The 57,671-nt window shown below is 45.4% G+C and carries 50 protein-coding genes and 1 pseudogene (2 of these 51 cut by a window edge); 25 read left to right on the forward strand and 26 right to left on the reverse strand.

Annotated features, from left to right (window positions below; genetic code table 11):
* Nucleotides 1-692, reverse strand: partial view of a cytochrome c oxidase subunit II gene (gene coxB, locus LIX84_RS20325; protein ID WP_199804445.1) — the 5' portion only. It extends 472 nt beyond the left edge of the window; 692 of the gene's 1,164 nt are visible here — the first part of the coding sequence; its start codon is at nucleotides 690-692; its stop codon lies beyond the left edge, outside the window.
* 330 nt (nucleotides 693-1,022) lie between these two features.
* Here coxB and LIX84_RS20330 point away from each other — a divergent pair, with 330 nt between their 5' ends.
* A complete protein-coding gene (locus tag LIX84_RS20330; protein ID WP_226422066.1) occupies nucleotides 1,023-2,717 on the forward strand; it encodes a phospho-sugar mutase in 1,695 nt (564 codons plus the stop codon).
* 100 nt (nucleotides 2,718-2,817) lie between these two features.
* Here LIX84_RS20330 and LIX84_RS20335 read toward each other — a convergent pair whose 3' ends face one another.
* Together LIX84_RS20335 and LIX84_RS20340 are read right to left on the reverse strand one after the other, a co-directional pair.
* Nucleotides 2,818-3,240: a GNAT family N-acetyltransferase gene (locus LIX84_RS20335; RefSeq protein WP_226422067.1), complete on the reverse strand. Its 423-nt coding sequence runs from the start codon at nucleotides 3,238-3,240 to the stop codon at nucleotides 2,818-2,820.
* Nucleotides 3,241-3,319: 79 nt separating this feature from the next.
* Entirely contained in the window at nucleotides 3,320-3,952 is a 633-nt protein-coding gene (locus tag LIX84_RS20340) for a LysE family translocator (RefSeq protein ID WP_005375522.1), read from the reverse strand.
* A gap of 230 nt (nucleotides 3,953-4,182) precedes the next feature.
* Here LIX84_RS20340 and LIX84_RS20345 point away from each other — a divergent pair, with 230 nt between their 5' ends.
* The 3 genes from LIX84_RS20345 (at nucleotide 4,183) to LIX84_RS20355 (ending at nucleotide 6,110) form a co-directional block, all read left to right on the forward strand.
* Complete coding sequence (locus LIX84_RS20345; RefSeq protein ID WP_226422068.1) at nucleotides 4,183-5,010, forward strand: AraC family transcriptional regulator; 828 nt, start codon at nucleotides 4,183-4,185, stop codon at nucleotides 5,008-5,010.
* Between the two features lie 78 nt (nucleotides 5,011-5,088).
* Entirely contained in the window at nucleotides 5,089-5,799 is a 711-nt protein-coding gene (locus LIX84_RS20350) for an AzlC family ABC transporter permease (protein ID WP_074189916.1), read from the forward strand.
* Entirely contained in the window at nucleotides 5,799-6,110 is a 312-nt protein-coding gene (locus LIX84_RS20355; RefSeq protein WP_226422069.1) for an AzlD domain-containing protein, read from the forward strand. Before LIX84_RS20350 ends, LIX84_RS20355 begins: the two co-directional genes overlap by 1 nt.
* On the opposite strand, the gene LIX84_RS20360 is transcribed toward LIX84_RS20355, so the two are convergent.
* Both LIX84_RS20360 and LIX84_RS20365 read right to left on the reverse strand, forming a co-directional pair.
* Nucleotides 6,107-6,721: a fumarylacetoacetate hydrolase family protein gene (locus tag LIX84_RS20360; RefSeq protein WP_226422070.1), complete on the reverse strand. Its 615-nt coding sequence runs from the start codon at nucleotides 6,719-6,721 to the stop codon at nucleotides 6,107-6,109. The genes LIX84_RS20355 and LIX84_RS20360 overlap by 4 nt on opposite strands.
* Before the next feature lie 221 nt (nucleotides 6,722-6,942).
* Entirely contained in the window at nucleotides 6,943-8,001 is a 1,059-nt protein-coding gene (locus LIX84_RS20365; RefSeq protein WP_226422071.1) for a porin, read from the reverse strand.
* Between the two features lie 609 nt (nucleotides 8,002-8,610).
* On the opposite strand from LIX84_RS20365, the gene LIX84_RS20370 reads away from it, so the two are divergent.
* The 3 genes from LIX84_RS20370 (at nucleotide 8,611) to LIX84_RS20380 (ending at nucleotide 11,570) form a co-directional block, all read left to right on the forward strand.
* Nucleotides 8,611-9,588: a porin gene (locus LIX84_RS20370; RefSeq protein ID WP_226422072.1), complete on the forward strand. Its 978-nt coding sequence runs from the start codon at nucleotides 8,611-8,613 to the stop codon at nucleotides 9,586-9,588.
* A gap of 465 nt (nucleotides 9,589-10,053) precedes the next feature.
* Nucleotides 10,054-10,911, forward strand: a complete 858-nt coding sequence (locus LIX84_RS20375; protein ID WP_005391192.1) for a DMT family transporter — start codon at nucleotides 10,054-10,056, stop codon at nucleotides 10,909-10,911.
* Nucleotides 10,912-10,955: 44 nt separating this feature from the next.
* On the forward strand, nucleotides 10,956-11,570 hold the full coding sequence (locus LIX84_RS20380) for a glutaredoxin (RefSeq protein WP_226422073.1): 615 nt from the start codon (nucleotides 10,956-10,958) through the stop codon (nucleotides 11,568-11,570).
* Nucleotides 11,571-11,696: 126 nt separating this feature from the next.
* Here the strand turns inward: LIX84_RS20380 and LIX84_RS23490 are convergent, their stop codons facing one another.
* From LIX84_RS23490 to LIX84_RS20390, 3 genes are all read right to left on the reverse strand, one after another.
* On the reverse strand, nucleotides 11,697-11,831 hold the full coding sequence (locus tag LIX84_RS23490) for a hypothetical protein (protein WP_005391196.1): 135 nt from the start codon (nucleotides 11,829-11,831) through the stop codon (nucleotides 11,697-11,699).
* 133 nt (nucleotides 11,832-11,964) lie between these two features.
* Entirely contained in the window at nucleotides 11,965-12,312 is a 348-nt protein-coding gene (locus LIX84_RS20385) for a hypothetical protein (protein ID WP_005375501.1), read from the reverse strand.
* 176 nt (nucleotides 12,313-12,488) lie between these two features.
* A complete protein-coding gene (locus LIX84_RS20390; protein WP_226422074.1) occupies nucleotides 12,489-13,682 on the reverse strand; it encodes a multidrug effflux MFS transporter in 1,194 nt (397 codons plus the stop codon).
* 105 nt (nucleotides 13,683-13,787) lie between these two features.
* Between LIX84_RS20390 and LIX84_RS20395 the strand changes: the two genes are divergently transcribed.
* The gene (locus LIX84_RS20395) at nucleotides 13,788-14,675 is read left to right on the forward strand and encodes a LysR family transcriptional regulator (protein ID WP_005391202.1); all 888 of its coding nucleotides are present in this window, start codon (nucleotides 13,788-13,790) and stop codon (nucleotides 14,673-14,675) included.
* A 182-nt stretch (nucleotides 14,676-14,857) separates the two neighbouring features.
* Entirely contained in the window at nucleotides 14,858-16,678 is a 1,821-nt protein-coding gene (locus tag LIX84_RS20400; RefSeq protein WP_006742077.1) for a putative bifunctional diguanylate cyclase/phosphodiesterase, read from the forward strand.
* 107 nt (nucleotides 16,679-16,785) lie between these two features.
* On the opposite strand, the gene LIX84_RS20405 is transcribed toward LIX84_RS20400, so the two are convergent.
* The gene (locus LIX84_RS20405) at nucleotides 16,786-18,069 is read right to left on the reverse strand and encodes a peptidoglycan DD-metalloendopeptidase family protein (protein WP_031780190.1); all 1,284 of its coding nucleotides are present in this window, start codon (nucleotides 18,067-18,069) and stop codon (nucleotides 16,786-16,788) included.
* A 124-nt stretch (nucleotides 18,070-18,193) separates the two neighbouring features.
* Entirely contained in the window at nucleotides 18,194-18,823 is a 630-nt protein-coding gene (locus tag LIX84_RS20410) for a hypothetical protein (RefSeq protein WP_176319656.1), read from the reverse strand.
* Nucleotides 18,824-19,026: 203 nt separating this feature from the next.
* On the opposite strand from LIX84_RS20410, the gene LIX84_RS20415 reads away from it, so the two are divergent.
* From LIX84_RS20415 to LIX84_RS20430, 4 genes are all read left to right on the forward strand, one after another.
* Nucleotides 19,027-19,428 carry a GFA family protein gene (locus tag LIX84_RS20415; protein WP_012842460.1) on the forward strand — a complete coding sequence of 134 codons (402 nt, stop codon included), beginning with the start codon at nucleotides 19,027-19,029 and terminating at the stop codon, nucleotides 19,426-19,428.
* Between the two features lie 152 nt (nucleotides 19,429-19,580).
* On the forward strand, nucleotides 19,581-20,252 hold the full coding sequence (locus LIX84_RS20420; RefSeq protein ID WP_005391213.1) for a YoaK family protein: 672 nt from the start codon (nucleotides 19,581-19,583) through the stop codon (nucleotides 20,250-20,252).
* A 455-nt stretch (nucleotides 20,253-20,707) separates the two neighbouring features.
* Nucleotides 20,708-22,072, forward strand: a complete 1,365-nt coding sequence (locus LIX84_RS20425) for a YjiH family protein (RefSeq protein WP_031780191.1) — start codon at nucleotides 20,708-20,710, stop codon at nucleotides 22,070-22,072.
* Between the two features lie 447 nt (nucleotides 22,073-22,519).
* Nucleotides 22,520-24,391 (forward strand): methyl-accepting chemotaxis protein, encoded by a 1,872-nt coding sequence (locus LIX84_RS20430; protein ID WP_046873719.1) that lies wholly within the window; start codon nucleotides 22,520-22,522, stop codon nucleotides 24,389-24,391.
* A 153-nt stretch (nucleotides 24,392-24,544) separates the two neighbouring features.
* On the opposite strand, the gene LIX84_RS20435 is transcribed toward LIX84_RS20430, so the two are convergent.
* From LIX84_RS20435 to LIX84_RS20445, 3 genes are all read right to left on the reverse strand, one after another.
* Nucleotides 24,545-24,904: a hypothetical protein gene (locus LIX84_RS20435; protein WP_226422075.1), complete on the reverse strand. Its 360-nt coding sequence runs from the start codon at nucleotides 24,902-24,904 to the stop codon at nucleotides 24,545-24,547.
* A 235-nt stretch (nucleotides 24,905-25,139) separates the two neighbouring features.
* On the reverse strand, nucleotides 25,140-26,297 hold the full coding sequence (locus tag LIX84_RS20440; RefSeq protein ID WP_005391218.1) for an amino acid permease: 1,158 nt from the start codon (nucleotides 26,295-26,297) through the stop codon (nucleotides 25,140-25,142).
* Between the two features lie 697 nt (nucleotides 26,298-26,994).
* A complete protein-coding gene (locus LIX84_RS20445; protein WP_226422076.1) occupies nucleotides 26,995-27,306 on the reverse strand; it encodes a hypothetical protein in 312 nt (103 codons plus the stop codon).
* A 141-nt stretch (nucleotides 27,307-27,447) separates the two neighbouring features.
* Here LIX84_RS20445 and LIX84_RS20450 point away from each other — a divergent pair, with 141 nt between their 5' ends.
* Nucleotides 27,448-27,783, forward strand: a complete 336-nt coding sequence (locus LIX84_RS20450; RefSeq protein WP_005391220.1) for a helix-turn-helix domain-containing protein — start codon at nucleotides 27,448-27,450, stop codon at nucleotides 27,781-27,783.
* A gap of 215 nt (nucleotides 27,784-27,998) precedes the next feature.
* Here the strand turns inward: LIX84_RS20450 and LIX84_RS20455 are convergent, their stop codons facing one another.
* The 7 genes from LIX84_RS20455 to LIX84_RS20485 all read right to left on the reverse strand — a co-directional run bounded on the left by LIX84_RS20455 (nucleotide 27,999) and on the right by LIX84_RS20485 (nucleotide 35,483).
* Entirely contained in the window at nucleotides 27,999-28,745 is a 747-nt protein-coding gene (locus LIX84_RS20455) for a phosphatase (protein WP_226422077.1), read from the reverse strand.
* Between the two features lie 25 nt (nucleotides 28,746-28,770).
* Nucleotides 28,771-29,505 carry a nucleoside/nucleotide kinase family protein gene (locus LIX84_RS20460; RefSeq protein WP_226422078.1) on the reverse strand — a complete coding sequence of 245 codons (735 nt, stop codon included), beginning with the start codon at nucleotides 29,503-29,505 and terminating at the stop codon, nucleotides 28,771-28,773.
* Between the two features lie 9 nt (nucleotides 29,506-29,514).
* A complete protein-coding gene (locus LIX84_RS20465; RefSeq protein WP_005435522.1) occupies nucleotides 29,515-30,033 on the reverse strand; it encodes an MltR family transcriptional regulator in 519 nt (172 codons plus the stop codon).
* A 59-nt stretch (nucleotides 30,034-30,092) separates the two neighbouring features.
* Nucleotides 30,093-31,364 carry a zinc-binding dehydrogenase gene (locus LIX84_RS20470; RefSeq protein ID WP_226422079.1) on the reverse strand — a complete coding sequence of 424 codons (1,272 nt, stop codon included), beginning with the start codon at nucleotides 31,362-31,364 and terminating at the stop codon, nucleotides 30,093-30,095.
* Between the two features lie 47 nt (nucleotides 31,365-31,411).
* Nucleotides 31,412-32,836: a PTS mannitol transporter subunit IICB gene (locus LIX84_RS20475; protein WP_329958998.1), complete on the reverse strand. Its 1,425-nt coding sequence runs from the start codon at nucleotides 32,834-32,836 to the stop codon at nucleotides 31,412-31,414.
* Nucleotides 32,837-32,848: 12 nt separating this feature from the next.
* Nucleotides 32,849-33,292, reverse strand: coding sequence for a PTS sugar transporter subunit IIA (locus LIX84_RS20480; RefSeq protein ID WP_005391226.1), 444 nt, complete (start codon nucleotides 33,290-33,292; stop codon nucleotides 32,849-32,851).
* 433 nt (nucleotides 33,293-33,725) lie between these two features.
* Nucleotides 33,726-35,483: an SgrR family transcriptional regulator gene (locus LIX84_RS20485; protein WP_226422080.1), complete on the reverse strand. Its 1,758-nt coding sequence runs from the start codon at nucleotides 35,481-35,483 to the stop codon at nucleotides 33,726-33,728.
* A 394-nt stretch (nucleotides 35,484-35,877) separates the two neighbouring features.
* Here LIX84_RS20485 and LIX84_RS20490 point away from each other — a divergent pair, with 394 nt between their 5' ends.
* Together LIX84_RS20490 and arsB are read left to right on the forward strand one after the other, a co-directional pair.
* On the forward strand, nucleotides 35,878-36,219 hold the full coding sequence (locus tag LIX84_RS20490) for an ArsR/SmtB family transcription factor (protein WP_005391232.1): 342 nt from the start codon (nucleotides 35,878-35,880) through the stop codon (nucleotides 36,217-36,219).
* Between the two features lie 84 nt (nucleotides 36,220-36,303).
* The gene (arsB, locus tag LIX84_RS20495; protein ID WP_005391233.1) at nucleotides 36,304-37,359 is read left to right on the forward strand and encodes an ACR3 family arsenite efflux transporter; all 1,056 of its coding nucleotides are present in this window, start codon (nucleotides 36,304-36,306) and stop codon (nucleotides 37,357-37,359) included.
* Between the two features lie 42 nt (nucleotides 37,360-37,401).
* On the opposite strand, the gene LIX84_RS20500 is transcribed toward arsB, so the two are convergent.
* Together LIX84_RS20500 and LIX84_RS20505 are read right to left on the reverse strand one after the other, a co-directional pair.
* On the reverse strand, nucleotides 37,402-38,181 hold the full coding sequence (locus LIX84_RS20500) for a helix-turn-helix transcriptional regulator (protein ID WP_226422081.1): 780 nt from the start codon (nucleotides 38,179-38,181) through the stop codon (nucleotides 37,402-37,404).
* A gap of 21 nt (nucleotides 38,182-38,202) precedes the next feature.
* Nucleotides 38,203-38,736, reverse strand: coding sequence for a YbhB/YbcL family Raf kinase inhibitor-like protein (locus tag LIX84_RS20505; protein WP_005482606.1), 534 nt, complete (start codon nucleotides 38,734-38,736; stop codon nucleotides 38,203-38,205).
* Between the two features lie 188 nt (nucleotides 38,737-38,924).
* On the opposite strand from LIX84_RS20505, the gene LIX84_RS20510 reads away from it, so the two are divergent.
* The gene (locus LIX84_RS20510) at nucleotides 38,925-39,716 is read left to right on the forward strand and encodes a PhzF family phenazine biosynthesis protein (protein WP_046873726.1); all 792 of its coding nucleotides are present in this window, start codon (nucleotides 38,925-38,927) and stop codon (nucleotides 39,714-39,716) included.
* A gap of 86 nt (nucleotides 39,717-39,802) precedes the next feature.
* Here the strand turns inward: LIX84_RS20510 and LIX84_RS20515 are convergent, their stop codons facing one another.
* On the reverse strand, nucleotides 39,803-40,837 hold the full coding sequence (locus tag LIX84_RS20515; protein WP_226422082.1) for a lactonase family protein: 1,035 nt from the start codon (nucleotides 40,835-40,837) through the stop codon (nucleotides 39,803-39,805).
* A gap of 406 nt (nucleotides 40,838-41,243) precedes the next feature.
* On the opposite strand from LIX84_RS20515, the gene LIX84_RS20520 reads away from it, so the two are divergent.
* Genes LIX84_RS20520 through LIX84_RS20530 form a run of 3 tightly spaced genes read left to right on the forward strand, consistent with a single transcriptional unit; the run spans nucleotide 41,244 to nucleotide 44,219 of the window.
* Complete coding sequence (locus LIX84_RS20520; RefSeq protein WP_005462020.1) at nucleotides 41,244-42,191, forward strand: HlyD family secretion protein; 948 nt, start codon at nucleotides 41,244-41,246, stop codon at nucleotides 42,189-42,191.
* 4 nt (nucleotides 42,192-42,195) lie between these two features.
* Entirely contained in the window at nucleotides 42,196-43,122 is a 927-nt protein-coding gene (locus LIX84_RS20525) for an ABC transporter ATP-binding protein (RefSeq protein ID WP_226422083.1), read from the forward strand.
* Complete coding sequence (locus LIX84_RS20530; protein WP_005498311.1) at nucleotides 43,122-44,219, forward strand: ABC transporter permease; 1,098 nt, start codon at nucleotides 43,122-43,124, stop codon at nucleotides 44,217-44,219. Before LIX84_RS20525 ends, LIX84_RS20530 begins: the two co-directional genes overlap by 1 nt.
* Nucleotides 44,220-44,328: 109 nt before the next feature.
* On the opposite strand, the gene LIX84_RS20535 is transcribed toward LIX84_RS20530, so the two are convergent.
* From LIX84_RS20535 to fdhF, 3 genes and pseudogenes are all read right to left on the reverse strand, one after another.
* On the reverse strand, nucleotides 44,329-44,700 hold the full coding sequence (locus LIX84_RS20535) for a hypothetical protein (protein ID WP_005391248.1): 372 nt from the start codon (nucleotides 44,698-44,700) through the stop codon (nucleotides 44,329-44,331).
* 176 nt (nucleotides 44,701-44,876) lie between these two features.
* Nucleotides 44,877-45,818, reverse strand: a pseudogene (locus tag LIX84_RS20540) (endonuclease/exonuclease/phosphatase family protein).
* A 78-nt stretch (nucleotides 45,819-45,896) separates the two neighbouring features.
* A complete protein-coding gene (gene fdhF, locus LIX84_RS20545; RefSeq protein ID WP_226422084.1) occupies nucleotides 45,897-50,165 on the reverse strand; it encodes a formate dehydrogenase subunit alpha in 4,269 nt (1,422 codons plus the stop codon).
* 244 nt (nucleotides 50,166-50,409) lie between these two features.
* Here fdhF and LIX84_RS20550 point away from each other — a divergent pair, with 244 nt between their 5' ends.
* From LIX84_RS20550 to copI, 5 genes are all read left to right on the forward strand, one after another.
* Nucleotides 50,410-50,829 (forward strand): hypothetical protein, encoded by a 420-nt coding sequence (locus LIX84_RS20550; RefSeq protein ID WP_226422085.1) that lies wholly within the window; start codon nucleotides 50,410-50,412, stop codon nucleotides 50,827-50,829.
* Nucleotides 50,830-51,046: 217 nt separating this feature from the next.
* On the forward strand, nucleotides 51,047-52,468 hold the full coding sequence (locus LIX84_RS20555) for a TolC family protein (RefSeq protein ID WP_226422086.1): 1,422 nt from the start codon (nucleotides 51,047-51,049) through the stop codon (nucleotides 52,466-52,468).
* Nucleotides 52,469-52,571: 103 nt separating this feature from the next.
* A complete protein-coding gene (locus tag LIX84_RS20560) occupies nucleotides 52,572-54,287 on the forward strand; it encodes an efflux RND transporter periplasmic adaptor subunit (protein ID WP_226422087.1) in 1,716 nt (571 codons plus the stop codon).
* 2 nt (nucleotides 54,288-54,289) lie between these two features.
* Nucleotides 54,290-57,430 (forward strand): efflux RND transporter permease subunit, encoded by a 3,141-nt coding sequence (locus LIX84_RS20565; RefSeq protein WP_226422088.1) that lies wholly within the window; start codon nucleotides 54,290-54,292, stop codon nucleotides 57,428-57,430.
* A 63-nt stretch (nucleotides 57,431-57,493) separates the two neighbouring features.
* Nucleotides 57,494-57,671, forward strand: the beginning of a protein-coding gene (copI, locus tag LIX84_RS20570; protein ID WP_005391258.1) for a copper-resistant cuproprotein CopI. The gene runs 404 nt beyond the window's last position; the window shows 178 of its 582 coding nt (coding positions 1-178); the start codon lies at nucleotides 57,494-57,496; the stop codon falls past the right edge of the window.

Below are 57,671 nucleotides of genomic sequence, written 5' to 3' on the forward strand. Positions count from 1 at the left end.
AGCTCCGCACATTGACCGCGATATACGCCTGGCTCATCAATTCTTGTCCATGCTTCATTAATAAAACCAGGGATGGTATCTTTCTTGACAGCAAAATCCGGCACCCACCATGAGTGAATGACATCATCAGAAGTCATCAAAAAACGCACTTTGCGATTCACAGGCAACACCAAAGGGTTGTCTACTTCCAATAGATAATGCGCGCCTTTTGTCTCGATACCATCAATTTGCTTTTGGCTGGTGGCAAGCAAACTGAAGAACTCAACATCTTCACCAAAATAGCTGTAATGCCATTTCCATTGCGAGCCTGTGATCTTGACCGTGATATCTGATTGGCTTGTGTCTTCCATTGCGACTAAAGTTTTCGTTGCGGGAATCGCCATGGCGACAAGAATGATGATGGGTATGACTGTCCAAATAATTTCCACTTTTGTACTTTCGTGGAAATGTGCGGCAACTGCTCCTTTTGACTTGCGATGACGAAAGATGGAATAGAACATGACACCAAATACAATCAAAGCAATTACGCAGCAGATATAGAAAATCAGCATATGTAATTCATACACTTGCCCACTTATCGCTGTGACCCCTTTGGTCATGTTGTAGTCACTTTCCTTTGACCAACTGAAAGAGGAGAATGTGATTAAAATCACATTCAGTGATAAGGCTAGAGTAGTCGTTAATCTTTTCAAAAGATCTCTCCTCTGCTCAGCCGCTATGCTTGCGCGAGCTTCCTTGCGTCCCGATGCAAATATCGAACAACTTTACGAAAAATCACAAAAACTACGATTTCGACACGGTTTGTTATATTTATGTTAAAAGGCTAGTTATAGTTCCAAGGTTCTTCAAGAAATTAAATATGATTAAATTTTGTTCGGATAAGAAAAATTAATTCGGTTTATCGATTGCCCTCTTTGAAATGTAATTGAGAACCATTTACATTAATTTAAAAGAAAACATTGAGATACTTACAAAACGAAGTGTCCAAGAAAGTAGGCGCCCCCTACTAAGGAATGATTGATATGACAGCACTAATTACTCAATGGCTAGAACGAGACCCTGATCCTAAGACTCGCGAAGAGCTACAACACCTCGTCGATACAAATAATGAACATGAGCTTACTGATCGCTTTGGATCGCGCCTTGCCTTTGGTACAGCAGGGTTACGCGGCAAAGTGGGCGCAGGTCCAAACCGAATGAACCGTTTGGTGATTCAAGAGACAGCCACTGGTTTAGGAAACTATTTGCTAGAGCAAGTCAAAGATGCCGCAAGTCGTGGTGTCGTTATTGGCTACGACGGTCGTCCTGATTCGAAACAATTCGCGCATGATACCGCTTCCGTACTGGCTGCCCTTGGTATCAAGGTGTACTTGACGTACGACGTCGCAGCGACCCCAATTGTTGCGTTTGGTGTCCGTACATTGAATGCTGCGGCCGCAGTTGTCGTTACCGCCAGCCACAATCCACCAGAGTACAATGGCTTTAAAGTATATTGGGAGAATGGCGCACAAATCATTCCTCCACACGACTCTGGAATCGCAGCGAAAATTGATGACGCAACAACAAAGCCATTACCTTTAATGTCTCTCGATGATGCAAAACAGCACGGTTTGTTAGTTTGGTTGGAAGACGACTACTACCAAACTTACCGTAAAACGATGAACGAAAACGCGCTGCTTACTCCTGACAACAACACCGATATTTCTATCGCTTACACTGCGATGCATGGCGTTGGCGCGAATATGGCGGAAACGCTACTTGCCGACGCAGGCTTCCAAAAAGTGGCAAGTGTTAAGGAACAGCGCGAACCTGATGGTAGCTTCCCAACCGTCAACTTCCCAAACCCTGAAGAAGCGGGAGCAATGGATATGGTGATGGCGTTAGGTAAGTCCGTAGATGCTGATATCGCTTGTGCTAACGATCCAGATGCCGACCGTTTTGCAGTGGCGGTCAAACGCCCAGATGGCGAATACCAAATGTTAACCGGCGACCAAGTGGGGTCACTGTTTGGCGATTACTTGCTAGAACAGCAACCTAACGCTCTGGTTGGCAACACCATCGTATCATCAAGAATGCTGAGTAGCATTGCCAAAGCGCATGGCGCCCAATACTACCAAACGTTAACAGGCTTCAAATGGCTCACTAACGTTGCCATGGAGCAAGAGACAGAAGCCAATCCATTCTTGTTTGCTTATGAAGAAGCGCTCGGTTATACCGTGGGTAACAAGGTGTGGGATAAAGATGGTTTATCTGCAATCGTCGCATTTGCTCAACTAACAGGTAAACTTAAAGCTCAAGGCAAAACACTATGGGATAAACTGGAAGAACTGTACCGCGAGCACGGTTTCTACTTTAACGCGCAGCGCAGTATCGCTCTCGACCCGAACTCTCCACCAATCGGTGACAAGCTCCGTGCAAACCCACCAACAGAGATTGCTGGTAAAAAAGTCGCAGTAACTGAAGATCTAAAAACATCAGTTCGCATGTTTGACGACGGCTCTGAAGAATCCATTGACTTACCAGCAAGTGACGTATTGATTTATCACCTAGAAGATCAGTCTCGTGTGATTGTTCGCCCTTCGGGTACTGAGCCAAAACTAAAATGTTACTACGAAGTCATCAACCTTTTCCCTGCGGATATGAGCTATGCACAAGCACAGCAAGCGGCAGAGGCGAAGATGAACGAACTTATCGACGCGCATCAGACAAGTTTGTAAGTCAAAGAGAAGCAGAGACATCTGATACGATAAGAGGCGCAAATTCGCGCCTCTTTTTTTGATTTTGACTAGAACAAGTCAAGCTAACCAGTGCTTTTCCCTAGCTTACAATTTCCTTTTGTAGAAAGTACTTGTGGATGCCCTCTGCAGGATAGCCTGAGTACTGCCCTACTTTTTCAAAACCCAATTTGAGGTAGAACTCAAGAGCTTGGAAGCTGTAGGTATCCAAATAAACATGGGTAACCCCGTGAGGCTTTACTTTTTGTTCTAGCATCGACATTAACTGGCTACCGAGACCAGAGGTTCGACTTTCAGCGTCTACCCACAAAAACTCAACAAACACCGTATTTTTAAACATTTCGCCAGTCAAGCCACCCATGATCTTGCCATTCTCATCTTTTGCGAAACAGCCTACAGCATGCACTTCCCCTTCAGGCAAATGCAGTCGGTTATAAGATCGAATACCTTCACGAACAAAATCAAGGTCTGTTTGATCTGGATTTAAACAAAATTCAAGCTTCATACATCCTCTCCTTAGGAAACACCAATATCCTAAAACAAAAAGCCAGCAATTGCTGGCTTTCTGGTGGAATATGATAACTTTACAAGGCGAAACTGCTCAGCATCCACAACGCGAGAATAACGAACACTAAACCCATTAGTTTATGTTGATACGTGCGGAATTTTTCGTTCTCGAGCAGCCCCTTACCCAATGTGCCTGCCAGCCCAACAAGTAATAAATTGAATGACAAGCCAAGGACGTTTAACAATAACCCTAGTGCTAGCATCTGCTCACCAGAAGACGCTGTAATATTGCTTGAGACAAACTGCGGCAAAAACATCACAAAAAATACCAACGCTTTAGGGTTAAGCAAATTACTCATCAAAGCACGTTGATAATAAGTTGACGCCATTTTGTTTTGACCATCAAGCTCTGGAGCCGAAGATGCCTCAGCTCGTAAGCAGTCCCAACCCATTTTTAACAAGTAAGCGCCACCTAAGAGATGAAGGACTTTAAGGGCGATTGGGCTCATTGCAATCAGGGTAGATACGCCCATTGCAGCAAGCAAAGTAAGAATAACACCAGACGTCGCATTGCCTAAGCTAGCAAACAGACCGACCTTCTTACCGTAACTCATACTAGAGCTCGCGATAAGCAACATATCGGGCCCTGGTAACAGCAACAAAGCCACTACTGCGGTGAGATAAACAGGAAGTACAGATAAATCAATCATGATGGAACCGCTTTTTCTACAACAAAGCGGCGAATGTTATACCAACAAAATGACAACAGCCAGCCCAAAATCACCAAGATAATTCAGAAAATAAAAATCATAGTTTGCTAGGACGAAAAATAACAATCAATTCGCCTATTTATAAAAATCGAATAGCAATTTTGTACAAAAATAAGCACGATGGATCCGTTACACTTCTAAGATGATTTTCTTGAGCAGACCGGATAAAGATGAAAGAAAAGAATAAGGAAATCGCTACCTTCAAGATAGCTCAAGAGCTCGGTGGTTTAGAGCTGCTCGATGCAAAGTACGAGAAGCAGAATTTCTCACGCCATAGTCACGAGGGTTACACTATTGGCGTCATCGAGAAGGGAGCACAGCAGTTCTTTCGAACAGGCGGAAATCATATCGCGCCACAGGACAGCATCATCCTTGTTAATGCCGATGAAGTACACAACGGGCATTCGGCCTCAGAAGGCGGTTGGGAATACAAAGCAATGTACCCCATACCACAGCAGTTTCAGACCTTGGGGCAAGAGCTTGGTTCACAAAATGTAGCGCTGCCCTATTTCCCTCAACCTGTGGTTTATGATCCTGAACTAGCAAATCAGTTGCGATTGGTTTTTGAAACGCTAGAAAAATCAGACAACCGACTACTACGAGAAACTTTGATTTACGGCACGTTGATCAAACTAGCCAGCAAACACAGCACCCACCGGGCACCGCTCAAAGAATCAACCAGAGCTCAGCGACAAATACAGTTGGTCAAAGAGTTTTTGGAAGACTTCCCGCAAACGGACGTCTCGCTAGAAGAGCTCGCAAAACTGGCTGGGTTAAGCCCTTTTCATTTGCTAAGAGAGTTTCAAAAACAGTTTGGCTTCCCTCCCCATGCTTATCAAATTCAACAACGTTTACGAATGGCGAAGAAGTTGCTCAAACTTGGACAAAAAATTTCAGATGTAGCGCAAGAATGTGGCTTCCATGATCAAAGCCACCTGCATCGACACTTTAAAAAAGCCATGGGCGTCACGCCCGGTCAATACATTCGTCACAGCTAAAGAGCAATATTGTACAAGGCGTTATGCCGCTATCTCGTTACCTTGATAGCCTGATTTTGGAACAACTAAGAATAAACTATGGACCACACTTTGCCGCTAAAAGAAGAATCAAAAGCTGCGTTATTTTGGCAAGGCACACTTGCGATGATGCCACTGAGTATCGCGGTGTTACCTTGGGGTTTACTCGCAGGCTCATTCGCGATTGATACTGGGCTTCACCCTTTGGAAGGACAAGCACTATCCGCCATTCTGTTCGCAGGTTCCGCGCAGCTCGTCGCGATGGGGATGATTAAATCGGGGGCAGGTCTAGTAACCATGTTACTAACAACGTTTTTTATCACCTCTCGACACTTCCTCTACAGTGTATCGATGCGCAGTAAAATTGCACCACTTCCTCTTAAATGGCGGTTATCACTCGGATTCTTACTCACTGATGAGCTGTTTGCGATTGTAGGTCATCATTCCGATAAACAATTTAATCGCTGGTATGCGCTTGGGGCTGGTTTGAGTTTTTACCTGTTTTGGAATATCGCGACATTGACGGGCATTATTGCGGGAAGCTTGATCCCTGAACTGAACGAAATGGGATTGGAATTTGCTGTGGCCGCGACTTTTATCGCAATTGTAGTTCCGACTATTAAAAATATGGCGGTGCTCGCGAGTGTTGTCGTGGCATTAGTGAGCTCGGTCGCCCTAACCTATTACCAAGTGGAAGGAAGTTTGATGATTTCGAGCATTTTAGCCATGCTTACAGGCTACTTTGTGGAACAAGTACAGGAGAAACACTAATGATCATGTTGTCTATTTTACTGATGACGGGACTTGTTTTCACCAGCCGCTACTTGTTTTTAGAACCCAAGCTACCACTGCGATTAGGGACACGTACACAAAAAGTGCTCAACTACGCCAGCCCTGCGGTACTCACTGCGATCTGGGCGCCTATCGTTTTCATTCCCGATGGAGCACTCAGCGTGAATGTGCACAACCCATTTTTATTGGCTGCCTTGCTGGCTGCGTTAATCGCGTACTTTATTAAAAATGTTCTTTTAACGACGGTGATCAGCATGGTGGTATTTCTCGTTCTGCGAATTTGGCTTTAATTCGCCACCCACTCAATCTCCAACAGGGTGACATCACCACACTTTAATCGTCCAAGGAAGATGTCACCTTGATGCACCTCACCAACTCCTTTTGGTGTGCCGGTCATTACCACATCGCCATCTTGAAGTGTTGTGTAACTCGTTAATTCATCCAAAATGGTTAGCGGCGGATAGAGCATCTGGTTAACGTGACCTTTTTGTACACGAACGCAGTTAATCAAGAGCTCTAGGTTAAGATCATTAATATCAATGTTATCCAAAGAGACAAATCGACTAAACACTGCGGAGCCATCAAACGCTTTAGCACGCTCCCAGGGCAACCCTTGTTGTTTAAGTGAAGACTGCAAACCGCGCTTGGTCAGATCCAATCCCAAACCGACCGCTGAATAACGTCCATCTTTGATCAGAAAACAGATTTCAGCCTCGTAATGAAGAGGCTCTTGATGAAATGAACGCAGAGTCGTCGATACGGAAGTCGCGGGTTTATTAAATACCACCATTTGCTCAGGTATCGCATTATCAAGCTCATGAATATGTTCAACGTAATTTCGCCCAACACAAAGCACTTTACCCACATCTACTTTCTTTTCTTCAACTTGAATAACGCTCATCGCTCTTCCCTGCAAAACAAAAACCTCATCATAATCTAACCTATTGACTTAACGACACTAAATCCCATCCTCTAGTGTGAAAAATAAGACATTCACCCCGTTTTGAGTTTTGTATCATCTAATTGAAACATCAAGGTATTTGCAAAACAAATAGACAAAAAAGCCAGCACGAGGCTGGCTTTAAATCAATAAGGATGAATGATTGTTCTCGCTAAATCCTATTATAGGTAGTAACGAGCACCTATCGCCCATTTGTCATCAGTTTCACGATCATGGTCATCATTTAGGTCAAACTGGTAACCCGCGTAACCAACAAATTTAGGCGTGAGGTTGTACTCTGCCTGCAGTGCCATTTCCTCACGAGTGGTTTCTGTTTTAGAGTTTTTGAACTCTTTACCTTCAACCATCTCGTAGTTAACGCTCAAGTTTAAGCTGTTCGCTAGAGCGTATGCGATGATCGCTTCGTACGCATCACTTTCCGCCAAACGGTCGCCATTTACACTGAAGTTCATATTTTCATTTGAACCATATACCGCGGCAAGGAACAGACCTTGGCCGTAAGCGCCGTAAGATGCAGACACAACATGTGATTCCGCGGTGTGTTTACCTGTGTAAGCAGGGTGTTGGAAGTCACCACCGTTGTATGAGTAGCCAATTTTCGCGCCCATGATTGCGTAAGAAAGCGCAACTTGCATGCGGTCATCGTATTTAAGACCACCAGTGATAGTACCTGCGTCGTTACGCGTGTATTCATCATTTGCGCCTTGCCATCCAAGACCAACGTTAATTGCACCTGCTTCGCCTAAATCAAAGCCATTTCGATAAGACAGCATTTTATCCGCACGACCTGTGCCTAGGTTTCCGTGATCGTCGTAAATGAAGTCATTCGCAAACGCAATTGGCATATCCGCGATGCCTGCTACATCATAGTAAGGTGACCATTGCGTACCACCTACTGCACGACCGTAAACCTCATGTGTTAAACCTAAGTAACCTAGACGAGTTTTAAACGACTCTTCACCGCCATCTAAGTAGTTTAGAGCCCATTCACCACGTGCGTCTGCGGTGAAGCCATTGCCTAAATCTTGTGTCGCAGAGATATTGATACGAGGAGAGTTAGTACCAACATCCGTGTCACCTTGCTCTGAACCATTTAAGTTAACAGAAACGTGGCCGCCCATCGAAAATGTTGTGCCATCGTTATTATAAAGTTCCACTGCCACTGCTTGAGTGCCGAAAGTTGCTGCTGCGATTGCCGCTGCTAATAATTTTTTATTCATTTCTAAATCCATTACTTATTAGTTGGTTAGTCAGTTTTAGACCCAGCTCTGATTCACTTTCGTAAAACGAAATGATGAACACAGAAAGGAATACAAAGGCCCTCTGGGGCATCTTTTCCGCCAGAATGGATTTACCTTTGTGTAACAACTGCCGACACTTTATTTGATTAGTTCCTGATAACCGAGTGAAAAATTCTCAGCAAAAAACTAAAAAGCAAACGTTTACTTATCCGAAAAAAATCCAGGCGTAAAAACCTTACAAAAAGAAATGCTTTAACGAGATAGTGCTCACAAATACTTGATGAACCCCAACTTTTGAAAATAACTTTCCCGTCAAAATGAAATATTTACTTACATTTTGGAACAAAAATAGGTTCAGGAACTTTTTGAAAAAAGCACGGTCTCCAATAGAAGGCAGAAAAACCTCAAAAAAGATAAAACCTTTCTTTTTATAAGAGATATAAGAAGGGGCACTTATTCTCGCCAGCAATAAAAGTGCAATCAAATCATAACTTAACAGAAATCTATCTTTCATTTTCAGCGTTTACCTTAGCGTCATCAATACATCGGGCAAGAAAGCCCATCGATTACAACTAGGGTAATAAGAAAATGAAAAAGGCAGCACTAACTACTGCAATTCTTACAGCATTGGTATCAGCACCATCATTCGCAGCAACAGTATACAAAAACGACGGTACTGAATTAAAAGTTGGCGGCCGCGTTGAGTTCCGTGGTGACTTCATCGGTTCAGGTGGTGCTGAAGTTGAAGGCTCAATGGAAGATAAAAGCCGCGCTCGTCTTAATCTAAAAGGTAAAACGGACATCGGCAATGGCCTTTCTGCATTCGGTGTTTACGAAGCCGAACAAAAAACGGGCAAGAGTGAATTCAAAAACCGCTACATGTATGCGGGTGTCGACTCTGATATCGGTGCTTTCTCTGTAGGTCGTCAAGACATGGCTGCAGTCATCATCTCTGACATGACGGATATCACTGAGTTCTCTGGTGTTCAGCAAGTTATCGATTCCTCTTCTGATAAGCAAGACAGCGTTTTCGCATACCGTGGTGCGTTTGATGCGCTACAACTGCAAGCAACCTACCAAGCAAACTCTAGCGATAACGAAGATAAATACGGCATCTCTGGAATGTACTCACTGCCAATGGGCCTAGACCTCGGTCTTGCATATTCTGGTGGCGACGTAAATAAAGACAACTCTGAAGACCAAATTCTAGGTGGTATCGCCTACTCGATGGATAACCTATACCTAGCAGGTACTTATTCTCAAGGTTCCCTGACTGACGCTGAAGACTTTACGGCTTACGAGCTAGTCGCAAGCTACAAAGTAGCAAGCAAAGTGACACTTGCTGCGCTATACACAGCTCAAGAGAATGATCCAGACAACAGTTCAAAGTACGACACCGTTGAAGGTATCGAGCTTGTTGGTTACTACAAACTAAACAGTAACTTCCGTACTTACCTGTCTTACTACATCAACCAACTCGATGAAAAGAAGGATGTAGTAGATGGTAAAGTGAAAGTGGTTCAAGGTGAAGACACACTACGTCTAGGCGTACGTTACGATTTCTAATTCACTCTTGTCCTAAGAGCGAGTCCAATTGGCCAGCATGCTTGCTGGCCATTTTTTTGTGTAACCCAACATAACTCGATAAATTTTCACACTATCCAAACGTCGCTCTGCAATGAAAAACGAGCGTAGTGACTCCTGCCTCTGCCCTCTTTTAATGCGATTTGTCACTAAGTTAGTGCATTTCTCCTAATAGCCAACCGAACTAAAATAAAAAGACAATTAAAATCAAATAGATAAAAATTGGCACGCGTTCTGCAACATTATTTATGCAAATGCATGGCAGCGTTTGTGCTTCTCGTTCTTTGTACCTGTTATAACAGGCACGTCCTTTGAATTGGTAATGTCGCCTCCCTCTGGGAGGCATTTTTTTATTGGCGCGAAAAACAATAGGACGTATGATCCCGCCACCTCTATCAAACTGGAATTTTTCAATTGAATCATCATCCTGTTCAAGGTGCGTCCTGGATGCTAACAGCTGGCTTGGCATTCGCCATAGTGAACAGCTTCGCCCAAATTGCTAGCATCAACTTTGGTGTCTCTTCCACCACATTCGCATTATTCCAATACGCTATTGCCTTATTTGTCATTCTGCCCTATCTGCGTACACTTGGAATTAGACGCTCACTAAGAACCCAACACTTTGGTTGGCATGCCTTCCGTATTTTTCTCTCTGTTATCGGGATTCAGCTTTGGCTTTGGGCACTCGCTTATCCAGTTCCGATTTGGCAAGGCATTGCGCTGCTGATGACCTCTCCATTATTTGCAACGGTTGGATCTGGCTTGTTACTCAAAGAGAAAGTAGGTACTGCACGCTGGTTAGCAACATTAACAGGGTTTGTTGGTGCTATGATCATTCTTGAGCCGTGGGCAGATTCATTTACATGGGCGACCCTGCTTCCTGTTGGCGCCGCATTTTTCTGGGCAGCGTATTCTCTGATGGTAAAGAAAATGTCGGTCAACGATCCGCCCTCAACCATGGTTGTCTATTTATTACTGCTGATAACGCCGTTTAATATCTTATTGGCAATACCGACATTTACGATGCCAAATACCTGGACGATATGGGGCGTACTTTTAGCCGCAGGCGCGCTTACTGCACTCGCTCAATGGGCTATCGTTAAAGCATATGCAGTAGCAGACGCCTCGTTTGTGCAACCATTTGATCACGCAAAACTGCCTTTGAATGTCGTTGCTGGCTGGTTGGTGTTTGGCTGGGTACCACCTGGTCGTTTATGGCTAGGCGCCGCGATTATTATTGCCTCCATTGCGTTTATTACGCACTGGGAAGCGAAAAAGACAAAGCTAGTTGAAAGAAAAGTCTAATTTCAAGGTTCTATATTTTCAGGAAAGGAAATGAGGAACACCATATGAGTCAACCAATCAAAATTACACTGTACCGCTGGGCTGGTAGTTGGGGTCCATTCAAAGTCAATATTCCTTGCGGTGAGTGTACGTTAACTAAAGATATTTTGACGGATACTTTTAAAAACGAACTCGCTGATGTCCCCGTTGAACTGGAAGTAAAAGATTGGTTATCACATTGGTGGGAACCATTAAAAGCAGGGGCCTGGCATGCTCCGATTCTTCTTGTCGAAGGAAAAGTGGTCAGCCAAGGGGAAGCGCTAAATCGGGGCGTGCTTGTGCAATCAGTTATCGCTGAATGGGTCAAACGCAATGAGCTAAAAGGCAACATTGTTTATGGTAAAGCCACCTGCCCTTACTGTGTCAAAGCGAAACAACTACTTGACGATGCTGGTGTTCAATACGAGTATCATGACGTGGTTAAAGACAGCGCTGCTTTGTATCGCATGATCCCCGAAGTAAAGGCCATCATTGGAGAAAAAACGCCGGTAACAGTGCCGCAGATCTGGTTGGATGGAAAGTATGTTGGAGGCGCTGACGATTTAGAAAAGTGGTTAGCAGCAAAGGGGCTAGATAAAGTGCCTAACAATGTCGTGGAGATACCAAGCCAATCCGCTTAGCGTTTGATTCAAATGCCATCCGTCTTTGAGTAGTGGTTTACCAATGTTGTTCAATATGTAGGCTGCCACTAAAAACAAGACAGATAAAAGCAAAAAGCCCTGATTCTTCAATCAGGGCTTTTTAAATTATTTCGCCAGTTTTTTCATAACACGAGCAAAAACAGAAGCTTTCTTCTTCTTCGCTTTACCGTAAAGCGCTTTGTGCATCGCGTCTTTTGCAATCATCTGGCCAATATAAGCACCACCAAGTTCGTTACCCATGACCTTCTCCTGAATGTATTGACTTAACTATGTTGTAATTTTACACCACAATTAGATAAAAACAAGACTGACGTCACATTTATTTTGTAATTAACTTTCAGGTTGGTTCTGATTACTTTTTCGAAACGGGCGCCTATCGCTTAGGTTGCTGGTATGTTTTACCCGCTGCGACGTACGTATCTTTCTGTTTGATTTCAAAGAATGTTTCAAAGAACCACGCAGCAAATTTGATCAAGTGATCGCCTTCATTCATGACATGCTCCACGTATTCTTGCTCTTCTCCGGACTCGTCTTCTTGAGTGGTAATATGGTAAATACGTTTCTCGCCATCAACTTCTGCAAGACCAAACTGACCCGTTAGGGATTGTGCCGCTTGTGCAACTTCTTCTTCCTCACACGCCTTCAAGATTTCAAGTGCCTTTGGCATGCTTTCTTGCTGAGTAATTTCTTTTACCAGTGTTTCAAATTCGTTTTGTTGCATTCTTTCACCTAACGATTAGAGATCGGATAGCCATTGGGCAGAAATGTATTCCAAGCTTGAGAGAAGTATCAAGGTTCGCCCTCTTCCTTTCAAACCAAGTCATTCAGCATACACAACAGACCAGACTTAATTTAGCTGCGCATTTTAGAAAGCCGACCTTCTGGTTGCAAGTATATTCAGATGGAAGTTTCTGCTTGAACCGTCCCTTCTGGCACTTTACGAAATTGGCTTAGTACAAGAACAAAGCAAGAAAGTAACGCAATAAACAAATAAAACACCCCAAGCTGGTTTTGATTCGTGACCCAAGAATCTACCAAGTATCCGCCAAACAACCCGGCTAAACACATTTGAATTGATCCAGATAGCGCAGAAACCGCTCCGGCCTGTTGCTTATGTGGCGACAGCAACAAACTAATTGATACCGGAAACGACATGCCTTGGGCAAAACTTAAACACGTAAATGCCACTAGTAATGAAAATACACTGAAGGGTGTAACCAACAACATGAAGCCAGCAATAGCAACAATCGCGAAACTCATCAGCAAGATTTGCTGAGCTTTGTAACGAGCGTTGATCAAATTAAGCACCAAGCTACCCGTCAGCAAACCAACTGACGGTATGATCATCAACGAGCCGTAATCCGCCGCCGTTAATCCTAACTCTTGTTGCATTAAAAATGGATACAAGGAAAGCGTAACCAGAGCCGATAAATAACTAAGCCAGTTGTAGCTCGCACTACCAATCACTTGTGTATTCGTTAACAGACGCAAATAGTTCGCGCTGACTTGGCCTACTTTAAATTTTCGCTTCGGGTAAGGCAGCGTTTCTGGCAACACCAATAAACCAAGTGTAAAAATTGCCATTAAGTAAATCAGCACAAACACGAAGACAGCATGCCAACTCAGGTGAAAAGCAATCCAGCCACCAAACAGTGGAGCAATAATTGGCATCACAGAAGCAGTTACTGAAATATAAGATAGCGCTTTGGTTAATTGCATACCGTCATAACTGTCACGCAATACGGAGCGACCAAGCACCGAGGCACTACCCGCTCCCAAACCTTGAAGTAACCGCCCCGCTTCAAGAGCAATAATGTTGTCCGAAAAGGCGATACAAATAACCGTACCAACTAGGTACACACTTTGGCCCAGAATAAATACTGGTCGACGACCAATCGCATCAGACAATGGGCCATAAAAAAGCTGAGAGATACCGAAACCAACGAGAAATAGTGTGACGAGATTCTGAATCGAATGTTGCGGCAAATTCAAGTCATGACCAATCAATGGTAAAGAAGGAAGATAAATACTAACGCCAACTTGGCCTGTGGCAATGATCATCATCGCTAATAACAATGGTGTTTTACGCAAACGTTCCTCCTACTTTGTGACAGATTGATGGCAAACAGTGTATATTTGATACTCAAAGATGATAATCAGCTAAGTTGGAAAGGAATTAATTCCCAAGGAGACATAATGGACTGGATTCAAAGCGTGAAGAGTTATATTCGTGTGGTCGAAGAAGGTAGCTTTAATGCAGCAGCGCGGAAACTCAATACCACCAGCTCAGCTATCAGTAAACGAGTTCAATGGCTAGAAGATAAAATTGGCGTTCAACTACTTAAACGCACGACCCGCTCTATTAGCCAAACCGAAGCTGGTGCGCTGTTTTATCAACGAGCAAAAAATCAGTTGGATTCATGGCAATCAGTATTAGATGAAACTCGCTCAGTCAATCAATCACCAGCGGGGTTATTGAAAATTGGCGCGACACTGGCGGTTGGTTCTAAGTTTTTGGTGCATTACCTAGATGATTTTCTTGAGAAATATCCAGACATCACGCTTCAATTAACGACAACGCTACCAGGCCAATTGCCAGAGCTAAGCTTAGACCTGTTTATTAGCCGGGAATTAGAGCAACTGAACTCTCTGAGTTTCAAAGCCACTGCGCTTTTCGAACATAAAGCCCAGTTTTACGCTGCGCCTAGTTACCTAAAAAAATACGGCACCCCACAATGCGTTGAGGATCTGACAGAGCATAATGTCCTGATTTGGGGTGAAAAGCCCTCACGAGAAATCAAAACCAATCGAGGCAAACGTATCAGCTTGTCCGGTAACTTTGCCACGACCAACCCAGAAGCGCTGTTTCATGGTGCCAAAAGAGGCATGGGTATTCTGATGACGAATAACGTCATGATCAAAGATGATCTCAAATCCGGAGCGTTAGTGCCTATCTTGCCCGATATCACGGCAGATAAAGCCACTGTATATGCCTACTATCCAAAGCTGGATTATCAACATACCCGGACTAAGCTGTTCCTCGATTATCTCAAATCGCGATTAGAAGAGGAGAAGCGTGCTTAGCTTGAATTTCTAGCGCTATATATCGATGAGGTTCAAGCATAAAAACATGAAAATAATGATTTGTTCGTTCACAAAATTTGAAAAATTCGCCTTAGTAACCGATAGTTTATTTGATGCATATCAAATAATAATTCTTCGTGTCTCACACGATATGGTAATCACAACGCTAGGTGAAATGCTCAATGGGTCAGGTACAAATCAGTTTCCACAAAATTGATGAAATATTGAAGCTAAACGGCACGGCTCAGCTAAACCGAGTCACGTTAGATATTCATCAACAATTGCAGAGCCATTGCACTTGCGTTGTAGAAGTTGCGCATCTTCAGCATTCGGCTCATACCATCTCCTTCGCTAGCAATGGAAAAATTACAGACAATCTAAGCTACCATCTTTCAGGCACCCCCTGTGAAAAAGTGGCAAAAGACATTGGTGAACATATTTTCTATCAGGACCAAGTTTACAAACGCTTTCCTGAAGATCAGATGTTTCAAGAGGATGGTATTCAAGCTTACATTGGTCTGCCATTAAAGACACAAAATGGCGAGGTTCTGGGAATTTTATTGTCCACCTTTACCCGAAGCATCCACGCTAAGGAAGCGCAAGATATCCTCGACTTCCACCGCTTTTATGCCAATGTCATTATTCACAGCTTACGTGAAAAGTGGGTCAGTGAACGTTCAGATAAGCTTCTTAATCAGCTTAGCTATGAAGTATCGCATGATAACCTAACTGGACTGCTCAACCGTAGCTGTTTAGCTGATACCTTGGAGACATTGACGCAACAGGCCACTCGTCCATTCAGTTTGGCTTACCTAGACATCGATAACTTTAAATCGATCAATGATATCAACGGAAACTACATCGGCGACCAAATCATTAAGTTTACGGCGAACGCCATTCAACAAAGCTTGTCATCGCCAAACAACGCTTTTCGTGTCGCAGGAGATGAATTCGCCTTCATTACTTACGACGAAGATCCTGTCGCCGTGTGTCAGGAAGTACTCGACAAAATTGAAAGCGGCTACAGCGACAAATCTAACCGAATTTCTTTCACTGTTAGTATTGGTATCGCGCGCGCACCAGTACATATGTTGAACAGTGATGAGCTGATTTTGAATGCTAGCCTCGCTCTCAAAGACTGTAAAAAACATCGCGATACACGAATTCAGCATTACGACACACATCTTAGTGCCCTTTATCACCGTAGAACTCAGCTTATTGAAGCTATGCGCATTCAACTAAGCGCTGACATACATGATAGCGAAGAGTTGTATGTCGTTGTTCAGCCAATCGTAGATATCACAAGCGATCGCTGGAATTACTTTGAAATCCTAGCCCGCTGGAACAGCAATGTTTACGGAAACATCTCCCCTGCGGAATTCATTGAAGCTGCCGAACAATCAGGCCTGATTATCGAGTTGGGTGAACGTATTATTGAACTCGCATGTATCGCAAAACAAGAGCTAGAAGCCAACTTAGGATACAAAGTCAAACTCTCTATCAATTGCTCTGCGTATGAGCTGGTCGACTCTAACCGCTATATTAACCACCTAACTAACATGGTTGAAAAGTATCAGCATGAAGCAAAAGACTTTGTTATAGAGCTCACCGAGACCGTTTTACTCTCGCAAAGTGGCCGTGAACAAATGGTACTTAACTCATTGCGGTACTTAGGCTTTAAAGTCGCGTTGGATGATTTTGGTACGGGCTACTCAAGCTTGAACTATATACACAATTATCCGATTGATAGCATTAAAATCGATGCAACCTTCGTTCAAAACATGCTCTCAAATACAACCTCTGAACAAGTGGTGTTTTTGATAGCGCAATTAGCAGAACTGCTTGATGTGGATTTGATTGCCGAAGGCGTAGAAGACGATAGAGCATTACAAAAATTAATTGAAATGGGCTGCCACTACATTCAAGGCTATTTCTACTCTCGCCCACACAGTGTTGATGAAATCGTACACCTGATAAATGAACGTGAAGTGCGGAGCGCCTAAGAGCTCTAAACAAGCGACGGTCATGGAATGTAAATCTAGTTAATGCACAAAGTAAAAGAGACCAAGCTATGCTTAGTCTCTTGTTATTTTTTGAGCGAAGTACTTTGTTACAGCACTGCTTTCTCTTTATCGCGTAATAGCTTATCCATTTCATCTCTGTTCGCGACAAAGGTTGCCATCTCTTTCTTAGGAACAGAGCTCGCCATTGGGATGTTTGCTCGCATAGCGTTAACTGGACGGCCGTATTCAATCAATTCATAGTGAAGGTGTGGCCCTGTCACTCGACCTGTTTTACCGGAAAGACCGATACGCTGGCCTCGAGAAACCTTTTGCCCTTTCTTAACCAGGATCTTACTTAGGTGTAAGTAACGGGTTTTGTATTTGCTGCCGTGCTCAACAACCACGTAGTTACCCGCATAAGGGTGTTTACGAGTCATGATTACTGTACCGTCACCAGTAGAAACGACTGGTGTACCGGTTGGCACGGCAAAGTCAGTACCGTTGTGCGGTGCGACACGCCCCGTTACTGGATGTAAACGATTAGGATTGAAGCCAGAACTGATACGCCAACGGCTACTTACAGGATAACGCTGGAATGCGCGTTGCAAGCTCTCGCCTTTAGCATTGTAGAATTGACCATCGGTATGAAGGTAAGCCGTGATTTCACGTCCGCGATTGTAGATCTTAATCGCCTCAATTTCGTTCTTGCCCGTTGGCACACCATTGATGCTTTGCGAACGACGAACGACTTCAAATCGATCACCTGCACGAAGATCACGCCCAAAGTTGAGCTGCTCTTTGAGTAAGCTCACAACTTGACTCACTTCTGCCGACGTTAGACCTAGTCGACTTGCAGAAGAAGAGAAACTGCCTTGAATAACACCAACCAATGGTTCTTGGCTCCACACGCCAGGAATCGAGATATCGGTAAAGTCATAGCTACCATCACTATTTAGTTGGTAGACCACTTTATCTGCAATAGAAAATTGCAGTTCCATTTTCTCTAACTCGCCTGTCGCATCATCACGCCAAAAACGGAGCGTATTGCCCGGCTTTAGTGTATCAAGTGCAAGGTAGTTCAAATCCGTTTCCATTACTTTCATTAACGAGCTGTAACCGAAACCGAGCTGGCTAAAAATAGTGCTTAGGTTGTCACCAGCTTGGATTTGATATTCGAAGTTCGGGGGAGTGACAACTTCGGCAGTTGTCGCATCAAGAATTTTTTCAACGACCTGAGATTCAGGCAGGTTCAATGCGATGGTTTTGGTTAAAGATGACTCTTTGAGAGAGTGAGAAACACCAATCGCAACTAAAACTGGCAAGGAGTATAACAGCAGCGCTCTACGACTTGTCAGATTCGGCAACCGTCTTGTAATTTCATTTGTAGACACGGGAATTACTATCTCCTTTCAAACAAGGCTCATAGCTTATGCATTCCCGTATAAGAAATCACTATGAAATTTCGAGATCTAGCGCAGAAAACACTGAATTTTTACAGAACTCAAAAAAAATTCATCACTGTTGCATATGTAAGTTATTCCCTACACGCTTTAATGTGGATGAATTTAATTGATTTGGCGTATCTGCCATTGCTTGATCGTCACCATGCGCTAAATATGAAAGCGCGATAATGGCATCACTTTCCCATGTAATTTGGGTAAATTTAACGCGGTCACCGACAAAAATACTGTCTAAAAGGACAACTCGGCTCGGCACGGGGTCAAACTTAAACAAGCCAACATAGTTAAACGAACCGCTACCTTGTGTCGTTACAATCATCGGTGCAGTAATCCATGAAACACCCTCAATTTCACGCTGACTAATAAACGCAGTTGGAACAAGTACCTGACCTTTTGTCGCACCTGCATCATAATCGCCTATCAAATAGCCGTTTTCTTTATCCCACTCATCAAGAAAAGTGACCGCTCCCTGCTCTGGTACTTGAATCGTCCATGGGTTGCGTGAAGTAATTCCCAGCGTCTCTTGCACAATAACATTGGTTTCTGCTTCCGTTTGAGGGAACTTAGCCATGATCTCTTCATCAGACAAACTAAAGCGATAAACACCCGCGATCACAACCACGACCAATAATACGATCGGAATAAGAAGAATAAGTGGTATCGGCAGGATTCTTTTGTGAGCCATGAAGACTTCCTTGTTTAAAGGGATAAATGAAAAAGCGAGTATAGCATTGTATACCCAAATGATTTCATCCCTTCAAGTGTTTCAAAATTAAACTAAACTGACTGTATCCAAATGATTTTCAAGCCCAGAGTTCATAACTTGCCACTGACACTGCTCTCAGTGTTCCAAATTCATTGGTGTATTGGGAAGAATAGGTAATCACGATGACAACAACCATTCATACATGCGAATGCGCTTGCGGTTTAGTTGAGCTCCGTTGTAAGGGAGAACCCATCCGTACATCTGTCTGCCATTGTTTTGAATGCCAAAAGCGGACAGGCAGTGTGTTTGGGGTACAGGCTCGCTTTGATAAAGAGCACGTAACCTTAAACGGTGAAGTCACCTGCTATACCCGAATGGGGGATGATGGCAGCGAGGTTCAGTATGAGTTTTGCCCTTCTTGCGGCACGACAATGCGCTTATTGGTCTCTACATTTCCTGAAATCATGATCATTCCCGTCGGTCTTTTTACTGATAAAGAGTTCCACCAACCAACGGTTTCCATCTATGAGCAGAGGAAACATGGATGGGTGAGTTTCGAATGTACAATGGAACACATCAGGTAGGGGAAATCCCCCTCTATGTCGTTATCACGGTCAACGCAAAAGCTCTATAAATGAGATTTTTTTGAGAATGATCAACCGAGTTTTACTGTAAGGGGTTTCGTAACGCGGTGTGAGCGTTATAATCGGCTCCTAACATTTGGTGGGGTTTTATTGTGATTTCCAGACTTCCTCGTTGGGTGGAATATGGCGCGTTTCTACTTGCCCTTCTCGCGGGCTGCGTCAATGCCGTTGGTCTTCTCGGCTTTCAACATCAAGCGATAACACATCTTTCGGGAACCGTAACTCAGCTAGGGAACAGCTTGCTAACAGGTGTGGATAGCTCCATTCACCTGCTCTTCATCGTATTTAGCTTTTTGATCGGTGCTGCCTTTAGCGGCTTTTTTATTGAGAGCAGTGCGTTAAAACTAGGGCGAAGATATGGTGTTGCACTGTGCATAGAAGGGAGCTTGCTCCTACTCAGTTTGGGCTTTTTGGTGCAAGGGGATTTGTACGGCCAATATCTAGCGTCAGCAGCATGTGGATTACAAAACGCAATGATCACTACATTCAGCGGCGCAGTAGTCAGAACCACACATATGACTGGGATCATCACCGATCTGGGGATTATGATTGGAGAAAGCTTAAGAGGTCGTCAATTTGATAGACGTAAAGCAAAGCTATTCCTATTCATTTTCTTCGGATTCTTGCTTGGCGGTGTCGCGGGAGCCGCACTATTCGTGGTATATGGATTATATACGCTCGTTTTCCCTGCAATATTGGCTTTCGCTACGGCTCTGATCTACTGGAGTTACCTTTACGTGCTTAGTCGCCAACAAAAAGCATAAAATCTCGAACCGATTGAGGCCGAATGCTTCAATCGGTTGTAGCTCAACTCTCTCACCGCTGCACATCATAATAAACGTTTTATCGTGTTGTAACGCAGCTAAAAAACCTTATAAGAGCTAGGGCTAACAGGGCTTCCGGCAAAAAGTTAGTTAGATCAAAGTCACATTTGTTTAGCGTTTTATTATTCCAGTCACAATGCGCCCCATAATTCTCTGCGCTGCCCTCGCCCCGTGCTACAATTTTCTAACACAAGCAACATATTCATATACACTTATACGTTATTTGACCAATTACCCGACAAATCGGCTGAATAACTAGATGTATTTAATGAATAGTATTGCAATGGATGCAGTTTGCGGGTACCCTCCGCAAAACTGTGATTAAATACGGATGTTTAGTGAATATTTATGTCATGGAAATGGCAAGTATTGACTAGTAGTAACACGAGACAACTATGCATAATACCACTAATGCTACTGAAGCACCTAAGGGCAACTTTTGGATGTTTTTCATCCCTTCCCTTATCGGTCTTCTACTCTTTATGGCTCCGATCTCATACGATGGCGGCCTAACTATCCCTGTTGCGGTTATGGCAAAAGTCATCCCGGCAGTATTAGGCGATACCTTGATCGCTATCGTCACCAGTATCATCGCTTTCATGGCAGTCGCTTCTGTTCTTTGCAAAATTTTCAAGCCTGCAGCGATTTTACGTAATGGATTTTTAAACGGTCTTTTCAATCCATCGCCACTTTGGCTTATTGTTCGCTTAATCGGTGGTGCAGCCGTATTAATGACATTCTTCCAAGTGGGTCCAAAAGCGATTTGGGAAGAAAATACAGGTGGCCTTGTTCTTACCGGTCTTCTACCAACTTTGTTTGCGGTGTTCATTTTTGCGGGCCTACTCCTTCCGCTTCTTCTGAACTTTGGTCTTCTTGAGCTGTTTGGCGCGTTACTGAGTAAAATAATGCGCCCGGTATTCAACCTGCCTGGCCGTAGCGCAATTGACTGTATGGCGTCTTGGTTAGGCGACGGCAGTGTTGGTATCTTGCTAACCAGCAAACAGTACGAAAATAAGTTCTATACTCAGCGTGAAGCCGCTGTTGTCGGGACAACGTTCTCAGCAGTATCGATCACGTTTAGCTTAGTGGTTATCGCTCAGGTACAGTTAGAGCATCTGTTCCTACCTTTCTACGGCGCAATCTGTTTAGCAGGTATTGTCGCTGCGGTTATCATTCCTCGCTTACCGCCGCTAAGCCTGAAGAAAGATCGCTACATTGATGGCAGCAACCCAGATAAAGATGCTGACGCCGTACCAGAAGGCCACACCACATTCTCATGGGGTATGGATCTAGCACTTAAGCGTGCGGGTCAGGTAACATCTGTTCAGTCGGTATTTAAAGAAGGCGTACATAACGCAATCGACATGGTGTTTGGTGTACTGCCTGTGGTTATGGGTCTGGGTACCGTGGCATTAGTGATTGCAGAGTACACTCCTGTATTTGAAATTCTAGGTCAGCCATTCATTCCATACCTAGAGCTACTGCAAATTCCAGAAGCTGTCGCCGCATCACAGACTATTGTTGTTGGCTTTGCGGATATGTTTATCCCGGCAATTTTAGCGGCATCAATTGATAATGAAATGACACGTTTTGTTATTGCAGCAATGTCAGTAACTCAGCTTATCTACATGTCAGAAGTTGGCGCCCTACTACTAGGCAGCAAAATTCCAGTAAACATTGTAGAACTGTTCGTTATTTTCATTCTGCGTACGCTAATCACATTACCTGTGATTGCTGGTGTTGCTCATCTGATTTTCTAAAATCAAAGCATCAATCAACAAAGGCTCCGCATTGTCGGGGCCTTTTTTATGTCTAAAACTCTATCTACAGCTCTATTCAGATCACTTAATGAGCAAACGCTCATAACTTACAACGAACAGCTCCAATCACGCCCCCTTTTACGACAGTTAAGTCGCTCTCATCTCACCAATAACGCCAAACTGAAACACTATGCTTTACGCAATTCTTTTCATTATGACGCTTTCATTAACAGAGCGCACAAATCTGATCAAACTCACGGTTTTTGTCGTAACTTACCGTTTTGTTTAAATTTGGTTAAAAAAGACAACAAATAGACTCATGTTTTTGACAACGATGTCGATAAAAAAGATAACCAAACACAATAGGTTTCTCTTGATGCCGAATTCGCCCGTTTAAAAAGAGGTGAAAGCATAGTGAAGCCAACCGGGAGAATCAGAGGAAAGCTCATGAAATTTAGACATAAGGTTGTCACAGCCTCGTCATTTTTGCTGCTAATTACCGTGTCACTACTGTCGACGCAACAAGTTATGACGATCCGCTCCCAAACGCAGGAGCACATTGACTCGAGTGTGAACGAGATATTGACCAGTGTTGGCAATACCGTGCAATCAGAAATGAATGCTAAAAAGGATCTCGCTCGTTCTATTACTGAAGTTATCGAACTTAATCCAAGTTCACACAACTACGTTCAGAACATTCTTGAGCGACCAACACCAAAAGCCAGCTTTCTTGCGATTGGCTTTGGTTATGAAAGCAATGGCTTCGTGATTGAAAATGACGACGGCTGGGAAGCAGGACCAGACTACGATCCGCGTCAACGTCCTTGGTTCATCGCAGCTAAAAACAAAGGCGATTTGGTCGTAACAGACCCATACGTCGATGCGTCTTCAAAAAACGTCATCATCTCTGTTGGTACACCAGTAAAAGAAAACGGCCAGTTCTTAGCTGGTATGTTTTATGACCTTGAGCTAACTACCCTTTCTGACCTCGTCAACCAAGTGAATCTGTTTGACGCTGGTTACTTATTTTTGGTCACCGCTGATGGAACAACCATTGCTCACCCTCAAAGCAAATACAACGGTGAAAAAGTTGGTAGCTACCTACCACAGGTCGATCTTACACAATCAACGCAACACATTGAGATCGATGGCGATCGTTATATGATTAACTTGACTCACATCCCGGGCGAGAACTGGTACGTGGGTTCAGTTATTGATGAAGCTATCGCCTACTCTGCCGTAGGAGAGCTTCGTAACAGCGCTATTATTTATTCAATCATTGCTGTGATTGCTTCTGTTATTGCACTGACTCTACTCATTCGCACGCTCATGCGTCCGCTGGACACTTTAAACAACGCGATTAAAGATGTTGCGTCAGGGAAAGGCGATCTTACACAGCGCCTTGAAACTGATACTGACCAAGAATTCTCAGAGCTTGCTACAAACTTCAATACGTTCATGGAAAACTTGCAACAGCAAATTATTGAGTCGAAGAGTATTTCTGATCAAATTTTGAATGGCACTCAAATCACCGCTGAGGGTGCAAAAGATTCGGCTGGTGCTATTCAAACTCAGCTACAAGAGCTAGAACAATTAGCCACCGCGATGCACGAGATGTCTGTTACCGCGACTGAAGTTGCCAATAATGCGCAAGGCGCAGCAAGTGCAGCCAAAGAAGCTGATCAAGCAACGGTTGAGGGCTCTTCTGTGGTCGGTGAATCGACACAAACGATCAACATGCTTTCCGATAGCATTGACCTTGCTGTCGAAGAAGTGCAAGTGCTTGAATCGGCAACCGCCAACATCGAAACGATTCTAAAAGTCATCAACGATATTGCGGACCAAACGAACTTACTCGCGTTGAATGCCGCGATTGAGGCTGCACGTGCGGGAGAATCTGGCCGAGGCTTCGCCGTCGTTGCTGATGAAGTTCGTACACTGGCGCAACGAACTCAAGAATCAACAACAGAAATTCGTACTATGATTGAGCAGCTGCAATCTGGCGCATCATCTGTGGCAAATGCTATGCATCAAAGCAAGGGTAGCGCAGTAGAAGCCGTAGAAAAAGCAGACTTGGCAAACAACGCGCTACAACGTATTCGTGATGCGATTCAGCGTATTTCTGATATGAACTTACAAATCGCCTCAGCGGCGGAAGAACAAAGCTTAGTTGCGGAAGAGATCAACAACAATACGGTGAATATTAAAGACCTATCGACTCAAGTCGCCGAATCTGCGAATCGAACTAACGATGCTATGCAGGCACAGCAAGAAGATGTACATAAACAAGATCAAATATTAAACCGATTTACAGTCTAGTCTTCACCTAAACAAAAACAGCGAGCCAATGCTCGCTGTTTTTGTTTTTAGACCTCTATCGCAGTGGTATCTAGACTTAGAGCGCCTAGTTTTTAGTGTTGTTGCCACTCGGCTCAAAACTGTTATCACGCTTGCTATGCTGCCTTTCCCACTCTAGTTGAATTCAACATGGATATAGCGGTCATTGGAGCGACGATAGAAACGATCATCCACTTTTAAATAGGTGAAATCTCCAATCTTTATGTAGGTACTATTACGAGGAATTCGGTCGTGGTAGTAGTAACTGCGTCTCGGTCGTCGAGACTCCACATAAATAACGTCACGATGTTTATACTTATGCTTATGTTTATGCTTGTGCTTGTGCTTGTGCTTGCGTTTATGATGATGGTGATGCTCATGATGGTGATCATATCGATGACCATGCCTATGTTTCGGGTCAGCCATCACTTCTATACTAAACACACCTAAAGACAATATAACGCCAACCATGGCAAAAGATAATTGCTTGGACACAACAGAGCCTCTTATTGATATCAATAGCAACATAATAGGTAGGTGAATCACTGCACATGTCAGCCTTTCGCCAAGGAGTTTTACTACAAGGTCAAAGCTTATCGTGATTATCAGAGAAAGGTTAAGCATCACTGATATTGATAACTTTTTAAGTCCTCTGTGTTTGGGTTATAAACACAAAAAAGCCGCCCGTTATACAACGGGCGGCTCAGTTTTTAAATAAGCTAGCGTGATTTTATACTGCTTGGGCAAACAGCAAGAAACAGCCGAATAGGAAGATCATGCTCATTCCCATTACGCCGCCACCAGCTTCATAAATATTGTCATCTTCTACTGGCACTCGACGCACTTTCATTGTCATTGATAATGGGACAAAGACCGCGAGAAACACAAGAATAATCCCCGCGTAGCTAAGAATAGCCAAGAAGTGTTCTGGCGCAAACACAGCACCTAGTAGTGGTAGCACAAAAGTAGTAACAAAAATCACTGGCTTACTTGCTTTCAGTAAGTCTGCATTTTGATCGTATAGCGCCATTGCCACACCTAAGAACGACGTTAGCAGTGCTAACCCAGTGAACATGGATAGGATAAACTCCAAACCTTCGTATTGCTGACCTAATACCGAGATTAACTCTGTTACATTGGAGTATTGAACAAGCTCATGAGGTGGTAGGTTACCGACAACTGCTAACAACCATAATAGGTAACAAACAAGCGGAATAGTTGAACCCACGATAATCATATTACGCAGTTGTGTTTTGCTCGCCTCTTTGTTGTAAGTTACAAGCGATGGGATCACGACCATAAAACCGAAACTGGTGAAAAGCACCGAGCTTGTCTTAATTAGCGCCATCTTATCGTCACTCACGACTTCATCAAGTCCCTCAAACGAGACGCTTGGTGCAAGCGCAAAAAGTGTCAGAATCAACGCCACGATCATGCCTAGGAACAAACCGCGATTAAGCTTATCTACAACCCCTGTGCCTGCCGAAACAATGATACCGACTAAAAGAGTAAAACCGACTTGGCTTGCGATCGTAGATGTTGGCAGCCCAATTGAGGCTGTTACTTTTTGTACGAGATCACCCGCACCAATGATATAAGCCATCAATAGACAAACTAACAGGGCGTAAAGCAAGCTGTTGGTTACCAACTGGCCACCTTTACCTAGCGTTTCGCGAGCAATTGCATTCATGCTCACGCCGCCGCCTACTTTGCAACTGGCCTCAAGAAGGAGCAGCGCAGCGTAAGTCGTCCCAGCCCAGATGAATAACATAAGAAGAGTGCCCCAGAGGAGGCCAAATTGAGCAAGCACCATTGGTATAGCAAGCATACCAGCGCCAAGAGCAGTACCTGCAACGATCAGGGAGCTGCCGACAAGTTTTAGGTTCACGGTTAATACCTCTAAATTCAATCCGTTTATTTCTCGCCAGTTGTGCTACATCCAAAGCACACCCAACAAAACGCTCTACTCAACCAAAATTTGGTTACAAGAACCCTATATGGCTAAGAAAACATGCAGCAAAAGGTGGTTAATTCAATTGCACATGAACACTTGAGAGTCGTTTTGGGCGATGTCATCGTTGATGAAATGCGCACAACTTTGGGTTCGAAGCAAAATTGTTCATCTTAATTCATCAACCCCATTCGTTGTGAATGGATTTGGTTCGAAAAGATTGTAAGGCATAAGCAGGACGATTGAAAAGCAAAAGGTCAATCTTCTAGCGATATATTTTAACAACTCTCCTCATTCACCTAAGATGTGTTGTTATTTTCATCACTCATCAGTCTTTTATCGCCTAATGAGAGTAAGAACGTACTCAACCGCTCAATTTTGGATGGGTGTACAAATTAATTTACAGTTCAAGTAAAGGTGTTAGATTCCAGGGGCGTAGCCTAGATCGGACAATATCGCTATTATTCGCTGCGTACCGACACTGTTCGGTTCACATACCTCTAAACACTGATTTACGGTTCGAAACTATAGGTAAATGAGTGTCCGAATGCTGGGTGTGGTTCCCCCAGCATTTGCATCCTTTCTTTTTGGTGTTATCCAAGCTGTCTAAATCTAAGCTAGCTTGCCCATTCTATTAATACGCTTTATCTAACGCTCCGATGATATAAGTTAATGCTGAAACGCCCATATCCGCGACCTGCTTCTCAGTCACACTCATATTTTCATACGCAATCTGCAACTCTACCTCACCTATCGATTCTTTATGAAGATAAAGCTCTTTGTAGTTCATCAACCTCTGTTGAGACTGTCGAGTCAGAGCGACAACATTGTCTTTAGTGACACGATGCTGCTCATTAAGCTCGCTAAATAATTGATATAAAATGCGTTGCATTTTGCGAATTGAAGATTTTTTCTCGATTGATTTGTATGATTGATACTTTTCCATTGAGTTTATAACTGACTAAAATATGTACATTTTTATTAGATAGCTATTCTTATACTGATTGCAAAACAGGTAAATATGAGATGGTTAAACTGGTCCACTTCTTGCTTTATTTAGGTCAAAACTGTCCTTTCAGGAGAGCACATGCAGGTCGATCCTATTATTGAAGCACTGATTGCGAGAAGAAAAGCGAGTGGCCTCTCCCGTGAACAAATGGCAAACATCGCAGGGATGAGCGTGAAAACGTATCAACGGATAGAGCGTGGAGAATCCGACCTGAAACTTTCCCAATATCGCTCCATACTGCGCTCTCTGCATTTGACCGATCTCGACATCGCATTAGATATAAGAGACGTTCAACATGTAACAGCGGATGATCTAATGGCCGTTGCACGCTTGCTCTCTCCTGAAGCTCAGTCCCTACTTGTTCGTCTGTTATCGCTCGTTATTGAACAGCGGAACACAAAAAGCGGCTCATAACCTTATGACTGATTAAGAGCAATGAAATTCCCGCTCGTCCTATAATATTCTCGAATTATGGCCTTCGTTCCCTTTTTCATTGACTCTTCTTTTCACGCTTTAAATCACAGTCGCGTTGTTTGTTCTACGCCTCCCCAAAACGAATAAAACCCGCAGCTTGGCGGGTTTTAGGGCTGTATAAGAAAATACTTCGTTTAATGTGTTTGGGATTTTACTTAGTAGAAATCCTTAAACTCTGGAATCCTCGCCTTACCTCTCAGCAATAAGAAGTTCAAGAATCGGCTCGTCGACGTAGTGAGTATCTTCTCTTCTTCCACACCGTGTTTTTCCAGCAAAGTAATTGCCAAATCTAACTTAGAGATCTCTTCACAGAAGTGAGCGTCAGACCCGGTACTGAAGTAAACGCCAATCTCTTTGCCCAGCTCGACAATGCGATCACAACGGGAATCACTGCCCTTACGGCTTTTGCCTGTCAAAGATGTATTGTTAACTTCAACCGCAACATTGTGCTCTTTAGCACAGCGCAGCACCTGTTCCATATCGAATGGGTAATTTGGGTTACCTAAGTGACCGAGAACATCCACCCTGCCGCTTTTAATAGCACTTATCAGAGCGGCAGTATGCTCAGCTTCGGTCGCGGGCTTGAATACGGGTTCATGGAAACTCGCAATCACCCAGTCAAGATGTTGGTCAGAGGAAGGTGGTAAGTCTATCTCCCCTTTCACATTCAGCGTGTTGGCTTCTACACCGCGGAGAATACCTACATCGTGTAAAAAACGGGGCAAAATTCTTTGATTGTTGAAATGCCAGTAGTGAGGGGCTCCTGGCATTTCGGGAGCATGATCGGTGGTACAAAGAAGTTTTAGCCCCTTATTCTTGGCTGCCAATGCGTTCTCTAAAATGGTGCTGTAGGCATGTCCACTGGCAATAGTATGGGTGTGGCTATCAACGACGATATCCATGGTGACCTCCTAAATTGTGGACGAATTATCGAATTTCGAACGAACCGTTTTGATTGAGAAACAGCGTGAGATCCGCTGGAATTGAGTGATTTAAAACCTTATCTACATTTACGGAATCTGAGTTCAAATAAAACTCCAATGCAGCTTCTGGCTCTGTACCACCACGAATCTTACGATTGACTAAACGCTCTTGTAGAAACTCAGGCTGTGTATCGACGAAGACGGTGAAATCGGCCAAGCGATGCAGTTCTTTCCATACTGGTTCATCTAACAGCAGCCAGTTGCCCTCGACGACGACAATATTGCGTTTAACCTGAATGGCATCATCCACAGGATCATGTAAGTTGCGATCGTAGTAAGGCCATTTGCTGTCTTTCACTTTAAGCTGTTTCAGCTTGTCGATAAGCTCCGTCAGATTAAATGTTTGATAGGATCCCTTAATACTGCGCAGAGGCATGAGCTCGCCATCTCGTTCAATCGTATTGTTGTCGAGGATCTCATTTGGATAGTGGAAACCATCAAAAGGCAGAACCTGAAGTGGCTCTTGGTTTTCATCTTGTTCAGAGAGGTATTCCCAGAACGCAGCAAGGGTTGACTTACCGCTACCCGGAGGGGCACACAAGAACACCACAATGCGTTCCTGCTTCTCATGATAAAGACGGGTAAATTTTTCGATAAGAGGTTGATGGATTCGCTTTACGTCGGCATCAGGAAAGGTAGCTTCGGTTTCAAAACCACTGACGTTTAAATTCACTTTCATGGTGAACCCTTATTGATTGATCTCCCCTTCGATTCTTTCTATCAACATTTCACATGACAGCTTCAACACTGTTTTGATGAGAGATTCGTATCTCATTTGCGAAAAGGACTCAAACGAAGAGAACTTAAGCTGATTGATCGACTCAAGATAAAAGCTGTCTTGCTGAGAAGAGAGTACCGCTTGGTTTTTGATGAAATCGTAAATCACGTCATCCGCGAATTCGACTTTCTCCGGTTGGCTAACCACGTACTCCAAGACCTGATCGTACAATCCGATATCGGCGTAAGTTTCCAAAGAGATTTTGCCCATCGCAAACATCAGCTTCGATACCACATCGGTCGTAACCAACGGACCATCTTCTTTCAATAAAGGATCCACAGCATACTCCTTCACCAGATCGTCTTGGACGAACACGCTCGGAAGTAATGCTTTTAACTTGAGGTTAATTATTTTGTTAGAAACCTGAAGAAACGCAGTGGCATTTTCGCACTCGTCCAGTTTCTCCAGTAATTCGTCTTCACGTGACAACGTATTATGACCTCTCCATTATGTGGCAGCGCAAAGGCTACCACACAAATTCGTTGCAACTAAACCGTTAAGCTCACGTCATAAAACTCAAGTAACGCTTTTTCTGCATGCGCGTTCCACACATAGTTGTTGGCGTTCAAAATTGCATCTAATTCGGCGAAGAACGGGTCTTGGTCTGCCAGCGATAAAAAGTCATCAATCGCCGTCAATTGCAGGTCAATATGTGGGTAAATCAACTTCTTACCGCCCGGAATATCCAACTGATTCAGAATCGTATGGGGTGCAGCTTGTAAGCCACCAACATGGGTTATCATGAAAGATGGGTTGATCTTGCCTTGTGAGGAAAGCTCAATAGATTCCACCATGTCACCCTTTGAACCACCGGACGTCCCTACAATATGGGTTGATTCGTAATGCACGTTGTAGAAGTTAAACGGCACTTTGAAATTCTTATCCGTTGGGCCAGCAAAGAAATTCAAGCAACCATCATTGCCAAGTAGCTCATCCGCTTGCTCAAGCACTTGAGCAACCGCCGCGTAGACCATTACATCGTCATAACCATTGCCACCGTTGAGTGCTTTGAGATACGTGACCGGGTCGTCGATTTGAGCCGTGTTCACGTAGTGCAGTTCTACGCCCTGCTCTTTAGCTTTTGCAACGGGAATGAGGCTTTCAGCTCGGTCTAAACGCGCGGCGTCGATGTCCGTCACCACGATCAGTTTTGGCTTTACAGGGCCGTTGATCGCATAGTCAATCGCACCAATACCCATTGGGCCAGCACACGCCAAAAGCGCTAACGCACCACCTTCTTTAATGCCCATATCGTGCTCGTACACGTATTGCGTGGTGTGGTAGCTCGCATGGTACGCACCGATAATGCAAGACATTGGCTCAGCCAGCGACGCATCAGCAAAGTAATCGCCGTGGTAAGGCAGTACGCAGCCTAGGTCGATAGCGATTTTAGGAATGATGGAATACGTTGCGTTGCCGCCAAAGGTTTCGTAGCTGTAACCCGCCGAGTAGCCTGTTGGCAAGCCCATGGCAGGTTGCAGAACAAAGTAATCGCCAGCTTTGAATTGATCTTTTAGGTTCTCACCAACTTCAACAATCACACCTGCATATTCATGACCAGTCATCACTGGCACTTCATCAATGTTTTCAGGAACGCGTTTGTGTTTGCTACCTAACAATGCTGCTTTGTAAGTGGATAGACAAATGCTGTTTGAAATGTTTTTAACCAGAAGTTCGTCGGCTGAAATGTTTGGTAAATCAAAGGTTCTTAATTGAACGTTTTTCTCACCACAGATAACCGCTGCCGTTGTTTGTACCATGATTTCTCTCCTAATTGGGGCGATACCTGCCGCCCCAAACTGCATTGTTAGGCTGGTTGCTCAGTCGCGACCGTTTGTTGCTTAATCTTATCCATCAGCTCGTCAAGCGCTGGGTCGTTGAGGAAGTTCTTGATCGTTACGACTGGTAAACCTGTCGCGTTGACTGCGCGGCTTTCTAAGCTCTCGTGTGTCACGACGATATCGGCTTCACTCGGGACTTTCTCGATGGCAAAGTTCCTCACTTCAATCTCTATCCCAGCTTGTACCAGCTTGCGTTTGAAGGTCGATGCGCCCATTGCACTAGAGCCCATACCCGCATCACATGCGAATGCGATAAATGAAATTGGCTTGCTCGGCTCTTGCGTCGTCGCAGCTGCAACTGGCTTAACTGCGCCTTCTGCTTTCATCTCTTTCATGTCAGAAACTGATTTCTCAAACTCGCTTTCTTTTTCTTCTGATTTGCTCACTTTCAGAATCGCACTTGCTACCAAGAAAGAGACAATCGTTGCACTTGTCACACCGGCGATGGTCGCAATGAAGCTACCTTTCGGAGTAAGAGCAAGGTAAGAGAAGATAGAGCCTGGACTTGGACCCGCGACCAAGCCTGCATCGAATAGGTTGAAGGTTGCGATGCCTGTTGCCGCACCAGCAATCATTGCCACAATCATGATTGGTTTCATGAGTACGTATGGGAAGTACAGCTCATGAATACCACCAAAGAAGTGAATGATGATGGCGCTTGGCGCAGAGCGTTTAGACAAACCCTGACCAAATTTCGCGTAAGCTAGTAGCATACCAAGACCTGGGCCTGGGTTAGATGCCACCATAAAGAAGATAGATTTACCTGTTTCAGCTGCCGCCTGCAGACCTAGTGGGTAGTAAATTCCTTGGTCAATGGCGTTGTTCAGGAACAACACTTTTGCTGGTTCGTTAATGATCGCTAACAGAGGCAGAAAGCCCGTAGCAACCAACGCTTCGATGCCTGATCTCACAAACAAGTTTGCTGCGGTGACTGAAGGGCCAACAATCTCGTAAGCGAACAAACACAACAACATACCGACGATACCCAACGAGAAGTTGTTGACCACCATCTCAAAACCAGAAGGTATGCGGTGTTGAATACGTTTATCCACTTGCACCACAACCCAAGCGCTCAGTGGGCCCATGATCATTGCGCCAACAAACATCGGTATGTCAGCCCCGACAATCACGCCCATCGTACCGATAGCCCCCGCTACCGCGCCGCGTTTTTCACCAACAATCTGACCACCAGTGTAACCAATTAAAAGTGGCAGCAAGTAAGTGATCATTGGCCCCACGAGTTCGCCAAAGGCTTCGTTTGGCATCCAACCCGTGGGAATAAAGAGTGCAGTAATAAAGCCCCAAGCGATAAAGGCTCCGATATTTGGCAGCACCATGGCGGTCAAATGACCTCCGAAGGCTTGCACATTGGCTCGCATGTTTGCTTTCACGTTATGTTCCTTTTAGTATGCTTTTATTATGTCCAGCACTTGTTCTTTGGAAGAAGCTTGTGCCAGTTTTGCAATGTTCTCTTCATCCACAAACATCTCGCTCAACGCTTGAATCACCTCAATGTGGGTATCAGAGTCTTTCGCAGCTAAGGTAATAAGAATATTGGCCGGACCGAGATCCGAACCAAAATCAACAGGTGATGGGAAAATATGAATGCCTAAACCTGTTTTTAAAACACCAGTTTCAGGTCGGGCATGAGGCATTGCCAATCCAGGGCATAACACATAGTAAGGACCGTTTTCTTCCGTTGAACGGATGATTGCATCAGCATAGTGCTGGGAGACGTAACCTTTATTTTCTAGGTATTGAGTGGTCTTTTTAACCGCATCTTGCCATTGGTAAGCGCGATCATTAATTACATCTACTAGTTCGTGGTCGATTAACTCGTACAACATATTTAACCCTATCAACAGTTCGTCATCTGATGGGTTAATTATCAATAACAGAGTCCCAACCGCGCAACCGAGCTACTTTTGCGCTTCGAGTCACACTTTAAAGCCTGTCAATTTGTTTAAATGGACAGAGCTCAAAAATCCCACACGTAAAAAATCTACAAATTTTATTTGAGCAACAAGTCAATAGACGAATTTTGAATACAATCACCTTCTCGAAAATATTCTTAAAGTTACATTATTTAAATCAGATCACATTAGACCTATTGACTCGATATAATTCGTGATTAATTTCAAAGTTCATTTCGAGCCGTTTCTTGATCACTCGCGCTCAAACGTAGATAAGCATCACACTTGTTGGCTAGAAAAAATAAAAACGTCACTGGCTTTCACCAACTTGCAGACACAAAAAAAACCGCCATTCAGGCGGTTTTGATCAGTCCGCAGACCAAACGGATCGTATGTCTGGCCATCCCCAGTTTGTGAGTGCGACATCTTCCAAGACCCCTTGAAAACGTAGCGTCTGAGTATGGTGAAACATCGGTGCAATCCAATATTCGCTAATCAATGTGGACGCAATCGGCTCTAACGCGCTCAGGTAATCTTCAAGCGGTGAGAATGCGCGGACATTTTCCATTTGAGCATCCAACCACGCCGCATTTTGCGCCCCTAAGGTGTGGTAAAGCACGGCATTGCTAAAGAAGTTGCTAAACGCAGACGCATGACGGTTATCGTCCAAGTTAATATTGGTGACAACCAGAGTCTCATCAAGCGTGCCGTTTTTGGCTTTCTCGCTCAGTTCACGGTAGGAGTACATAACGATCTCGACTCGGCTGCCCGCATGTTTTAGACGCGAAGAAATCGCTCGCGCGCACCGGCGCAGCGCAGTGTAATTGTACCCTGCGATGGTGATCAGCTTTGGCAACTTGACCGCTTCTCCAAATGGACGCAACACCGGCTTCCAGTTAGGTAATAAGTTATAAGCAGGTATGCTCCCAAATATAATGTTTTCATTACGCATCACTTCAGCTAGCTGTTCAGGTTGAATCAATTCACTGATGTATCGGCGCTGAGCCTGAGACAAAGCGTGCTTCGCATGATGGTTAAACAATGCGAACAAACAACCGTCTTCCGTTCGACTACGTTTACTCGCTGGTGATACTTCACTGTTTGGCGTCGACATATAGTGGCTGCACATGTCATCAGCAGAATCAGGTTTTGGTTGCAATGTGTTTGCGGCAAGCGATGGATTTTCCATCTGTTCATCGTTGACGATCCATATCGTCACAAAATCCGTTAATACTCGACACGCGTAATAGCCATCAAACGCTTGCAGTTTCAAACGGTTTTCACTGTGCTCAACGACGGAAAATGGACCACTCCCCACCACCAACTTGTTGTTCGCAACGTTCACCTGACTCACGGGCTGAATGCCATATTTCACGCCAGAAATAAGTCCAGCAAAACCAAAGTCAGGTCGGTTAAGCTTAAAAACAACCTTCAATGGATTAAGTGCCGTTATGTTGGCAACATGCGCCAGCTCTTTTTCGTAGTATTCCAAAGAGCTTAATTTGGCGAACAAACTGACAACCGTTTCAGCATCAATTGGGTTGCCATTATGAAAAGTCAGACCCGGACGAAGATAAAATGTCCATTCGTACAAGCTGTCATCATAACGCCAATGATGAGCCAACTCTGGCTGCACCTGTCCGTTGTAATCGCTTGAAACCAAACAACAATAAATTTGGCGAAGCAAAAAACGTTCACTACTTCGCTGCAGTTGATGCGGAACCACACGCTCGAACATACGTTTGTAGGTCAGTTGAATGTTGAGCTGACCTTCTTGAACCGATGCGCCTGACGTTGTTTTCAATAAACGTCCAAACGCAACTTCATCCTCATCTAATATCGCGAGCGCTTTCTCATACTTACCTCGCTTAATACGCGCGAGAGCTAAGCTTTCTTTTAAAGCCTCTAACTCGATATTGAGTACGAGGGTCGAACGCTGATTTCTTCCTGCTTTCGGATACCAACTCAACCACATTTTATCCTGCATTTGCGACAACAGGCTGCGCGCATGCCGAGGAGAGGTAAACAATAAATCAGCGATTTCTTGCAATGTAGTTTTCGTTTCATCACCAACATTAAACGAAAGCAAGCGTTGGTAATAACGAAATAAGTTGAGATCAGACACCGTACGTACCTTAACTCTAGGAGGCCATTCAATAGGCGTATTTTACTGAACTTGGCGGCAATAAAATAAGAAAACTTCCAAACACTTTGTTCCCCTTTTACTAACATTTCGTACCTATATTGTAGGAAAAACCCACCTACTCGGTCTTATCAGGAATAAAGCGAAGAAATCTACTCTCTTTTTTATCTCCCCTTTTTTCACCATACTGATTTGGCTAGCAGGAAATATAGAAAATTGTTCATAACCTAACCCCCAAGCAGAACTTAGCTCCTGATACCACACCCCCAATTCGTCGTATCTTTAAGTTCTGCTTTTTTACTGCCAACAGTTGCGCCTTAGAAAAAGCACACGTACACTTAATCGTAATTCGACGATTAACTATAAAGGTCTGCTCATGAGCAACAAATGCAGCGAAACATGCGAAATTGCTTTTGAAGCCACACAAAAACAACTGGATAAAGAGCAAGCACTCGCCGCTCAAGCAAAAGCGCTGTCTCATCCTGCTCGCTTACGCATTCTGCATATTCTTCACACTTTAGACACTATGGGCGGCTGCTTAAATAGCGATTTAGTCTCTGAGTTAGGTTTAGCGCAATCGACCGTATCAGAACACTTACGTATTCTAAAACAGGCAGGGTTTATCAGTGCAGAACCTAACCCGCCAAAGGTTTGTTACCGCATTCAACGTGAAAAACTGAACGCGTTTAACGCTCAATTTTCCGGTTTATTTAGCTAAGACACGTTGCGCGCTTTCCATGCGCGCAAAGATAAACTATAACCTTATATATCGCCTTTCGACGATAAACGAATAGAGACCACTATGACGACTGAAGTTTTAAATAGTGCCAGCGAAAAAATGAGCTTTCTTGACCGCTACTTAACGGTTTGGATCTTTGTCGCAATGGCCATCGGCGTGGGGATAGGCGCAGCCTACCCGCAAGTAGCAGAATGGAACGAAGCAATGTCCGTTGGTAGTACGAACGTACCACTCGCCATTGGTTTGATTTTGATGATGTACCCACCACTCGCCAAGGTGAACTACGGTCTATTGGGAACGGTAACGAGAGATAAAAAGGCCATCACGCTGTCTCTGGTTATGAACTGGATCATCGGCCCAATCCTGATGTTCGTTCTTGCTTTAACCTTTCTTGGTGATCATCCAGGTTACATGGTCGGTATTATTTTGATTGGCCTTGCACGCTGCATCGCTATGGTTTTAGTGTGGAATGATATTGGCGGCGGCAACAAAGAATATGGCGCGGCCTTGGTGGCATTAAATAGCGCATTTCAAATTCTGACTTACAGCGTTATGGCTTGGCTATTTATCACCGTACTTCCACCGTTCTTTGGCTATGAAGGTTTTGTGGTTGATATTTCCATGGGAGACATTGCGGAAAGCGTATTGATTTACTTAGGTATTCCGTTCCTCGCTGGTTTTCTCAGTCGTAAATGGTTAGTCGCTGCAAAGGGTGAGAAGTGGTACAACGATGTGTTTATTCCTCGAATTTCACCCATTACTTTGATCGCTTTGCTCGCCACCATCGTGCTGATGTTCAGCCTCAAAGGAGAGATGATTTTACAGCTACCAATGGATGTGTTCCGCGTGGCAGTCCCACTAGCGATCTACTTCGTATTGATGTTTTTTACCAGCTTCTTTATCGGGAAGAGAATGGGCATCCCCTACGATAAAAATGCCTCCATCGCTTTTACGGCGACGGGCAACAACTTCGAGCTGGCGATCGCGGTTTCCATTGCTGTATTTGGCCTGAACTCCGATCAAGCATTCGCTGGCGTGATTGGTCCGCTAATCGAGGTTCCCGTTCTGATTGCTTTGGTTAACGTCGCACTGAGGATGAAAACCAAATACCAGAGCTAAAATTGGAAACATAAAGATCGAGCCAAACAGCAATATTAAGTACTAACTGACGACAGTTTTTATGTACTCACTGGGCGTTAAACCAAACTTCCCTTTAAATCGTTGGCTAAAACGGCCTTCCGATTGATAGCCACACAACTGCGCGAGTAACGCAACGTTATATGAACCATTTTGCATCAGGTAGAGTGCGTGATTTAAGCGCACGTCTGCCAGCACTTCGCGATACTGAGTGCCCTCTTGCTTGAGTTTGCGTATCAACGTTGCTCGGCTCATAGCAAAGCGCTCAGCAACAAATTCCAAAGGATGGTCATCGCCCGGAGAGCGTGACAGATAGCGGCTGAGTTTCTGACTGAACGAGGTATTGGAACTCGAGAAAAGCCGATGCAATAGTCCTCGCTCTGCTAACTGCTGATACAACCCCATCATCCAATAACGTTGCGTCGCTTCACTTAAACTTTCCCGTTCAAAAGAAAACAAGGCATTTAATGTCGCTTGCAGTGCTTTGTCTGTCTCCACCGCTGGGACGTAATTTCCCAATGCATTACTCACACTCAGCTCTAACATTTCATCGCTAGGTACACAGTGAAAACTGAACATTCGTGAGAGAAAACGCCCTTGTTGAGGAAGGTTTTCAAAATTCAGCGAAGCGTTTGCTTCACAAAGCATGATGTTAGGATGAAGAATATCAAACGCTTCGTCTTTCCAAAACAAACGCTTACTCCCTTTAATGATCTGGATAAGACTCGGGGAGTGAATCCTGACGTTACGCAACTTTTGCTGCTGCTCCGCACGAAATAACGTGACTTGATATTGGTGGCTCATCTTCTCCCCTTTCTTATTTAATTATCGTGTGTAAGTGGCGGTTAACTTCGCTTTGTCCAATGCGACACTATTCAACGTGAATCCCACAACCGCCGCTGGCGTGTTCTCATCCAAGTTCAACTTGTCACTTGGCAAGGCCCAAACGGTAAACTGGTAGCGGTGCATACCATCTTTTTCTGGAGGACATGCGCCGCCAAAACCAGTAGTACCGTAATCGATACGAGACTCCTTACCGCCGAGCTTGCTAATATCAACGCCACGAGGCAATTCGTTAACTGAGGCTGGAATATCAAACGCTATCCAATGCCAAAAACCACTGCCTGTTGGTGCATCAGGATCGTACGCGGTAATCGCAAAACTTTTTGTACCCTTTGGAACGTCTTTCCACATCAGTTGTGGAGACTGGTTCGCACCATCACATCCCCAACCTGAATATTCAAATGTCTTCGCCATTGGATGACCTTCTTGAATATCTTTGCTCGTTAGTTCAAAAGCGTGGGCAGAGCCGATAACCAAAACGCTAAGGGCCAAAACAGACTTGTGAATCGCTTTCATGTGTTTATTCCTTTCAATGAGTTCAATTCAAGTCTATTCATCAACCCAAGCCAGGGCACACCAATAAGTATCATAAAACATAAAATCACCGTCTATTTTGAAACTTTAAGATTCTAACATAAATTTCTTATTTTCTGAGTTGCATCTGGTTTATGCTAACTAACCACTTATAGAACAAGGAAGACAAAATGGAACTGGATATCTTCGTCGTTGACGCATTTACAGACACGCAATTTAAAGGCAACTCAGCCGCAGTTGTACCCTTGCAAGAGTGGTTAGAACCAGATCTAATGCAAAACATTGCAGCGGAAAACAACCTCTCTGAAACCGCGTTTGTTAAAGCGATTGGTACGAATCAATATGAAGTACGCTGGTTTTCGCCACTCACAGAAATCGACTTTTGTGGACATGCAACGCTCGCCGCTTCTATGGTGTTGTTCGACCAACTAGGCGTTACAGGAAGTATTGAGTTTCACACATTAAAAGTGGGCACCTTAACCGTAATTAAGAACGCACTTGGCAAGATTGAAATGACATTTCCGACAAGAGCGCCACACCCCGTCAACGCCATTCCTACGCAATTAATTGAGGGATTAAACTGCGAAGTAACACACGTACTGCTTAGCCCGCAAGCTTACTTCGTCATCGTGGAAGATGAGCAAACCGTTTTCGATGTTCAATATCGATCCGACCAACTGAAACAACTCGCCCCTTACGATGTCGTCGTCACATCAAAAAGCAGTCAATACGACTTTGTATCTCGCTACTTTTGGCCAGCAAACGGCGGAGATGAAGACCCTGTCACAGGATCAATCCACGCAGGCTTAGCACCATATTGGGCGCAAGAGCTCGGCAAAGCATCTTTAGTGGCGTATCAAGCATCAGCGCGTGGTGGCGTTCTGTACTGCGAAGTCAAAGAGGATTGCGTCAATGTATCTGGTGATGGTGTGTTGTATATGAAAGGCAAAATTTACGTCTAAGTGTGCCTCGAAGATTGGCGTTAACTGTTTTTATCCTTGAGAGCCTAGCCGCCCGCTAGGCTTTTCTATTTCCTGCTGCTTCTGCGTTAATCGTTACAAAGGTGTTCGACAATACACACTGGAGAGCCTATCTCACAGTCATAACCCGTTGCAGTAATTTCCCCTGTTTGAGGATTGCGACGAAAGCTCACCACATTGTTGGAATGTTGATTGGCAACCAGCAACCACTTTTGATCATGAGACAACACAAAATCTCGTGGAAAAGCCCCTTCACAGTGAATGGCTGCTCGCCTTTTGGGCGTATCACCAGACACATCAAACACACTGATTTTGTTCTGAGCTCGGCAAGAGACATACAAAAACGTTTCATCTAACGAAAGACGAATCGCCGCCGCCGCTTGCTGATTATCTTCCCCTTCTAATAATTCTGTTTGATTCGAGATAAGCCATTTATCTTGGTGCTTAACCAACACAATCAAGGTTTCTGACAGTTCGCAAGCCACATACGCTGTCGACTCTTGTTGGTTAAACACCACATGGCGCGGTCCCGAACCTGCGGGTAAATGAATCACTTGCGACAGTGAAAAAACCGGCGGCTGGGCATCGTAATCATAAATAAAGACGCTATCGCTGCCCAAGTCTACGACAACCAATTGATGACTGTGCTTTAAAAACGTGACTTGATGAGCGTGAGGAGAAGTTTGGCGCTCTAAATTCGGCCCGCATCCATCAACGTATAAATCCGCCAATAAACCAAGCGGTTTACCATCGCGATCCAATTGAAATACGCTAACATTTCCAGAGCCATAATTAGCAACCGTCAACAACGTTTTTTTGATATCCAAATGACACGGATAATCGCCATTAATCGGCAAAGAGACGGATTCACTACCGCGAAAAAACGCGAGCTCTGCACCTTCATTTCTATCCATTTCGCTAAACGTATACAGCCCGTGTTCGGTGATCGTGAGATAGGACGGATTACGTTGAACTACAACATCGTCAAGCCGAGTCAGTTCACCCGTTTCAGTGTTCAGCGATAGACGCGCAATGCCCGTGCTCGTACTCGGTGGGTTGGTGTAAGTGCCAATATAAAAATGCACGTGACCAGTTGTTGTCATGGATGGCCTTATATGAGTGATTCGTATTATTCAACACCTTGCCTATTGTCATGGCAGACCGCAATCCATTTTACGAATCAGCCACTTAAAATGTGAAGTGATTTCTAATTCAGAATCAAGTGACAACTTGCTGCCCCAACTAGCCTAGTGTTTATCGCTGGGCATTTAATTTTACTTATCAGGAAAAACCTGACCTCGTTCAAGGTTTTTTCATTCCACCTCGCGACAAGCTTGTTCCAACGCTAAGCCTCTCTATTTAAAAAGAATCGCTTGTAGATAAAATGCTAAGCTCTAAAAAGAAATCGTTATGGATGGCGGTTAGCGACGGATTGGCGGGCTCAATCAACACGCTCATCTCCGCAAGTTATCTATTCATGCATTACTTCTTCAAAGGAAGCACCGCACTATGAAGCGAATCATTTTTGGCACATTGATTATTGCCCTTTTAAGCGCCTGTTCAAAAGATAACACGCACCAAGCGCTTGGCACCTTAGAGCGTGACCGCGTAACATTTACCGCCACATCTAATGAGATAATTAGAGCCCTTCCTGTCAAAGAAGGCAGCTTGGTCAGTGAAGGGGAAGTGTTGGTTCAGCTCGATACTAAGAATCAACAAGCAGTTCTTGCACACGCCGTTGCCGAGCAAGCCAAAGCGGGAGCGTATTTGCTTAAATTGACCAATGGTGAACGCCCAGAAGACATTGCTGCTGCATCGGCACGCGTAGCCCGAGCGGAAGCGCAGCTCACCGAAGCGCAGAAAAACTATCAACGCAAAGCAGAACTAGTGCGTAAAAAACTCATCAGTCAATCCGAAAAAGATTCCGCTCTTGCGGCAAGGGACTCGGCGAGAGCCGAATTAGACTCAGCAAAAGAAGAGTTCAGTAAGCTCACCGCAGGTTCTCGCCTCGAAGACATCGAACAAGCTAAAGCCGCTTTAATGGCGGCAAAAGCCGAAGTAGCGTTGCAAGAGCAAAAACTGGCAGAACTCACCATCACGGCCACGCGTGACGGTACGCTCGATAATTTGCCTTACAATCTTGGCGAACGCGTACCAGTGAACGGTGTGGTTGCCGTGATTCAAGCCAACCGCGTGCCGTATGCGCGAGTGTATGTTCCTGCCGATTATCGAATCGGGTTTATTCCTGGAAAAACCGTGACGGTGAATGTCGATGGTCTTGAGAGTCCATTACAAGGCACCGTACGTTGGGTGGCTAGTGAGCCTTCATTCACGCCCTACTTCGCACTAACCGAAGAAGAACGTTCACGATTGATGTATCTAGCAGAAGTTGATTTACCTGAGTCTGCCAAAACGTTGCCGTCCGGTGTGCCTGCCCAAGTAGATTTGGTGGAGTAAACCAATGAACGAGTATGCAATTCAAGCTCAAAATGTGGTCAAAAAGTTCGGCGACTTTACTGCTATCAATAACATCACACTCAACGTGCCCAAAGGCAGCATTTACGGATTTTTGGGGCCAAATGGTTGCGGTAAGTCGACCACCATTCGTGTGCTCACCGGCCTTCTTAGCCCCAGCGAAGGCAGTGTGGATGTGCTTGGGTTAGAAATCCCAAAACAATCCGAACAACTGCGGCTCAAAATTGGCTACATGACACAAAAGTTCTCGTTGTACGACGACCTATCCGTTCAAGAAAACCTCGAATTTATTGGGCAAATTTTTGGTTTAAGCAGCAAGTCGCTGAAAGAGCGGATAGAAGAGCAGCTCACCACTTACGGGTTGGATCAATTGCGCAAACAGCGCGTAAGCGGCATGAGTGGTGGACAAAAGCAGCGCCTTTCACTCGCCGCCGCGACCATGCACAAACCCGAACTGCTATTTTTGGATGAGCCGACATCCGCCGTTGACCCCGAAAATCGACGCGATTTTTGGGAGCAGTTGTTCGACTTGTGCGATCAAGGTACGACGATTTTGGTCACCACGCATTACATGGACGAAGCGGAACGCTGCCACCGTCTGGCAATCATGGAATCAGGCGAAATTCGTGCCGATGGTGAACCCGAACGGTTAATGGAACAAATGGGCGTTAATATCATTGAGGTGAAAGCCGACAAACTTCGTGAACTTAAAGAAAAGCTGATTCAACGTGACGAAGTTCGCTCTGCGGCGCAGTTGGGGATTCGTTTACGCATCCTTATCCACCAGCATGTCGAGCAGCCGATTGAATGGTTAAAGCAGACGTTTCCTGAACTTCAAAACGCTGAAATGAACCACGCTCGCCCAAGCTTAGAAGATGTTTTTGTCAGCGTGACAGGGAAAGGCCGCCAATGATGAAACCTATCGCTCGCATGAAAGCCGTCATGATCAAAGAGATTCGCCAACTTTCCCGTGACCGAATCACATTTGGCATGGTGGTGATGATCCCGCTTATCCAGCTTTTGCTGTTCGGCTTCGCAATCAATACGGACATTCGCAACATTCCGGTAGGTGTTGTTGACCAAAGTGGCAGTACCGCCGGGCGGATCATTACCCAGTCCGTCAAAGTCACTCAAGTGGTGGATATCAAAGAAACCTATGCCACCGCGCAAGAGGCTGAACAAGCGATTCAAGATGGTATTGTGCGCGCAGTGCTGATTTTGCCAAGCGATCTCACACAACGCATGATGCAAGGTCGAGAGCTTGGGCAATGGATTGTGGATGGGTCAGATACCATGATCAGCTCGGCAATATTGTCGTTGCAAACCATGCCATTGACCGATTTTGATTTCGAGATTCGCCCAGCGCCAAGCAAAACATTCGAAGTCGCACTCTACTACAACCCAAGTCGTCGTTCTGCGGTCAACATCGTACCCGGCTTACTCGGTGTGATTCTCACCATGACGATGATTTTGTTCACCAGTGCCGCGATTGTACGAGAACGTGAGCGGGGAAATTTGGAGCTATTGATCACCACGCCCATCCACTCGATAGAGCTAATGGTGGCGAAAATCGTGCCGTATATCTTTGTCGGCTTAATTCAGGTTTTCATCATTCTAGGGTTGGGACATTGGATTTTCGGCGTACCGATTAACGGTGCAATCAGCCAAATTCTGTTTGGAACCTTGTTGTTTATCGCCGCCAGCTTAACTTTAGGGTTGGTCATATCCACCATCGCCACAACACAGCTTCAAGCGATGCAAATGACGGTGTTCATTCTTCTGCCTTCGATTCTGCTGTCTGGATTTATGTTCCCTTACGAGGGCATGCCAGTCGCAGCACAGTGGATTTCAGAAGCCCTGCCCGCCACTCACTTTATGCGCATGATTCGAGGCATAGTGTTGCGAGGAGCGGATCTGATGGACTTATGGCGAGATACCCTTTGGTTGCTTGGGTTTACCGTATTTGGATTGGTCGTCGCGTCACTGAGGTTTAAGAAATCACTCGATTAAACTTGCCCATTTTTTCTCTTCTGCAGAAACAAAAATAGCCTCGACAATGAGGCTATTTTTGTTTGGATATTCAAATTTAGTTTTACCGGACTTAACTAAGCAACTCACCTTAATAATATTCTCCGTACGAGCAGTCTCGTAAGTCTGAAATACTGTAGTTTTTCAAAGAGTTGATTTTAAAGTTAAACACCACCTGTTTACAGACGACACCTTCACGATCGGTATAGGTAATAAAGCCTTCACTGTAAGCACGTTTGCCATCAGAAGACGTAACATCGGCCACGAGTTCTAAATGCCCTTTGTGCGCCTCTACGCGATTCATCATCTCAAACACATCCATCCACTCTTCGCGATTTGCCATTTGTATCAACATGGATTTGGCCTGTGTTTCCAACTGCTGCGGATACACGTAATAACGGTTGTAACCAAAGTATGCGCACATCAGTAATAAAACGAGTGCAAATGAGGTTGTTCTTGTCATGCAAGCTGCCTCTTGTTGTTATAAAAACTCTGCTTCGTTAGTTCAGTATAGGAAGCAAGCAAAGTTTAGGTCATGGAACTTGCTCAAATAACAGAGAACAGTCAGAGACAGTCAATTCTATGAAAAGCTCAGTACCGGTTTTACTTATGAAACATGACAAACTCTAAGGGCTTTAACTATGGAATATGCGCACCGATCTGGGTTGTCACCATGCGGTGATCTGAGCCTTGTGGTAAAGCAGAGGATTCACGAGAGCATATGATTCGCTGTTCTTGCTCAGATTTTAGCCACAAATGATCAATGCCTATCATCATCGGCTCTGGCACGTTGATGCCTTTGATGTTAGTTGGCCAGCTCGTCACTGGCGCAGTTTGAAAACTCGGGAATAGCGCAGAAAAACGAGGGCTAACCGAGGAGAGATTGAAATCCCCCACAACCAACACCTCTGGCTCGGGATAAAGCGCGGTCAGCATTTCTATGGTTCGCACCAGCGCATTTCTTTGATGCCAAAGCTCGCTGGTTCTTGGTGACGGTGGATGAGCCGCAAACAAAGAGATCGGTGCTTGACTTTTAGGCAGCCAAACCGCTCTGATGACTTCTTGTCCATTTGGCGCACGATAAACCGAAACCTCCGTGATGGGGTGTCGGCTAAGAATCATCAAATTTGAAGGGTATCCCACGTCACGTTGACCACCTTAATAATGCGGATAGACATCATCCAACATGTGCAAAAGGCTGCCAACACGAGGCGTCAGTTCTTGCATTACAACCAGACCAGCAGGATGCCTCAACAGATAGTTGATGAACTGATTGATGTCTGAGTTTTCGTAAAAAAGATTGAATTGAATGACGCTCAAAGACTGCGAGCAAGACGCCACATGGCTGCGCTGCGGCGGAACAAGTAACAAGACAAACAAAATAGCGACAAAGGCAGAAAATGCACTTTGCAACCATCGGTGAGCGATAAAAAACGCCGAGGCTAAAACAACGTAAGTGAACACAATGAGGGCGGGAATCGAGGTAAGATTCTCCGCCCACCAAATATGTTCAATTTGCCTGACCACCAGCCAAATGAAAGCTGGCAAAAGCAATATAACCCACTTAAAAACGCTCGACACACGCACTGCTCATTTGGCTATTACATATCATAAGCTTAAATGTAATTTCTCAACTCTCCAGTGCGTGAGTCGTTGATGTTAGACGTGGTGCGCTGCCTCCTCGACTGGCTCTGGTTGAGCAGCCGTTTCACTGATTTCAATCTTCACCGCCGCGACTTTGAATTCAGGAATTTTCGCATGCGGATCCGTTGCCGTGGTAGTCAAGCGGTTAACCGGCGACTCAACGAAATGGAACGGGATAAACACCACCCCTTTTTGCATTCGCTTGGTCACAAACGCATCAATTTCGATGCTGCCACGACGAGTTGACACTTTTAAACGTTGACCATTTTGGATACCAATTGCTTCGGCATCTTCAACACTGATCATCGCTCTTGGCCCAGCAAGGTTATCCAACCCTTTCGTTTTGCGCGTCATCGTACCGGTGTGGAACTGCTCCAGCACACGTCCTGTTGTGAGTACCAAAGGATACTCATCATCAGGCAGCTCGGCTGCATAACGGAACGGAACGCCCACCATTTGCCCTTTCCCTCGGGTAAATTGGGTTTGGTGCATGATACGCGTACCATTTGGATTGTTCTTGTTACTTGGCCATTGAACACCGTTTGGCGTGATCGCGTCCCAACGTAACCCTGCATACTGCGGCGTTACGCGTGCAATCTCGCTGGTGATTTCAGAAACGCACTGATAATGCCAATCGCTGCCCATCGCGTTTGCGATCGCTTGGATGATCCACCAATCTTCTTTCGCCTCACCTGGCGCTGTCACTGCCGCATTAACGCGCTGCACACGTCGCTCGGTATTAGTGAAGTGACCAGATTTTTCCGCAAATGAACAAGAAGGCAATACCACATCGGCGTACTGCGCCGTCTCGGTGAGGAAGATGTCTTGCACGACCAAGAAGTCGAGGGCTTCCAACCCTTCAATCACATGCGCTTGGTTTGGATCGCTCAGTACTGGGTTTTCACCCATGATGTACATCCCGCGAACTTCTCGTTTGCACGCCGCATCGATGATTTCTGTTAGGGTAAGCCCTTGCTCAGACGGCAAGTTTGGCGCATCCCACTCAATCGCGAATTTCTGACGAACAATCGGGTTATACACTTTTTGATATCCCGGATAGCAGTTCGGCAATGCGCCCATATCACACGCACCTTGTACGTTTGACTGACCGCGCAACGGGTTAATACCCCCCCCCTCAATACCGATGTTGCCACACAACAATTGCAGGTTCGCAATCGAACGAACGTTGTCGTGACCCGTCGTATGCTGGGTAATCCCCATTGAGTAGTACACCGCCGTGCGTTTTGCCGTACCGATCATCCGCGCCATCGCGAAAATATCGTCCGCTTTTACGCCCGTAACCAACTCAACTTTGTCGAGATTGTACGCTGGCGACATCACCTCTTGAAGCAAGGTATCAAAGCCGTCGACGCGCTCTTCGATGTATTCTTGATCGTACCAACCATTTTTGATGATTTGCTGCATCACGCCGTTGAGCAACATAACATCCGTACCCGGTCGATGCGCTAAGTACAGCTCTGCATGTTCGGCCATGTTCACTCGTTTCGGGTCTGCCACAATCAAGCGTGCCCCGTGATGACGAATCGCCTGCTTGATGTGCGAAGCGATGATCGGGTGCGCAGATGTGGTGTCAGAACCGATAATAAAGATCACATCGGAATGCTTAATGCTTGGAATGTCGTTGGTCATCGCACCACTCCCCAATGATGCTTCAAGCCCTGTCACACTTGATGCGTGACACAAACGTGCGCAGTGATCAACGTTGTTCGTACCAAGTTCACGACGGATGAATTTTTGAAATGCGTAGTTATCTTCGTTAGTGGTTTTCGCTGAAGAGAATCCGGCCAGTGCGTTGCTACCAAAATCTTGCTTGATCGTCGAAAGCTTCGAAGCCACGAGCTGAATCGCTTCGTCCCAACTTGCTGGCTGCAACCAACCATCTTTACGAATCAGTGGTGTCGTTAAACGCTCTTCGCTGCTAATGAAATCAAAACCGAAACGGCCTTTCACGCACAGCATACCTTGGTTAACTGGCGAATCCGCACCTTTTACATAGCGGATTTTGTTTTGTTGCTCATCGACAAACATGGTCAACTTACAACCCACACCGCAGTAGGTACAAATGGTGTCGACGGCTTTTAGGTGTTCGGTTCTACCTTGAGAACGATCACGGCTGTCCACCATCGCGCCCGTTGGACATGCCTGAACACACGCCCCACATTGCACGCATTTTGAATCGCCCATGAGCGTCAAACCGCTGCAACCTACGCCTTTTTCATCGGAGCGGAATCGTGGACGATCATCTGGTCTTAAAGCTGGTCGGCCATTTTTATCCGACACAAAACTCAACACACCATGTACCGCTTGCTCGCGGCAAGCTTGAATACACTGACCACAACTGATGCAGCGGTTAGCATCAAATTCAATGAACTCAGAACTGCGGTCTACTTCGTATTTGTGACGAAGATCTTTCGCACGTAAATCGAGCCAATCTTGGTGGCCAATCACGCTAGCAGAGGAAACGTCCACGGAAACATCGAAATGTTGCTCTGCGTGATATTCCGTTGAGTAATCTCGCAAGGCACAGTCAGTATTCGCCTGGCAACCACACTCTAAGCAGCGCGCCGCTTCTTTCATGGCCTCTTCGTTATCAAAGCCAAGTTCCACTTCAGCAAAACTCTGCTCACGCTGCGCTGGGGTCAACTCTGGCATGATTGAACGAGCAACTTTTTGGATATTTTCAAAATGAAGTGGGTCAACCTGCGCCAGTTTTTTCTCTTTACGAGAGTTGAACGCAGGTTTCGGCATGTCTGCCATATCGCCATTGAGGAACAAATCAATCGCTTTTGCCGCAACTCGCCCATCTCCCACTGCTTCAACCGCTGTCGCAGGACCACGACGAAAATCACCGATACTGAAGATATTGCCCGTCCCCGTGTGCATGGTTTGCGAGTCGGACTCAGATGTGTTCCAACGCGTTAGTGGAATAGACAAATCATCGTTTTCTAAGAAGCTGAGATCCGGCTTTTGCGATACCGCTGCAATCACGGTATCAAATGCTTCAGTAAAGAACTCACCCGTTGGTTTCGGGCTACGACGACCAGACGCATCTGGCTCACCTAACGCCATTCTTTCTAATCGAATTGCCTTCACGCGGCCGTTTTCATCCGCGATGTTTTCCGCCGGATTCGTTAAGAAATGGAACTTCACACCCTCATGTTCAGCTTCGACGATTTCGTAGTCTTCGGCTGGCATTTCGTCGCGAGTTCGACGATAGATCAAAGTGGTATCGGCACCCGCACGACGCGCCGTACGCGCACAGTCGATCGCAGTGTTACCACCACCAATCACGGCAACTTTTTTGCCCGTAACGTAGTTTTGTCCTGTAACGTAATCTTTCAGGTAATCAACACCGAGATAACAGCCGTCCAAGTCGCTACCAGGATAATTCATTTCTACCGCTTGAGACGCCCCCACAGCCAAACAGACGGCATCGTAGTCTTCACTCAATTGAGACAGTGTGAAATCAACACCAAGCTTTTTGTTGGTTTCAACTTGCATACCGTTGCGGCACATCAGTTCGATTTCTTTGTCTAGAATGTCTTTGGGTAGGCGATATTCAGGAATGCCGTAGCGTAGCCAACCGCCTGCTTTTGGCATGGACTCAAATACGGTGACGTCATAACCTTCATTCGACAAGTAATAACCTGCCGTTAAGCCACCGGGGCCACTACCAACAACGGCGATCTTGCGATGCTTCGCTGGTTTTTTCTCTGGGACATACGCTTCATGCGCCGCTAAATCTGCGTCTGCGGCATGGCGTTTGAGTTGGCGAATGGCAATCGGCTCATCCACCAAAGAACGGCGACACTCACTTTCGCAGAATGCCGGACACACGCGCCCAATCGACAACGGCATTGGCAGTGTGCGTTTAATAACTTCAATCGCTTTTTGATGATCGTTTTGCGAGATATGGTAGAGATAAGATTGGATGTCTACTCCAGCAGGACACGCCGTTTTGCAAGGAGCTTCACAGTCTGCGTAGTGGTCCGTCATGATTCGGTTGAGCGCTTTTCTGCGGTGCTCACTCAGTTGTTCTGATTGTGTGACGACATTGAGACCGCGGTACACTTTGAGATCACAGGCGCGCTTAGTTCCGCCACTTTCCACTTCGACCACACACAAATCACACGGAATTTTCTCGTTACTTTTGTTCATTCCGCACAGTGAAGGGATTTCGACCCCGCACACTTTGGCTGCTTCCAGAAGGGTTAGCCCCTCTTCTACAATTCTATATTTTCCATCGATGACAATTTCTATCATACAACCCCCGAAGCAGGCATACTAAACCTCACATTCTATAAGGATAAACCCTACCATGGAAAGTTCGTGTGACAAAAAACTCACTAGCGAGATATTTCTTAGCGATTAATATGTCCAATTGACTTTAAGATGTAGAACTCATTATCTCGAAGTGGGTTCGGTATAATCCTTGACTTTACCCCTAGGGTAACCTTTATTATTTAGGGGTTACTCGATATATAAGCTCATTTTGACTGGAAACCGTATGCGTCTGAAATCATTGCATACAATTTGGCTAACGTTATGTACAACGCTGATACTGCTGGTATTTAGCGTGGTTAACAGCGCGCCTTTAATGAGCCTAAAAATGATGTCGAGTGATGCCATGATGTCTGCTCACATGACGGAAATGGCAAGCGAGAACGATCACTGCGGCTCACCGAGTATGAGCATGGAGATGGCCTCATCGTTGAGCTCCGACTCTGTAGAGATGACCATGAGCTGTATTGATGGCTCCGGTATGATCCACAATTGCTGCACAGCATCTTGCTCATTCGTTTTTGTCCCATTACCAGTCACCGACAGCCAGCTCTTCCCATTGGCTTGTCGCGCATCCATTGCCTCAGAAATTACCGCACCAGTGGTACAAGTCACCCATGATTTGTATCGGCCTCCGATAGTTTAATCCATACAAAGCATTCGACCCTGCATCGCTTTGCAGGCAGTTTCTTTGCGCCCAACTGATAGCGTGCTTACCTCAGCTATTCGCTCGTAACTCCATTTGTTACCTGCTATTTAGCGATAAAAAAGTGCGTCATCCGTTTGGCAAATACCAACGCTCTCCCGCTCGGTTCAATCGATCCGAAACGCAAAAGAGCTTGGTATCAATTTGGATGTAAATTATGGAATTCAACCCAAATCGCTTAGTGGCACCAGTATGCTCACTGGCTCTGGTTGCCCTACCTGCTTTCAATGTGGTGGCACAATCGCCAGCCAATACGAAAGCACAACAAGAAGCGCAAGTTCAATCAATCCAAGCTCAGTCAACCAATGAGCTAGCAAACCTCATTAGCGTTGCGTTGAGTAACGATGGCAACCGTAAGCAGTTCTATGCTCAATCGGAAGCAATGCGTGAAACAGGCGTAGCCAGCGCAACCTTGATGGACCCGAAATTGAAAGTCGGTTTTGGTGGTTTGCCTGTCGATAGCTTCAAATTTGACGAGGATCCGATGACCAATATCTCCGTCGGTTTGATGCAACAGTTCGAACGTGGCTCGACGCTCAATCTTCAACAAAAGAAAGCCAATCAACAAGCCGATGGTTTGTCGTTGCAAGTTCACGCACGGGAGCTTGAAGTGGCAAACAGCATGACTCAGCTTTGGTTGGAGCTGGGCTATCAGCAGAAAGCAGAGCAAATTTTGCTAGAAAACCGTCGGCTCATGACGGAAATGGAAAACTTCATTCAAACCAATTACTCAATCGGAAAAAGCGAAGCGCAAGATTTACTGAATGCACAGCTTCAAGTGAGTAAGTTGGATGAAAAGCTACAAGCCAACGCACAAATGCAGCGCCGTTTGGTCTCGCAACTCTCAGAATGGTTGGGCTCTGACTGGCTCAATACCTATACCCAAAACGGACGCTCAACACTTCAAGCCAGCAACACACTGACTTGGGCGTCATTAAACCAAAAGTTGTCTGCAAATAGCGAAACGACCAAGCACTACCAACAGTTGAGTGAGCACCCGATGGTGAAAATGGCAGACGTAAGTATTTCTGCCAATGAAACTCAAGTGAACATTGCAGAGCAAGCTTACACACCTCAATTTGGTGTGGAAGTGATGTACGCCTATCGTCAAGCCAACAATATGAAAGGCGAACCAGCATCGGATTTGGTGAGCGCGTATCTAACGATGGACATTCCCCTGTTCACTGGCAATCGCCAAGACCGCAACTTAGCCGCCGCGCAGTATCAAGTGGGTGCTGCTCGCTCACAAAAAGATACGTTACTGACTCAGATGAACGCGAAGGTCAACACATTGCTGGTTGATCGCGCCAACTTGAGTCAGCGTTTAGAGCGTTATCAATCCACCTTACTTCCCCAAGTTCAAGCTCGTATTCACGCGGTAGAAAGGGGTTATCAAAACAACACCGCACAGTTTAACGACGTGCTCATGGCAAGCACAGACGAGCTGGCGCTAAAGCTCGAACAGCAACGTCTTATTACCGATTTAAACATCGTAAACAGCAACTTAGCGGCTTTATTGGGTGGTTTCGAATATCAAGTATCCGCACCCAACATCACGCCTGAAGCAAGCGCGAACTAAAACAAAAACATGAGAGAACCCAAGTTTGGGGCCGATGGCGAATACACACCAATAAACAATCAACATCGCTGTCATGCCTCATGGGGAAAATAAGGAATTAGGAATGAGTTCAAATTCAATCAAAATAGCAACCATCGCTCTGCTTGTTGGCGGGGCACTGGGGTTTGGCGTTAATCAGTACCTATCTGGTGCAAACCACGACATGAGCGGCACAGGCGGTAGCGCTGCGAGCAGCTCGAACGAGCCACTCTATTGGGTTGCGCCAATGGATCCAAATTATAAGCGCGAAAAACCGGGCAAGTCGCCAATGGGCATGGACTTGATCCCAGTGTACGCTGAAGATCTCGCAGGTGAACAAGACAAACCCGGCACGGTAAAAATTGACCCATCAGTTGAAAACAACTTAGGTGTAAAAACTGCTCAAGTCTCTTTAGAGCAACTTTCACCTCGGATTGAAACTGTCGGCTATATCGCGTTTGACGAAAGCCATTTGTGGCAAACCAACGTTCGCGTGGCGGGCTGGGTTGAAAAGCTTTACATCAATGCCGTGGGTGAAAAGGTCAACAAAGGCGACGTGCTGTTCACGTTGTATTCGCCTGAGCTAGTCAAAGCACAAGAAGAGCTGCTGAACGCCTACCGAACTGGGCGTAATGGCCTGGTGAAAGGCGCGACAGAACGTTTAGTGACACTGGGTGTTGATCGCTCTCAAATCAGAGCCATCACTCAACGCGGGAAAGCATCGCAAACTATTGAAATTAAAGCTCCGGAAGATGGCGTCATCGCGAGTTTGAACGTTCGTGAAGGTGGTTACCTATCCCCTGCTCAAGCGGTGATCAGCGCGGGCCCACTTGAAAACGTATGGGTGGATGCCGAAGTATTTGAGCGCCAAGCTCACTGGATGAAAGCAGGAAGTAGCGCCACTATGACGCTTGATGCTATTCCAGGCAATGAATGGAAAGGGGTTGTCGACTACGTATACCCTATTCTGGATCCTAAAACTCGTACCTTGCGTGTACGCCTCAAGTTCCCTAACCCGAATGGCGATCTTAAACCTAATATGTTTGCCAACATTGCCCTTCAACCAGTCACTGAGAACGCAGTTATGACGATTCCTAAGTCTTCCGTTATTCGATCCGGCGGTATGACCCGAGTCGTGTTGTCTGAAGGCGATGGTAAATACCGCTCAACGCGCATCAAAGTTGGGCGTGAAGCCGACGACAAAATCGAGGTGCTAGAAGGTCTGTCGCAAGATGATCGCATCGTAACTTCTGCACACTTTATGTTGGATTCAGAATCAAGCCAAACGGCTGATCTATCCCGTATTTCATCACCTACTGAAGCCAAAGTAGAAACAGTTTGGGCTAAGGGTGAAATCACCGATGTGATGAAAGATCACCGTATGTTGACCATTAATCATCAGCCCGTAGCAGAGTGGAATTGGCCGGGTATGGTCATGAACTTTACCCTCGCAGATGACGTTGATGTCGGCACTCTGCAAAAAGGCCAAGCTATCGAGTTTGAAATTCAGAAAACAGAGTCCGGTCAATATGAAGTCGTTGACTACAAAGCCGATGACAGTGTTGTCGTGACTGACGCATGGATTACCGGAGATATCAGCATGTTGATGGCGGATTTTGGGATGATAACCCTCAACCACCTCCCGGTTGCAGAATGGAACTGGGAGGCAGGAGAGATGAACTTCTCTGTGGGTGATGAAGTGGATCTATCCGGATTCAAAGAAGGTCAGAAAGTCCGATTTCTACTTGAAAAACAAGGATCTGACTACGTATTGAAGCAACTTGAAGCGGTTGAGGGCTAACTATGATTGGAGCAATAATCCGCTGGTCGATCAAAAACCGTTTCATGGTTTTGATCGCAACCTTAGCGCTTGTTTTAACCGGACTTTACAGTGTAAAGAATACACCTGTAGACGCCATTCCGGATCTTTCTGATGTTCAGGTGATCATCAAAACAAGCTACCCAGGCCAAGCACCTCAAGTAGTTGAAGATCAAGTTACTTACCCGCTAACCACCGCCATGCTCGCCGTACCAGGAGCGGAAACCGTTCGTGGTTATTCATTCTTTGGTGACTCATATGTTTATATCATTTTTAACGATGATACCGACATGTATTGGGCACGTTCGCGCGTTTTAGAGTACCTAAGCCAAGTAGCACCTAAATTACCACCGAGTGCAAAACCGACATTAGGACCAGATGCGACGGGAGTAGGCTGGGTCTACAGCTATGTACTGCAAGATAAAACTGGCAACCATGATCTTGCTGATCTACGCAGTATACAAGACTGGTTCTTGAAATATGAGCTGCAAACCGTCGATGGCGTCTCTGAAGTCGCAACCGTTGGCGGTATGGTGAAGCAATATCAAGTTCAGATTGACCCAGCTAAGCTACGTGCTTACGACCTGACACTGCAACAAGTGAACATGGCGATCCAAAACGGCAATCAGGAAACGGGCGCCTCTGTTGTTGAAGTAGCAGAAGCGGAACATATGGTTCGCACTACAGGTTACCTAACGAGTATTGAGGATATTGAATCACTCCCGCTCAAAGTGACAGAGAAAGGTACACCGCTCTTATTGGGCGACATTGCTGACATCAACTTAGGTCCGCAAATGCGTCGCGGCATCTCGGAGCTTAACGGCGAAGGTGAAGCGGTTGGTGGCGTTATTGTCATGCGATTCGGCGAAAACGCGAGTGAAGTCATCAGCAAAGTAAAAGACAAACTTAAAGATTTACAGCGCAGCTTACCGGATGGTGTAGAAATCGTGCCTACTTACGATCGCTCCACGCTGATTAACGCTGCCGTAGAAAACTTGTGGAAGAAATTGGCGGAAGAATTCATCGTCGTGGCGATTGTTTGTGCCCTCTTCCTATTTCACATCCGTTCGTCTTTGGTTATCGCGCTGAGCTTGCCCGTCGGTATTTTATCCGCGTTTATCGTCATGCATTCTCAAGGCATTAACGCCAACATCATGTCGCTCGGGGGGATTACCATCGCCATCGGTGCAATGGTGGACGGTGCCATCGTAATGATAGAAAACGTCCACAAGCATATTGAACGAACGCCTCTCACGGATAAGAACCGCTGGCAAGTGATTGGCAAAGCCGCTGAAGAAGTGGGCGCGCCCCTGTTCTTCTCACTGCTTATCATCACGTTAAGCTTTGTGCCAGTATTTGCACTGGAAGGTCAAGAGGGCAAGATGTTCTCCCCTCTCGCCTTTACTAAAACTTATGCAATGGCCGCAGCGGCAGGTTTGGCAATTACCCTCGTACCTGTGCTCATGGGTTATTTCATCCGTGGCAACGTATTACCAGAGCATAAGAATCCAGTAAATAGAGGCTTAATTGCGCTGTATCGCCCGTTACTGAATACCAGCCTCAAGTATCCTAAGAGTATGATCGTTATCGCTTTAGGCCTAATGGCGTCAGCTTACTATCCAACCAGTCAACTGGGTAGCGAGTTCATCCCACCATTGGATGAAGGCGACTTGATGTACATGCCGACTACGTATCCGGGAATCTCGATTGGTAAAGCACGTGAACTAGTTCAGCAAACTAACAAGCTGATCAAAACCGTACCGGAAGTCAAAACGGTTTGGGGCAAGATTGGCCGTGCAGAAACGGCTACCGACCCTGCGCCACTCACTATGATTGAAACTGTTATTCAGCTAAAACCTCACGATCAATGGCGTGAAGGCGTGACGACAGAGTCGTTACGCAAAGAGTTCGATGAACTGATTCAGTTCCCGGGACTCACCAACGCATGGGTAATGCCGATCAAAACGCGTATCGACATGCTTGCGACGGGCATTAAAACGCCAATTGGGATCAAAATCGCAGGCCCAGACCTGAAAGAGATCGAAAAAATTGGTGCTCAGCTGGAACCTATTCTTAATAGCGTTCATGGCACCTCATCTGTATATGCGGAGCGTGTCGCGGGTGGCCGTTACGTGACGATTGATATCAAACGCCGCGCAGCTGCGAGATACGGATTGAGCATCAAAGACGTTCAACAAGTTATCTCAACCGCGGTCGGTGGTATGAATGTTGGAGAAACCATTGAAGGGCTAGAGCGCTACCCTATCAACGTCCGCTATCCGCAAGATTACCGTGACTCGGTTGTTAAACTACAAAACCTACCACTGGTAACCCCCAACGGCGCACGCATCGCACTCGCAGACGTGGCAGATATTCGTTATGAGGATGGCCCACCGATGATCAAAACCGAAAACGCGCGTCCAAACGGTTGGGTTTTCGTGGATATCGAAGGTCGTGACCTGGGCTCATACGTCGTGGAAGCACAACAAGTAGTAGCAGATCAACTTGAATTACCTGCGGGTTATTCGCTGGCTTGGTCAGGTCAGTACGAATACATGGAACGCGCCAAAGACCGCTTAAGTGTCGTAGTACCAATCACTATTGCGATCATCATGATGCTACTTTACTTCAGCTTCCGCCGTGTGGGTGAGGTGCTGATCATCATGCTGACGCTGCCTTTAGCAATGGTTGGTGGCTTATGGCTGATGCATTATCTGAACTACAACTTCTCTATTGCCGTGGGGGTTGGGTTTATCGCCCTCGCCGGCGTTGCGGTGGAGATAGGCGTCATCATGCTGGTGTATCTCAACCAAGCATGGCACTACCGAAAACTGGATGCAGAAGAGAAACAACGACCACTTCAAGCGCGGGATCTTACAGACGCAATTCGCGAAGGCGCTGGCTTGCGTGTGCGGCCTGTCATGATGACCGTATTAACGGTAATCATTGGTCTTATTCCAATCATGTACGGCGAGGGGACAGGCTCTGAAGTGATGCAACGCATCGCTGCACCGATGATTGGTGGCATGGCTTCTGCCCTGCTGTTAACGCTGCTTGTGTTACCTGCCATCTTCAAGCTGTGGAAACAGCGTGAAGTGAAATCAACTCAACACCAAGATAAATAACAACGAGCGCCATTATTCAGAGAGTAATGGCGCGATAGCTAATTGATAGTAAAGGAAATCAACATGAAAAAGACTCTTATCACTCTTGCTCTAACCATGGTATCGGGTGGCGTATTTGCTCAAATGGATAACTCAAACATGAACCACGAAAATATGGAGCATGGTCAAATGGATCACGGTTCCATGAACATGGATAAAATGCCGATGGATCATGGAAAAATGGACCACGGTAAAATGGATC

The sequence above is a fragment of the Vibrio sp. E14 genome, from assembly GCF_020515785.1.
In the GTDB taxonomy this organism is placed as follows: Bacteria; Pseudomonadota; Gammaproteobacteria; order Enterobacterales; family Vibrionaceae; genus Vibrio; species Vibrio diabolicus.

Bases quoted from the DNA above. Each gene is read 5' to 3' on its own strand.
- LIX84_RS20330 (WP_226422066.1), top strand. From the start codon at position 1,023: ATGACAGCACTAATTACTCAATGGCTAGAACGAGACCCTGATCCTAAG.
- LIX84_RS20335 (WP_226422067.1), bottom strand. From the start codon at position 3,240: ATGAAGCTTGAATTTTGTTTAAATCCAGATCAAACAGACCTTGATTTT.
- LIX84_RS20340 (WP_005375522.1), bottom strand. From the start codon at position 3,952: ATGATTGATTTATCTGTACTTCCTGTTTATCTCACCGCAGTAGTGGCT.
- LIX84_RS20345 (WP_226422068.1), top strand. From the start codon at position 4,183: ATGAAAGAAAAGAATAAGGAAATCGCTACCTTCAAGATAGCTCAAGAG.
- LIX84_RS20350 (WP_074189916.1), top strand. From the start codon at position 5,089: ATGGACCACACTTTGCCGCTAAAAGAAGAATCAAAAGCTGCGTTATTT.
- LIX84_RS20355 (WP_226422069.1), top strand. From the start codon at position 5,799: ATGATCATGTTGTCTATTTTACTGATGACGGGACTTGTTTTCACCAGC.
- LIX84_RS20360 (WP_226422070.1), bottom strand. From the start codon at position 6,721: ATGAGCGTTATTCAAGTTGAAGAAAAGAAAGTAGATGTGGGTAAAGTG.
- LIX84_RS20365 (WP_226422071.1), bottom strand. From the start codon at position 8,001: ATGAATAAAAAATTATTAGCAGCGGCAATCGCAGCAGCAACTTTCGGC.
- LIX84_RS20370 (WP_226422072.1), top strand. From the start codon at position 8,611: ATGAAAAAGGCAGCACTAACTACTGCAATTCTTACAGCATTGGTATCA.
- LIX84_RS20375 (WP_005391192.1), top strand. From the start codon at position 10,054: ATGCTAACAGCTGGCTTGGCATTCGCCATAGTGAACAGCTTCGCCCAA.
- LIX84_RS20380 (WP_226422073.1), top strand. From the start codon at position 10,956: ATGAGTCAACCAATCAAAATTACACTGTACCGCTGGGCTGGTAGTTGG.
- LIX84_RS23490 (WP_005391196.1), bottom strand. From the start codon at position 11,831: ATGGGTAACGAACTTGGTGGTGCTTATATTGGCCAGATGATTGCAAAA.
- LIX84_RS20385 (WP_005375501.1), bottom strand. From the start codon at position 12,312: ATGCAACAAAACGAATTTGAAACACTGGTAAAAGAAATTACTCAGCAA.
- LIX84_RS20395 (WP_005391202.1), top strand. From the start codon at position 13,788: ATGGACTGGATTCAAAGCGTGAAGAGTTATATTCGTGTGGTCGAAGAA.
- LIX84_RS20400 (WP_006742077.1), top strand. From the start codon at position 14,858: ATGGGTCAGGTACAAATCAGTTTCCACAAAATTGATGAAATATTGAAG.
- LIX84_RS20410 (WP_176319656.1), bottom strand. From the start codon at position 18,823: ATGGCTCACAAAAGAATCCTGCCGATACCACTTATTCTTCTTATTCCG.
- LIX84_RS20415 (WP_012842460.1), top strand. From the start codon at position 19,027: ATGACAACAACCATTCATACATGCGAATGCGCTTGCGGTTTAGTTGAG.
- LIX84_RS20425 (WP_031780191.1), top strand. From the start codon at position 20,708: ATGCATAATACCACTAATGCTACTGAAGCACCTAAGGGCAACTTTTGG.
- LIX84_RS20430 (WP_046873719.1), top strand. From the start codon at position 22,520: ATGAAATTTAGACATAAGGTTGTCACAGCCTCGTCATTTTTGCTGCTA.
- LIX84_RS20445 (WP_226422076.1), bottom strand. From the start codon at position 27,306: ATGGAAAAGTATCAATCATACAAATCAATCGAGAAAAAATCTTCAATT.
- LIX84_RS20450 (WP_005391220.1), top strand. From the start codon at position 27,448: ATGCAGGTCGATCCTATTATTGAAGCACTGATTGCGAGAAGAAAAGCG.
- LIX84_RS20455 (WP_226422077.1), bottom strand. From the start codon at position 28,745: ATGGATATCGTCGTTGATAGCCACACCCATACTATTGCCAGTGGACAT.
- LIX84_RS20460 (WP_226422078.1), bottom strand. From the start codon at position 29,505: ATGAAAGTGAATTTAAACGTCAGTGGTTTTGAAACCGAAGCTACCTTT.
- LIX84_RS20470 (WP_226422079.1), bottom strand. From the start codon at position 31,364: ATGGTACAAACAACGGCAGCGGTTATCTGTGGTGAGAAAAACGTTCAA.
- LIX84_RS20480 (WP_005391226.1), bottom strand. From the start codon at position 33,292: ATGTTGTACGAGTTAATCGACCACGAACTAGTAGATGTAATTAATGAT.
- LIX84_RS20490 (WP_005391232.1), top strand. From the start codon at position 35,878: ATGAGCAACAAATGCAGCGAAACATGCGAAATTGCTTTTGAAGCCACA.
- arsB (WP_005391233.1), top strand. From the start codon at position 36,304: ATGACGACTGAAGTTTTAAATAGTGCCAGCGAAAAAATGAGCTTTCTT.
- LIX84_RS20500 (WP_226422081.1), bottom strand. From the start codon at position 38,181: ATGAGCCACCAATATCAAGTCACGTTATTTCGTGCGGAGCAGCAGCAA.
- LIX84_RS20505 (WP_005482606.1), bottom strand. From the start codon at position 38,736: ATGAAAGCGATTCACAAGTCTGTTTTGGCCCTTAGCGTTTTGGTTATC.
- LIX84_RS20510 (WP_046873726.1), top strand. From the start codon at position 38,925: ATGGAACTGGATATCTTCGTCGTTGACGCATTTACAGACACGCAATTT.
- LIX84_RS20515 (WP_226422082.1), bottom strand. From the start codon at position 40,837: ATGACAACAACTGGTCACGTGCATTTTTATATTGGCACTTACACCAAC.
- LIX84_RS20520 (WP_005462020.1), top strand. From the start codon at position 41,244: ATGAAGCGAATCATTTTTGGCACATTGATTATTGCCCTTTTAAGCGCC.
- LIX84_RS20525 (WP_226422083.1), top strand. From the start codon at position 42,196: ATGAACGAGTATGCAATTCAAGCTCAAAATGTGGTCAAAAAGTTCGGC.
- LIX84_RS20530 (WP_005498311.1), top strand. From the start codon at position 43,122: ATGAAACCTATCGCTCGCATGAAAGCCGTCATGATCAAAGAGATTCGC.
- LIX84_RS20535 (WP_005391248.1), bottom strand. From the start codon at position 44,700: ATGACAAGAACAACCTCATTTGCACTCGTTTTATTACTGATGTGCGCA.
- fdhF (WP_226422084.1), bottom strand. From the start codon at position 50,165: ATGATAGAAATTGTCATCGATGGAAAATATAGAATTGTAGAAGAGGGG.
- LIX84_RS20550 (WP_226422085.1), top strand. From the start codon at position 50,410: ATGCGTCTGAAATCATTGCATACAATTTGGCTAACGTTATGTACAACG.
- LIX84_RS20555 (WP_226422086.1), top strand. From the start codon at position 51,047: ATGGAATTCAACCCAAATCGCTTAGTGGCACCAGTATGCTCACTGGCT.
- LIX84_RS20560 (WP_226422087.1), top strand. From the start codon at position 52,572: ATGAGTTCAAATTCAATCAAAATAGCAACCATCGCTCTGCTTGTTGGC.
- LIX84_RS20565 (WP_226422088.1), top strand. From the start codon at position 54,290: ATGATTGGAGCAATAATCCGCTGGTCGATCAAAAACCGTTTCATGGTT.